General features: G+C 74.2%; 52 protein-coding genes and 1 pseudogene (1 of these 53 cut by a window edge). 18 read left to right on the top strand and 35 right to left on the bottom strand.

Going from position 1 to position 56,613, the window contains the following annotated elements; all coding sequences use genetic code 11:
* Together ABD879_RS01245 and ABD879_RS01240 are read right to left on the bottom strand one after the other, a co-directional pair.
* Positions 1-165: the start of a hypothetical protein gene (locus ABD879_RS01245; RefSeq protein WP_345016502.1), read on the bottom strand. Its footprint begins 183 nt before the window's first position; 165 of the gene's 348 nt are visible here — the first part of the coding sequence; it begins with the start codon at positions 163-165; the stop codon falls past the left edge of the window.
* A 174-nt stretch (positions 166-339) separates the two neighbouring features.
* Complete coding sequence (locus tag ABD879_RS01240; protein WP_345016500.1) at positions 340-1,569, bottom strand: helix-turn-helix domain-containing protein; 1,230 nt, start codon at positions 1,567-1,569, stop codon at positions 340-342.
* Positions 1,570-1,733: 164 nt separating this feature from the next.
* Here ABD879_RS01240 and ABD879_RS01235 point away from each other — a divergent pair, with 164 nt between their 5' ends.
* From ABD879_RS01235 to ABD879_RS01225, 3 genes are all read left to right on the top strand, one after another.
* Positions 1,734-2,030: a GYD domain-containing protein gene (locus ABD879_RS01235; RefSeq protein ID WP_345016497.1), complete on the top strand. Its 297-nt coding sequence runs from the start codon at positions 1,734-1,736 to the stop codon at positions 2,028-2,030.
* 240 nt (positions 2,031-2,270) lie between these two features.
* On the top strand, positions 2,271-3,068 hold the full coding sequence (locus ABD879_RS01230) for a S1C family serine protease (protein ID WP_345016494.1): 798 nt from the start codon (positions 2,271-2,273) through the stop codon (positions 3,066-3,068).
* Positions 3,069-3,123: 55 nt separating this feature from the next.
* Positions 3,124-4,353 (top strand): acyltransferase family protein, encoded by a 1,230-nt coding sequence (locus tag ABD879_RS01225; protein ID WP_345016492.1) that lies wholly within the window; start codon positions 3,124-3,126, stop codon positions 4,351-4,353.
* Here ABD879_RS01225 and ABD879_RS01220 read toward each other — a convergent pair.
* From ABD879_RS01220 to hutH, 4 genes are read right to left on the bottom strand one after another with little or no spacing between them, the layout of a single operon-like run.
* Entirely contained in the window at positions 4,337-5,686 is a 1,350-nt protein-coding gene (locus ABD879_RS01220) for a formimidoylglutamate deiminase (RefSeq protein ID WP_345016490.1), read from the bottom strand. The two genes, ABD879_RS01225 and ABD879_RS01220, sit on opposite strands and share 17 nt — an antisense overlap.
* A gap of 10 nt (positions 5,687-5,696) precedes the next feature.
* Entirely contained in the window at positions 5,697-6,893 is a 1,197-nt protein-coding gene (locus ABD879_RS01215) for an allantoate amidohydrolase (RefSeq protein WP_345016488.1), read from the bottom strand.
* A gap of 5 nt (positions 6,894-6,898) precedes the next feature.
* Positions 6,899-8,581 (bottom strand): urocanate hydratase, encoded by a 1,683-nt coding sequence (gene hutU / locus ABD879_RS01210; protein WP_345016486.1) that lies wholly within the window; start codon positions 8,579-8,581, stop codon positions 6,899-6,901.
* A gap of 31 nt (positions 8,582-8,612) precedes the next feature.
* A complete protein-coding gene (gene hutH / locus ABD879_RS01205; protein WP_345016484.1) occupies positions 8,613-10,157 on the bottom strand; it encodes a histidine ammonia-lyase in 1,545 nt (514 codons plus the stop codon).
* Between the two features lie 128 nt (positions 10,158-10,285).
* Here hutH and ABD879_RS01200 point away from each other — a divergent pair, with 128 nt between their 5' ends.
* The gene (locus ABD879_RS01200) at positions 10,286-11,059 is read left to right on the top strand and encodes an IclR family transcriptional regulator (protein WP_345016482.1); all 774 of its coding nucleotides are present in this window, start codon (positions 10,286-10,288) and stop codon (positions 11,057-11,059) included.
* 21 nt (positions 11,060-11,080) lie between these two features.
* Here the strand turns inward: ABD879_RS01200 and ABD879_RS01195 are convergent, their stop codons facing one another.
* The 5 genes and pseudogenes from ABD879_RS01195 to ABD879_RS01175 all read right to left on the bottom strand — a co-directional run.
* Positions 11,081-11,938 carry a hypothetical protein gene (locus tag ABD879_RS01195; protein WP_345016480.1) on the bottom strand — a complete coding sequence of 286 codons (858 nt, stop codon included), beginning with the start codon at positions 11,936-11,938 and terminating at the stop codon, positions 11,081-11,083.
* Positions 11,939-12,135: 197 nt separating this feature from the next.
* Entirely contained in the window at positions 12,136-13,050 is a 915-nt protein-coding gene (locus tag ABD879_RS01190; RefSeq protein WP_345016478.1) for an ABC transporter substrate-binding protein, read from the bottom strand.
* Positions 13,047-13,814, bottom strand: a complete 768-nt coding sequence (locus ABD879_RS01185; protein ID WP_345016476.1) for an ABC transporter permease — start codon at positions 13,812-13,814, stop codon at positions 13,047-13,049. Before ABD879_RS01185 ends, ABD879_RS01190 begins: the two co-directional genes overlap by 4 nt.
* The gene (locus tag ABD879_RS01180) at positions 13,811-14,554 is read right to left on the bottom strand and encodes an ABC transporter permease (RefSeq protein WP_345016474.1); all 744 of its coding nucleotides are present in this window, start codon (positions 14,552-14,554) and stop codon (positions 13,811-13,813) included. Before ABD879_RS01180 ends, ABD879_RS01185 begins: the two co-directional genes overlap by 4 nt.
* Positions 14,555-14,649: 95 nt before the next feature.
* Positions 14,650-15,396: pseudogene (locus tag ABD879_RS01175) on the bottom strand (ABC transporter ATP-binding protein); the annotation flags it as partial.
* A gap of 216 nt (positions 15,397-15,612) precedes the next feature.
* Here ABD879_RS01175 and ABD879_RS01170 point away from each other — a divergent pair.
* Positions 15,613-17,166: an aromatic amino acid ammonia-lyase gene (locus ABD879_RS01170; RefSeq protein WP_345016472.1), complete on the top strand. Its 1,554-nt coding sequence runs from the start codon at positions 15,613-15,615 to the stop codon at positions 17,164-17,166.
* 32 nt (positions 17,167-17,198) lie between these two features.
* Here ABD879_RS01170 and ABD879_RS01165 read toward each other — a convergent pair whose 3' ends face one another.
* Positions 17,199-18,170 (bottom strand): LacI family DNA-binding transcriptional regulator, encoded by a 972-nt coding sequence (locus ABD879_RS01165; RefSeq protein WP_345016470.1) that lies wholly within the window; start codon positions 18,168-18,170, stop codon positions 17,199-17,201.
* 166 nt (positions 18,171-18,336) lie between these two features.
* On the opposite strand from ABD879_RS01165, the gene ABD879_RS01160 reads away from it, so the two are divergent.
* Together ABD879_RS01160 and ABD879_RS01155 are read left to right on the top strand one after the other, a co-directional pair.
* The gene (locus ABD879_RS01160) at positions 18,337-19,245 is read left to right on the top strand and encodes an amidohydrolase family protein (protein ID WP_345016468.1); all 909 of its coding nucleotides are present in this window, start codon (positions 18,337-18,339) and stop codon (positions 19,243-19,245) included.
* Entirely contained in the window at positions 19,235-19,777 is a 543-nt protein-coding gene (locus ABD879_RS01155; protein WP_345016466.1) for a cysteine dioxygenase, read from the top strand. The genes ABD879_RS01160 and ABD879_RS01155 overlap by 11 nt, the downstream gene beginning before the upstream one ends.
* A gap of 107 nt (positions 19,778-19,884) precedes the next feature.
* Here the strand turns inward: ABD879_RS01155 and ABD879_RS01150 are convergent, their stop codons facing one another.
* Positions 19,885-21,042 (bottom strand): acyltransferase family protein, encoded by a 1,158-nt coding sequence (locus ABD879_RS01150; RefSeq protein ID WP_345016464.1) that lies wholly within the window; start codon positions 21,040-21,042, stop codon positions 19,885-19,887.
* Between the two features lie 147 nt (positions 21,043-21,189).
* Between ABD879_RS01150 and ABD879_RS01145 the strand changes: the two genes are divergently transcribed.
* Positions 21,190-21,954, top strand: a complete 765-nt coding sequence (locus tag ABD879_RS01145; RefSeq protein WP_345016462.1) for an SGNH/GDSL hydrolase family protein — start codon at positions 21,190-21,192, stop codon at positions 21,952-21,954.
* A 56-nt stretch (positions 21,955-22,010) separates the two neighbouring features.
* Here ABD879_RS01145 and egtD read toward each other — a convergent pair whose 3' ends face one another.
* From egtD to egtA, 4 genes are read right to left on the bottom strand one after another with little or no spacing between them, the layout of a single operon-like run.
* The gene (egtD, locus tag ABD879_RS01140; RefSeq protein WP_345016460.1) at positions 22,011-22,961 is read right to left on the bottom strand and encodes an L-histidine N(alpha)-methyltransferase; all 951 of its coding nucleotides are present in this window, start codon (positions 22,959-22,961) and stop codon (positions 22,011-22,013) included.
* A gap of 12 nt (positions 22,962-22,973) precedes the next feature.
* Positions 22,974-23,705: an ergothioneine biosynthesis protein EgtC gene (egtC, locus tag ABD879_RS01135; RefSeq protein WP_345016458.1), complete on the bottom strand. Its 732-nt coding sequence runs from the start codon at positions 23,703-23,705 to the stop codon at positions 22,974-22,976.
* The gene (gene egtB / locus ABD879_RS01130) at positions 23,705-25,036 is read right to left on the bottom strand and encodes an ergothioneine biosynthesis protein EgtB (RefSeq protein ID WP_345016456.1); all 1,332 of its coding nucleotides are present in this window, start codon (positions 25,034-25,036) and stop codon (positions 23,705-23,707) included. The genes egtC and egtB overlap by 1 nt, the downstream gene beginning before the upstream one ends.
* Positions 25,014-26,264 carry an ergothioneine biosynthesis glutamate--cysteine ligase EgtA gene (egtA, locus tag ABD879_RS01125; protein WP_345016454.1) on the bottom strand — a complete coding sequence of 417 codons (1,251 nt, stop codon included), beginning with the start codon at positions 26,262-26,264 and terminating at the stop codon, positions 25,014-25,016. Before egtA ends, egtB begins: the two co-directional genes overlap by 23 nt.
* Before the next feature lie 200 nt (positions 26,265-26,464).
* On the opposite strand from egtA, the gene ABD879_RS01120 reads away from it, so the two are divergent.
* The gene (locus tag ABD879_RS01120) at positions 26,465-27,739 is read left to right on the top strand and encodes an RNA polymerase sigma factor (RefSeq protein ID WP_345016452.1); all 1,275 of its coding nucleotides are present in this window, start codon (positions 26,465-26,467) and stop codon (positions 27,737-27,739) included.
* Between the two features lie 21 nt (positions 27,740-27,760).
* Here the strand turns inward: ABD879_RS01120 and ABD879_RS01115 are convergent, their stop codons facing one another.
* Complete coding sequence (locus ABD879_RS01115; RefSeq protein WP_285496675.1) at positions 27,761-28,036, bottom strand: hypothetical protein; 276 nt, start codon at positions 28,034-28,036, stop codon at positions 27,761-27,763.
* A 256-nt stretch (positions 28,037-28,292) separates the two neighbouring features.
* Here ABD879_RS01115 and ABD879_RS01110 point away from each other — a divergent pair, with 256 nt between their 5' ends.
* Positions 28,293-28,976: a TetR family transcriptional regulator gene (locus ABD879_RS01110; RefSeq protein WP_345016449.1), complete on the top strand. Its 684-nt coding sequence runs from the start codon at positions 28,293-28,295 to the stop codon at positions 28,974-28,976.
* A 6-nt stretch (positions 28,977-28,982) separates the two neighbouring features.
* Here the strand turns inward: ABD879_RS01110 and ABD879_RS01105 are convergent, their stop codons facing one another.
* Genes ABD879_RS01105 through ABD879_RS01085 form a run of 5 tightly spaced genes read right to left on the bottom strand, consistent with a single transcriptional unit; the run spans position 28,983 to position 35,430 of the window.
* Positions 28,983-30,149 carry a lipid-transfer protein gene (locus tag ABD879_RS01105; RefSeq protein ID WP_345016447.1) on the bottom strand — a complete coding sequence of 389 codons (1,167 nt, stop codon included), beginning with the start codon at positions 30,147-30,149 and terminating at the stop codon, positions 28,983-28,985.
* Entirely contained in the window at positions 30,146-31,459 is a 1,314-nt protein-coding gene (locus ABD879_RS01100) for an OB-fold domain-containing protein (protein WP_345016445.1), read from the bottom strand. The genes ABD879_RS01105 and ABD879_RS01100 overlap by 4 nt, the downstream gene beginning before the upstream one ends.
* Before the next feature lie 11 nt (positions 31,460-31,470).
* A complete protein-coding gene (locus ABD879_RS01095) occupies positions 31,471-32,643 on the bottom strand; it encodes an acyl-CoA dehydrogenase family protein (RefSeq protein ID WP_345016444.1) in 1,173 nt (390 codons plus the stop codon).
* Between the two features lie 14 nt (positions 32,644-32,657).
* Positions 32,658-33,764, bottom strand: coding sequence for an acyl-CoA dehydrogenase family protein (locus tag ABD879_RS01090; protein ID WP_345016443.1), 1,107 nt, complete (start codon positions 33,762-33,764; stop codon positions 32,658-32,660).
* 1 nt (position 33,765) lies between these two features.
* Complete coding sequence (locus ABD879_RS01085) at positions 33,766-35,430, bottom strand: AMP-binding protein (RefSeq protein WP_345016442.1); 1,665 nt, start codon at positions 35,428-35,430, stop codon at positions 33,766-33,768.
* A 221-nt stretch (positions 35,431-35,651) separates the two neighbouring features.
* On the opposite strand from ABD879_RS01085, the gene ABD879_RS01080 reads away from it, so the two are divergent.
* Positions 35,652-36,272: a TetR family transcriptional regulator gene (locus ABD879_RS01080; protein WP_285496683.1), complete on the top strand. Its 621-nt coding sequence runs from the start codon at positions 35,652-35,654 to the stop codon at positions 36,270-36,272.
* 25 nt (positions 36,273-36,297) lie between these two features.
* Here ABD879_RS01080 and ABD879_RS01075 read toward each other — a convergent pair whose 3' ends face one another.
* Both ABD879_RS01075 and ABD879_RS01070 read right to left on the bottom strand, forming a co-directional pair.
* Positions 36,298-36,636 carry a hypothetical protein gene (locus tag ABD879_RS01075; RefSeq protein ID WP_345016441.1) on the bottom strand — a complete coding sequence of 113 codons (339 nt, stop codon included), beginning with the start codon at positions 36,634-36,636 and terminating at the stop codon, positions 36,298-36,300.
* Entirely contained in the window at positions 36,633-36,929 is a 297-nt protein-coding gene (locus ABD879_RS01070; protein ID WP_345016440.1) for a hypothetical protein, read from the bottom strand. Before ABD879_RS01070 ends, ABD879_RS01075 begins: the two co-directional genes overlap by 4 nt.
* A 199-nt stretch (positions 36,930-37,128) precedes the next feature.
* Between ABD879_RS01070 and ABD879_RS01065 the strand changes: the two genes are divergently transcribed.
* From ABD879_RS01065 to ABD879_RS01050, 4 genes are all read left to right on the top strand, one after another.
* Positions 37,129-38,502, top strand: a complete 1,374-nt coding sequence (locus tag ABD879_RS01065; RefSeq protein WP_345016439.1) for an NsdA family TPR-like regulatory protein — start codon at positions 37,129-37,131, stop codon at positions 38,500-38,502.
* Positions 38,503-38,569: 67 nt separating this feature from the next.
* A complete protein-coding gene (locus ABD879_RS01060; protein WP_486303735.1) occupies positions 38,570-39,625 on the top strand; it encodes an NsdA family TPR-like regulatory protein in 1,056 nt (351 codons plus the stop codon).
* A 273-nt stretch (positions 39,626-39,898) separates the two neighbouring features.
* Positions 39,899-40,246: an ASCH domain-containing protein gene (locus ABD879_RS01055; protein WP_345016437.1), complete on the top strand. Its 348-nt coding sequence runs from the start codon at positions 39,899-39,901 to the stop codon at positions 40,244-40,246.
* Positions 40,247-40,386: 140 nt separating this feature from the next.
* The gene (locus ABD879_RS01050; RefSeq protein ID WP_345016436.1) at positions 40,387-40,632 is read left to right on the top strand and encodes a DUF397 domain-containing protein; all 246 of its coding nucleotides are present in this window, start codon (positions 40,387-40,389) and stop codon (positions 40,630-40,632) included.
* Here the strand turns inward: ABD879_RS01050 and ABD879_RS01045 are convergent.
* From ABD879_RS01045 to ABD879_RS01000, 10 genes are all read right to left on the bottom strand, one after another.
* Positions 40,629-42,791 (bottom strand): bifunctional serine/threonine-protein kinase/ABC transporter substrate-binding protein, encoded by a 2,163-nt coding sequence (locus ABD879_RS01045; RefSeq protein WP_345016435.1) that lies wholly within the window; start codon positions 42,789-42,791, stop codon positions 40,629-40,631. The two genes, ABD879_RS01050 and ABD879_RS01045, sit on opposite strands and share 4 nt — an antisense overlap.
* 77 nt (positions 42,792-42,868) lie before the next feature.
* Positions 42,869-43,903 (bottom strand): allantoicase, encoded by a 1,035-nt coding sequence (alc, locus tag ABD879_RS01040; protein WP_345016434.1) that lies wholly within the window; start codon positions 43,901-43,903, stop codon positions 42,869-42,871.
* A complete protein-coding gene (gene allB / locus ABD879_RS01035) occupies positions 43,900-45,225 on the bottom strand; it encodes an allantoinase AllB (protein ID WP_345016432.1) in 1,326 nt (441 codons plus the stop codon). Before allB ends, alc begins: the two co-directional genes overlap by 4 nt.
* Positions 45,226-45,239: 14 nt before the next feature.
* A complete protein-coding gene (gene pucD / locus ABD879_RS01030) occupies positions 45,240-47,567 on the bottom strand; it encodes a xanthine dehydrogenase subunit D (RefSeq protein ID WP_345016429.1) in 2,328 nt (775 codons plus the stop codon).
* Entirely contained in the window at positions 47,567-48,916 is a 1,350-nt protein-coding gene (locus ABD879_RS01025) for an 8-oxoguanine deaminase (protein ID WP_345016426.1), read from the bottom strand. Before ABD879_RS01025 ends, pucD begins: the two co-directional genes overlap by 1 nt.
* On the bottom strand, positions 48,913-49,392 hold the full coding sequence (locus tag ABD879_RS01020) for a (2Fe-2S)-binding protein (protein ID WP_345016589.1): 480 nt from the start codon (positions 49,390-49,392) through the stop codon (positions 48,913-48,915). Before ABD879_RS01020 ends, ABD879_RS01025 begins: the two co-directional genes overlap by 4 nt.
* Positions 49,392-50,264: an FAD binding domain-containing protein gene (locus tag ABD879_RS01015; protein ID WP_345016424.1), complete on the bottom strand. Its 873-nt coding sequence runs from the start codon at positions 50,262-50,264 to the stop codon at positions 49,392-49,394. Before ABD879_RS01015 ends, ABD879_RS01020 begins: the two co-directional genes overlap by 1 nt.
* Before the next feature lie 9 nt (positions 50,265-50,273).
* Entirely contained in the window at positions 50,274-51,137 is an 864-nt protein-coding gene (gene pucL, locus ABD879_RS01010; RefSeq protein ID WP_345016423.1) for a factor-independent urate hydroxylase, read from the bottom strand.
* A 4-nt stretch (positions 51,138-51,141) separates the two neighbouring features.
* Positions 51,142-51,648 (bottom strand): 2-oxo-4-hydroxy-4-carboxy-5-ureidoimidazoline decarboxylase, encoded by a 507-nt coding sequence (gene uraD, locus ABD879_RS01005; RefSeq protein ID WP_345016421.1) that lies wholly within the window; start codon positions 51,646-51,648, stop codon positions 51,142-51,144.
* Between the two features lie 213 nt (positions 51,649-51,861).
* Positions 51,862-52,656 carry an SDR family NAD(P)-dependent oxidoreductase gene (locus tag ABD879_RS01000; RefSeq protein WP_345016419.1) on the bottom strand — a complete coding sequence of 265 codons (795 nt, stop codon included), beginning with the start codon at positions 52,654-52,656 and terminating at the stop codon, positions 51,862-51,864.
* 192 nt (positions 52,657-52,848) lie between these two features.
* On the opposite strand from ABD879_RS01000, the gene ABD879_RS00995 reads away from it, so the two are divergent.
* The 3 genes from ABD879_RS00995 (at position 52,849) to ABD879_RS00985 (ending at position 56,466) form a co-directional block, all read left to right on the top strand.
* Positions 52,849-54,009, top strand: coding sequence for a steroid 3-ketoacyl-CoA thiolase (locus ABD879_RS00995; RefSeq protein WP_345016417.1), 1,161 nt, complete (start codon positions 52,849-52,851; stop codon positions 54,007-54,009).
* Positions 53,996-55,027 carry an MBL fold metallo-hydrolase gene (locus ABD879_RS00990; protein ID WP_345016415.1) on the top strand — a complete coding sequence of 344 codons (1,032 nt, stop codon included), beginning with the start codon at positions 53,996-53,998 and terminating at the stop codon, positions 55,025-55,027. The genes ABD879_RS00995 and ABD879_RS00990 overlap by 14 nt, the downstream gene beginning before the upstream one ends.
* Before the next feature lie 200 nt (positions 55,028-55,227).
* Complete coding sequence (locus tag ABD879_RS00985) at positions 55,228-56,466, top strand: cytochrome P450 (RefSeq protein WP_345016413.1); 1,239 nt, start codon at positions 55,228-55,230, stop codon at positions 56,464-56,466.
* The last annotated feature ends 147 nt before the right edge of the window (positions 56,467-56,613 follow it).

Genomic DNA, 56,613 nt, shown 5'->3' with positions numbered 1-56,613 from the left:
CCCGCGTTCGGCGAGCGCCTGCCCGAGCCGCCGCACCATGACGATGGCGTCCGTCCGTGTGATCAGGCTCAGCGCCGCCCGCAGCTCCTCCGCCGACCCGGCCCCCACCTCGGAGACGACGAAGTCGACGTCCCACACGCCGTCCGGCCGCCTCCGCCGCGCCACCCACCGCCCACCCGCCGCTTCAACCCACCACCCGGGAAACTCGGCCGCCAGCCTCAAAGCAACCCTGCGGCCACTTTTGATCACTCTGCGTGAATTCGCCATGGCGGGACGTTAGGACGCCCCGCAGCACAGGACGGACAGGAAGTTGTCCCCTACCTCATCAGGCCAGGGGCGTCAGACGAGGAGGCCGATGCGGTCGGCTAGGTCGTGGGCGTCCTGGCGGAGGGTGGGTGGGCCATCTTGGGCCAGTTCGGTGACCATTCGGCGGGCGTAGCCGTTGTAGCGGATCGTTTCGGGTGCGGCGGCGTACGCGTTGTCGAGCGAGTGCAGTGCCGCCTCCTCGTCGCCGGCGAGGCGCCATGCGCGTGCCACCTCGATGAGGTGGCGGCCCCTGCGGGGGTGCGACGGGATGGCGGCGGCGGCCGTCCGGGCCGCCTGCCTGCGCGCCTCGCCGCCCTGCCGCCCTTCGACCGCCACGGTGACCGCGTGCGGGCCCATGATCACCCTGCTGAACGACGTCATGGGCTCGTAGTAGTCCGGCGGCAGGGACTCGGCGATCTTCTGCGCCTTCTCCCACCACCGCCACGCCGTCCCCCGCTGGCCGGAGCACGCCGCGGTGTAGGCGACCTCGTGGTGGAGGGCGCCCCACAGCGCCCGCAGCTCGTCACCGGCGTCGTCGGCACGGCCCTTGAGCAGTTCGAGCCCCTCGCGGTTGACGGCCTCGGCCGCGTCGAAGTCGCCCGCGTCCCGGTGCGCCTGAGCGGCCAGCCATACGGCCCCGGCGAACGCGCGCGCGTCCCCGGACTCCTCGGCCGCCATGATCGAACGCTCGACCACGCGCCACAGCAGGTCGGGGGACGGCTGGTAGGCGAGGAAGAACTGGGCGAGGTTGTAGACGCGCGCCAGCAGCGACAGCGCGTGCCGCCGCTCCGCTCCCTCGTACGCGCGCACGGCGTTCTTGGCGTCCTTGATCAGGTCGGGCAGCAGCGTACCGAGGACGGTGCGGTGGTCGGGAGCCGCATGCCGCGCCCGCCACGCCGCGCTCAGCCGCGCCTCCAGGTGGTCCAGCGGGCTGGGCGGGTCGGTCATGGACACCGACACCGCGTTGATGGCGTCCCGGACGGCGGGCAGCGCGGGATGGCCGGGGCCGCGGAACATGCCGACGGGCAGCGGCCGCCCGCCCGTGAGTTGGGCGATGTCGCGCAGCCGCAGGGCCTCGGCGAGGCTCAGCACGGTCGGAAGCTTGAGTTCCCTGACCTCCCCGCGCTCCACCGCCTTCACCCAGCGGGCGCTCTTGCCGACCAGCCCGCCGAGAATTTCGCGGCTCATGCCGCGCCGCCGCCGGAAGTACTGGACCCGCTGCCCCACGGACAGCTCCGGGTCGGCCGGATCGACGTCACGCATGAGCCCGCACCTCCTGAAGACCCGCCGCCTTCAGGCTACGAGCCGCCCCGCCCGCGCGTCAGGCTTCCGCCGCACGAATCCCCCGCGCCGAGAGCGTGGGGGGCCTGGTTGGTCGGGTAGGGGAAGGGGGTTGGTCGAGGCGTCGTCCTTGGGGGTGGGATGAGGTGCCGACTTATATTTCGCTGCTGAACTGGACGGATCAGGGGATCCGGGCCTACGAGGACACCGTGAAGCGGGCGGATGCCTTCGCCGCGGCGCTGGAGGAGATGGGCGCCAGGCTCGTCGACCTCTACTGGACCGTGGGCCGGTACGACCTGGTGGCGATCTTCGAGGCTCCGGACGACGAGACGGCTGCCGCGGCGATGCTGCGGAACGGCGGGGCGGGCAACGTCCGCAGCACGACCCTGCGGGCGTTCGGCCGGGACGAGGTGAGCCGGGTCATCGCGAAGGCGAAGGGGTAGATCCGGGCGCTTGGCGGCGGACGGGCGTTCGCCCCGTTTGAACGGAGTGAGGTGGGGGCGGAGTACTCACTTGTGAGAGTGAGGAGCCGCATGAGTTACCCACCGCACACAGATCGGCAGTACGGCCTGGGTACGGGCACCGCCCGCAACGGCGTCCCGTACGGGGCGTTCGAGTCAGGCCGTCCTCGCTTCCCGTCTCCCCCGTCTACGTGGCCCCAGGACGATCCGTTCAGGGATGCCGTGCCGGACCCGTGGGATTACGGCGAGTCCCGGCGTTCCCGCGGCGGGGTCGGGCTGCTGGTCGTCGCGGCGGTGCTGGCGGCGCTGGTGGTCGGGGGGCTGGCCGGGGGCGCGGCCGGGCGGATGATGGCGCAGGTGCCGGCGCCCACGGTGCCGCAGGCCGCGGCCGCACCGGCGGGCGGCGCGGCCGGTGACCTCAGTGCCGTGGCGGCGCGGGTGCAGGGCAGCGTGACGTCGATCGAGGTGAGGTCGGGCGGCAGGCTGGGCACCGGGTCCGGGTTCGTCATCGACCGGCAGGGCCGCGTGCTGACCAACGCGCACGTCGTCGGGGGCGGCGGCCGGGTCACCGTGGTGCTGGCCGACGGCCGCCGCGTCGCGGCGCGCGTGGTGGGGTCCGACCGGGCGCGCGACCTGGCGGTGCTGGCGATCCCCGCGGAGCAGAGCCCGGCGCCGCTGCCGTTCGGCCGCTCGTCGCAGGTGCGGGTCGGGGAGCCGGTGCTGGCGCTCGGCTCGCCGCTGGGCCTGCAGGGGACGGTCACCAGCGGCATCGTCAGCGCGCTGGACCGGGAGGTGCGCCTGGGCGAGGGCGGGGCCGCCGGAACCGCGCTGCAGACCGACGCCTCCATCAACCCCGGCAACTCCGGCGGCCCGCTGGTCAACGCGCGCGGCGAGGTCATCGGCGTGAACACCGCGATCGCGACGCTGATGCGGGACGGGACCGGCGGCTCCATCGGCATCGGGTTCGCGATCCCCGCTGACCGGGCGCGCGAGGGGGCGCAGCGCCTGATCGCCGGCTGACGGTTCGGGCGGTTCCGTGGGCGTTTAGTCTGGCGGGATGGCTCCCCCCGCTGTCGTGCCACGTCCTGTCGAGAACGCCGCCGCGGTGCGGCTGGGGTGGTTGGACGCGTTGCGGGGGTGGGCGGCGCTTGTGGTGGCACTGCATCACGCGTCGTTCTACTACGTGCCGCAGCTGCGGACGCACATGGTCGGCTGGTTCGACCCCGGCCGGTACGGCGTGCTGGTGTTCTTCCTGGTGAGCGGGTACATCGTGCCGGTCTCGCTGGAGCGGCACGGGGATGTGCGCCGGTTCTGGATCGGGCGGTTCTTCCGCATCTGCCCGCTGCTGGCGGCGGCGTGCGCGGTACCGGTGGTGCTGGCCGTGACGGGGCTGCGCGAGCTGCGGGCCGGGCTGGGCGAGTACGACCCGGTGGTGGCGGCGGTGGCGCACGCGACGATGCTGCAGGACGTGCTGGCCGTGCCGAACGTCATCAACGTGCTGTGGACGCTGTCGTACGAGATGGCCTTCTACCTGCTGGTCGTGGCGCTGTTCGTGGTCAAGGGGGGCGGGCGGCCGGGGACGGTCGCGGGTGTGTGCATCGCCGCGGCGCTGGCGGGCGGCGGGGTGCTGCCGTCCACGTTGCTCTCGCGGACGGCGGGGCTCGGCCCGGTCGTGTTCGGCACGGCCGGGCTGCTCGCGGCGGCGGTGGGGTGCGCCATGTTCGGACGGGGTGCCGTGCGGGTCGCCGGCGGGGTGACCGGCGGGGTCGTCGCCGTCCTGCTGGTCGTGCTCAACAGCCGGATCGGCGCATGGGAGGGGCTGGTGATCCTGGCGGTGATGTTCACCGGCACGGTCGTGTACCGGGCCGAGCACGGGCGGATGGGGCGTGCGGCCGCCGCCGGGACGATGCTGGCGGTGCTGGCGGGCGTGGTCGCGGCGGGGGTGTGGCACGCGGAGGTGAGCGTGCCCGCCGAGCAGGTCGCGGGGTTCCGGGCGTACTGGACGGGTTCGGTGCTGCTGGCGGCCGGGTCGTTCGCGGCCGTGTGGCTGCTGCGCGGGCGGCGGTTCCCGCGGTGGTGGACGGGCCTGGGCACGATCAGTTTCTCCGTCTACCTGGTGCATCACGTGCTGCTGAACCTTTCCGACCGGTTCTTCGGCACGTCCGGGCGCGACGAGGTGCACCGGCTCGTGCTGTTCGTGGCCGTGCTGCTGGCGGTGAGCTGGGCGACCCACCGCTGGATCGAGGCTCCGGCGCAGCGGTTCGGGCGGACGCTGGCGGCGCGCGGGGTCAGGTCCGCCGCGTGACGGCGGCGATGGCCGCGTCCAGGGCGGCGGCGACGTCCCCGACCAGCAGGTGGCGGCCGTCGCGGACGATCTCGCGGCCCGACACGACGACATGGCGGACGTCGGCGGCGGTGGCGGCGAAGACGGCGGCCTCGGCCAGGTGCTCGGGGCCGGCGCCGGCGGTGCGGGGCGAGTCGAGCACGACCGTGACCAGGTCGGCGTACGAGCCGGGTTCCAGCCGTCCCGCCTCGGGCCAGCCGAGTCCGTAGTGGCCGTTCCAGGTGGCGGCGGCCAGCAGCGACCCGGCGGTCCAGTGGCCGCGTTCGCGGGTGCGCAGCCGTTCGTCCAGTTCGACGGCGCGGGCCTCCTCGAACAGGTCGATGACGGCGTGCTGGTCGGAGCCCAGGCAGATCGGCGATCCGGCGTCGGCCAGGTCGCGGGCCGGGCCGATGCCGTCGGCCAGGTCGCGTTCGGTGGTGGGGCACATGCACACGCCGGTCGTGGTGGCGCCGAGCAGGCCGATGTCCTCGCCGGTGAGGTGGGTGGCGTGCACGGCGACGGTGCGGGCGCCGAGCGCGCCGCATTCGGCGAGCAGCCGGGTGGGGGTCATGCCGTAGGCGTCGCGGCATTCGGCGTTCTCGGCGGGCTGCTCGGACAGGTGGACGTGCAGCGGCGCCCCGTGCCGCCGCGCCCAGTCCGCCACGGCGCCGATCTGCTCGCGGGGCACGGCGCGCACCGAGTGCACGGCGGCGCCGACCCGGGCGTGCGCGCTGCCGCTCTTGCCGGTGCGGTCGTGCAGGCTGTCGACGCGGCGCGCCCAGTCGCCCGCGGTGCCGTCGCCGAAGCGCAGCTGGGCGCCCTGCAGCGGCCGGCCGATCCCGCCGGTCAGGTAGCAGGTGTCCAGGAGGGTGATGCGGATGCCCGCGTCGGCCGCGGCCGCGATGAGGGCCTCCCCCATGGCGTTGGGGTCGTCGTAGGGTTCCCCGCCGGGCCGGTGGTGCAGGTAGTGGAACTCGCCGACGCAGCTCACCCCGGCCAGCGCCATCTCGGCGTACACGGCGGCGGCCAGGGCGCGGTAGGTGTCCGGGTCGAGCCGTTCGGCGACCGCGTACATCTGCTCCCGCCAGGTCCAGAAGGTGCCGCGGCCGCCCTGGGCGCGGGCGCGCAGGGCGCGGTGGAAGGCGTGGGAGTGGGCGTTGGCCAGGCCCGGGAGCGTCAGGCCGGGCAGGCGGCGGGCGTCCGGCGGGGCGGGGACGCCGGGTGTGATGCGGGTGAACCGTTCGCCGTCGACCTCGATGAGCACGTCGGCGGCGATGTGGTCACCGAGCCAGGCGAACTCGGCATGCCAGTACATAACGAATTCACTACCCGCGGGTGAGGTCGGCCAGTACCGCGGCGAGTGCCTCGACTCCGGCCAGGCAGTCGGCCGTCTCGGCGTGTTCGGCGGGCGCGTGCGACACCCCGGTCGGGTTGCGGACGAACAGCATGGCGGTCGGCACCCGCGCCGCCAGGACGCCCGCGTCGTGCCCGGCTCCCGTGGGCAGCACCGGCACCCCGCCGAGGGCGGCGGCGATCCGGTCGCGCAGGGCGGTGTCGAACCCGACGGTGTCGGTGTAGGACTCCTCCGCCAGCCGGACGGCGACGCCGTGGGACGCGGCGGCGGCGCGGGCGGCGTCGTGCACGTCGGCGACGGTGCGGCGGACGGCGTCGTCGGACGGGCCGCGGGCGTCCAGCCACGCCGCGACCGACGAGGCGATGGCGTTCACCCCGCCCGGTGTCACGTCCACCTTGCCGACGGTGGCGACGGCGTCGTGGCGTTCGGCGGCCTCGCGGGCGGCCAGCACCATCCGCGCGAACGGCAGCATGGGGTCGCGGCGGTCGGCCAGGCGGGTGGTGCCGGCGTGGTTGCCCTCGCCGGTGAAGTCGAACCGCCAGCGCCCGTGCGGGACGATCGCGCTCGCCGCGCCGACCGGCGCGTCCAGGGCCCGGCCCTGTTCGACGTGCAGTTCGACGAAGCAGCCGACGCGGCCGAGCAGGTCGTCGTCGCGGCCGATCGCGTCCGGGTCGAGGCCGTGGGCGGCGAGCACGTCGGCGAACGCGCGGCCGTCGCGGTCGCGCAGGCCGCGGGCGCGGGCCGGGTCGATGGCGCCGGTGAGCAGCCGCGAGCCCAGGCAGGCGACGCCGAAGCGCGCCCCCTCCTCTTCGGCGAACACGGCCACGCCGACGGGCCGGCGGACGCGCACGCCGCGTTCGCGCAGCAGGTCGACGGCGGCCAGCGCGGACACCACGCCGAGCGGTCCGTCGAACGCGCCGCCGCCGGGCACCGAGTCCAGGTGGCTGCCGGTCAGGACGGCCGGCCCGGCGGCGCCGTCGGGGCGCCACCAGGCGAACAGGTTGCCGTTGCGGTCGTGTTCGACGTCCAGGCCGCGGCGGCGCGCCTGGTCCAGGAACCAGGCGCGGCACTCCAGTTCCGGCGGCGTCCAGGCGAACCGGCGGTATCCGCCGCCGTCGGGGTCGCGGCCGACCGGCAGCAGCTCCGACCACATCTCCTCGAAGCCCACGGCCGTCAGCCCTCGTCCTCGTTCCCGGGGTTCTCGTTCATGGGGATGCGGACGCCGCGTTCGGCGGCCACCTCGCGGGCGCGTTCGTATCCGGCGTCGGCGTGCCGCATGACGCCGGTGCCGGGGTCGTTGGTCAGGACGCGTTCCAGTTTGCGGGCGGCCAGGTCGGTGCCGTCGGCCACGCACACCTGTCCGGCGTGGATGGAGCGGCCGATGCCGACGCCGCCGCCGTGGTGCAGGGAAACCCAGGTGGCGCCGGAGGAGGTGTTGAGCAGGGCGTTCAGCAGGGGCCAGTCGGCGATGGCGTCGGAGCCGTCGGCCATGCCCTCGGTCTCGCGGTAGGGGGAGGCGACCGAGCCGCAGTCCAGGTGGTCGCGGCCGAGGACGATCGGGGCGCTGATCTCGCCGCGGGCCACCAGGTCGTTGAACACCGCCCCGGCCTTGTCGCGCTCGCCGTAGCCGAGCCAGCAGATCCGCGACGGCAGGCCCTGGTAGTGCACCTTCTCCCCGGCCATGCGGATCCAGCGGGTGAGCGGCTCGTTGTCGGGGAACAGGTCGAGAATCGCCTGGTCGGTGCGGGCGATGTCGCGCGGGTCGCCCGACAGCGCGGCCCACCGGAACGGGCCCTTGCCCTCGCAGAACAGCGGGCGGATGTAGGCGGGCACGAATCCGGGGAAGTCGAACGCGCGGGCGTATCCGGCGAGGCGGGCCTCGCCGCGGATGGCGTTGCCGTAGTCGAAGACCTCGGCGCCGGCGTCCTGGAATCCGACCATCGCCTCGACGTGCGCGGCCATCGACTCGCGGGCGCGGGCGATGAAGCCGTCGCGGTCCTTGTCGCGTTCGGCGGCCCAGTCGTCGAACGCCACGCCGCGCGGCAGGTACTTCAGCGGGTCGTGGGCGCTGGTCTGGTCGGTGACGATGTCGATGGGCGCGCCGCGGCGCAGCAGTTCGGGGACGATGTCGGCGGCGTTGCCGAGCACGCCGATCGACAGCGGTTCGCGCCGGTCGCGGGCCTGCTCGGCGCGGCGCAGCGCCTCGTCCAGGTCGTCCACGCGCACGTCGCAGTAGCGGTGCTGCACGCGGCGGTCGATGCGGGACGGGTCGCACTCGACGCAGATGGCCACGCCGCCGTTCATGGTGACGGCCAGGGGCTGGGCGCCGCCCATGCCGCCGAGCCCGGCGGTCAGCGTGATCGTCCCGGCCAGGGAGCCGCCGAACCGCTTGGCGGCGACGGCGGCGAACGTCTCGTAGGTGCCCTGCAGGATGCCCTGGGTGCCGATGTAGATCCAGGACCCGGCGGTCATCTGCCCGAACATGGTGAGGCCGAGCGACTCCAGGCGGCGGAACTCCTCCCAGGTGGCCCACTGCGGCACCAGGTTGGAGTTGGCGATCAGCACGCGCGGCGCCCACTCGTGGGTGCGGAAGATCCCGACCGGTTTGCCGGACTGCACCAGCAGCGTCTCGTCGCCCTCCAGCGAGGTCAGCGACCGGACGATGGCGTCGAAGCAGTCCCAGTCGCGGGCGGCCTTGCCGGATCCGCCGTAGACGACCAGCTCGTCGGGGTGCTCGGCGACCTCCGGGTCGAGGTTGTTCATGAGCATGCGCAGGGCCGCCTCCTGGGGCCAGCCCTTGGCGGCGGTGAGCGAGGTGCCGCGCGGGGCGCGCACGGGCCGGGGACCAGCGGACATGGTGATCGCTCCTTCAAGGAGTCGGGCCGGGTCAGGCGAGGGGGCCGGTGACGGTTTCGGCGGCGGCGACGAGGGTGCCGTCGCGGACCAGCTCGGCGGCGGCGGCGATCTCGGGGGCGAGGTGGCGGTCGGGGCCGGGCGGCGGGACGCGGCGGCGCAGCGCGGCCACGGCGGCGCCGGTGGCGGGCCCGGGGCGCAGCCGGGTGCGCAGGTCGAGGGCGCGCGCGGCGGTGAGGATCTCGACGGCGACGACCTGGGCCAGGCCGTCCAGGGCGCGGCGCAGCTTGCGGGCGGCGTTCCAGCCCATGGACACGTGGTCCTCCTGCATGGCCGAGCTGGGGATGGAGTCGGCGCTGGCGGGCGCGGCGAGCCGTTTGAGCTCGGACACGATCCCGGCCTGCGTGTACTGGGCGATCATGTGGCCGGAGTCGACGCCGGGGTCGTCGGCCAGGAACGCCGGGAGCCCGCCGGAGCGGCCGCGGTCGAGCATGCGGTCGGTGCGGCGCTCGGACATCGACGCCACGTCCGCGACCGGGATGGCCAGGAAGTCCAGGACGTAGGCGACGGGCGCGCCGTGGAAGTTGCCGTTGGACTCCACCCGCCCGTCCGGCAGCACCACCGGGTTGTCGATGGCGGCGGCCAGTTCGCGGGAGGCGACCAGTTCGGCGTGGGCCAGGGTGTCGCGGGCGGCGCCGTGCACCTGCGGGGAGCAGCGCAGCGAGTAGGCGTCCTGGACGCGGGGGCAGTCGGGGCCGCGGTGCGACTCCATGATCTGCGAGTCGGCGAGCAGGGCCCGCAGATTGGCGGCCGACACCGCCTGCCCCGGGTGCGGCCGCAGCTCCTGCAGGTCGGCGGCGAACACGCGGTCGGTGCCGAGCAGCGCCTCGACGCTCATCGCGGCGGCCAGGTCGGCGGCGGTCAGCAGGCGGCGCAGGTCGGCGATGGCCAGGACGAGCATGCCGAGCATGCCGTCGGTGCCGTTGATCAGCGCCAGGCCCTCCTTGGCGCCGAGCACGGCGGGTTCGATGCCCGCGTCCGCGAGCGCCTCGGCGGCCGGGCGCAGCTCGCCGGACGCGTCCCGCACGGTGCCCTCGCCGATCAGCGCGAGCGCGACGTGCGACAGGGGCGCCAGGTCGCCGGAGCAGCCGAGGCTGCCGTGCTCGTGCACGACCGGGGTGATGCCCGCGTTGAGCAGGGCGGCCAGCGTCTGCGCGGTGCGCGGCTGCACGCCGGTGCGGCCGCTGGCCAGGGTGCGCAGCCGCAGCAGCATCATGGCCCGCACGACCTCGCGCTCCACTTCCGGGCCGGAGCCGGCGGCGTGCGATCGGACGACGTTGACCTGCAGCTTCTCGCGCAGTCCGGGCGCGATGTGCCGGGTCGCCATGGCTCCGAAGCCGGTGGACACCCCGTACACGGGGGTGGGGAGGGCGGCCAGTTCCTCGATGTGGGCGCGGGAGTCGGCCATCAGTTTCAGCGCCTCGTCCGACAGCGCCACCGCCGCTCCGTTCCGCGCGACGGCCACCACCTGGTCGAAGGTCACCGGTTCCGGGCCGACCTCGACGACTGCGTCCCCCATGCCGAAATCCATACCCACCATTGGAGCGCGCCGCGCCCCGCCGCCCCAGGCCCGAGGCGGCTCCTGTGTCTGACATACGAGACAATGGCCGTCCAGACGCTGCCGCAGCGGACCCGGGGGGAGGCGCGATGGGCGAGCAGGTGCCGGCGGCGCGGCGGGCGATGGCGGTGCTGCGGCTGCTGGCGGCGTCCGCCGGTCCGCTGCCGGCGTCGGCGATCGCGCGCCATCTGGACGTGCCGCGGTCCAGCACCTACCACCTGCTGGCGGCGATGGCCGAGGACGGGTTCGTGACGTACCTGCCGGAGGAGCGGCGCTGGGGCCTGGGGGTGGCCGCGTTCGAGATCGGTTCGGCCTATCTGCGGCACGGGCCGCTGGAGCGGCTCGCCCGCCCGCTGCTGCGCCGCCTGGTGGACCGGGTCGGGGAGATCGCCCAGCTCGGCGTCCTGCACGGGGCGGAGACGCTGTACCTGCTGAAGGAGCAGCCGCCGCGGCACGAGACCCTGGTGACCGACGTGGGCGTGCGGATGCCCGCGCAGCTCACCGCCAGCGGCCGGTCGATGCTGGCGCACCTGCCCGCCGCGCAGGTGCGGGCGCTGTTCCCGGGGCGGGCGCCGTTCGTGCACCGGACGGGCCGGGGCCCGGCGTCGCTGCGCGAGCTGCGCCGGGTGCTGGCCGACGACGCGCGGCGCGGCTGGTCGTACGAGGACGGCTGGATCACCGAGGGCCTGGCCAGCATCGCCGCCTGCGCGTTCGACCACACCGGCCACCCCGCGGCCGCGGTCGCGGTGACGTTCCGCCGGGAGCGCCGCCCCGAGGAGTCGTGGCCGTGGCTGGCCGAACGCGTCCGCGCCACCGCCGCCGACCTCACCGCCCGCCTCGGCGGCCGCCCGCACACCCGCTAGCGGCCCCTTCCGGAGGACCGCTCACCAGGTGATGGACATGACGGCGGCGACCTCTTCCCCAGGCGAGAACTCCATCTCCTTCCAGCCCAGCGGATTGGACCCCAGCCGGACCCGGTAGTAGGTGCGGGGCTCGGCGAATATCGCGCAGCACGGCTTGACGTCCCGTTCGCCGAGCACGGTGACCTGCACGTTCTTGAGCTGCTCCAGCTCCTGCGCGTCGATCTGGCGGGCGATCTCCTGGAACGCTCCGAAGCAACTGGCGTACCCGGTGCGCTCCTGCAGCGCGCCTTGCAGCTCGCCCGGCATCTCCGAGCACAGGTCCTCGTCGCCCTTGCCCGCGGCCACCAGGACCTTGCGCGCCTCGGCGACCACGTCGTAGCTCGGCGCGGGGGCGGGCTCGGAGTCGGAGCCGTTGTCGCTGCGGAAGCCGCCCACCGTGGAGATGAGCAGCACGCCCCAGAGAATCGCTCCCACGGCGCGGTTGACGAGCCTGGGCCTGCCGGTGATCCGCCGCACGGCCCAGACGGCGGTCACGACGACGAGGAGGACCAGCAGCTCCCACCGGTGGGCCTGGATCTCCTGCTTGTAGACCCACCACAGCACCCTGGGCAGGAGCACCAGGGCGAAGCCGCCGATGATGCAGCCGGGCCCCCCGGCGGGCACGATCGGGAACGGGTTCACGGCGGAGTCGTCGGGGGCCGTGGGCGCCGTCCGCGGCGGGCCCTCCCGCCAGAACTCCCCTGGAGGGGAGCCGGAGGGCACGTTGGGGTCGTGGCCGTACCCTCCCGCCGGGGTGCGGACCTTGTCCGTCCAGTACTGCCCGTTCCAGTACCGGATGTTGCCCTGACCGTCGGGGTAGTCGCCGGGAGGCTGCGGCATCGTCCCTCCTTGACCTGGCCGAGGACCGTCCGTGTCAGCGCGATGACCGGACGCGTTGATCATCCTCCCCCTTGGATGACGCGCCCCGGGGACGAGTTCGGTAACGGATCGGCCGACGCGCCGACGCCCCGTGACACGCGAGGACCTCCTCGCCGGCCGTGCGGCGAGGAGGTCCTGTCAGCGGTGCCGGACGGCTGTCAGCCGAGGCCGTTCTCGGCGAGCCAGTCCTTGGCGACGGTGGCCGGGTCGGTCTTGTTCTCCGACATGTCGGCGTTCATATGCAGCAGCCCGTCCGTGGTGAGCTTGGCCGACACCGCGTTGAGCGTGCTGCGGACGGTGTCGTTCACCTTGGACTTGTAGACCAGCGGCACGACGTTCTGCGCGCCGAACAGGTTCTTGGTGTCCTGCAGCGCGACGAAGCCGTTCTTCTTGATGGCCGCGTCGGTGGAGAACAGGTTGGCCACCTGCACCTGTCCCTTGCTCAGGTTGGACACGGTGATCGGGCCGGCGGTGTCCAGGGACTTGAACTCCTTGAACTTCAGCCCGTACACCTGCTCCAGGCCGACCACGCCCTGCTTGCGGGTCTTGAACTCCGGCGGGCCGCCCAGCACCATGTCCCCGGCGACCGGCTTGAGGTCCTCGATCGTCTTGAGGTTGTGCTCGGCGGCGGTGTCGCCGGTGACCACCAGGCTGTCCTTGTCCTCGGCGGGCGCCGGGTCGAGGATCTCCAGCTCGGGCGGCAGCTTCTGCTTGAGCGCGGCGTTGACCTCCTGGCCGGTGCTCGCCGGGTCGTCCTTGTCGACGTAGGCCAGCAGCGCCCCGTTGTATTCGGGGAAGACCTGGATCGCGCCGCTCTTGACCTGGTTGTAGTAGACCTCGCGGGAGCCGATGCCGAACTTGCGCTCGACCTTGACGCCCTTGGCCTCCAGGGCCTGCGCGTAGATCTCGCCGATCAGGCCGCTCTCGGGGAAGTCGGCGCCGCCGACGGTGACGGCGGTCCCGTCGCCTCCGCCGCCGCTCAGCGGGTCGTCGTCACCGCCTCCGCCGCCGCAGGCCGACAGGGCGAGCACGGCGGCGGCCAGCAGCGCCGCCCCGCGGATCATCCGGGTCATGGGAGGGTTTCCTTCCTCACAGGCGGTGCGCTCGGCGCGCGCCGCTTGGTTCCGGGACGCTCTTGGCGGGGGCGGGGGGCCTGCGGGCGCACGCCCGGCGAGACCGCGGCGCGGTACAGGGCGGCGAAGGCCAGCTGGGTGGCGATCGCCAGCGCGATCACCAGGATCGCGCCGCCGGCCATGCTGTCGTAGTCCTGCCGGGAGTAGCCGTCGACGATGTAGCGGCCGAGCCCGCCGAGCCCCACGTAGGCGGCGATGGTAGCGGTGGAGATGATCTGGATGAGCGCGGTGCGCAGGCCCAGCAGGACCAGCGGCAGCGCCACCGGCAGCTCCACCCGCGCCAGCACCTGGCGCCCGGTCATCCCCATGCCCTCGGCCGCGTCCCGCAGCCCCGCGTCCACCTGCTGGACACCGGCGTAGGTGTTGACCAGCACCGGCGGAATGGCCAGCGCGACCAGCGGGATCAGGATCGGCACCAGGTCCCCGGCGGAGGTGAGGATCACCGCGAGGATCAGCAGGCCCAGGGTGGGCAGGGCGCGCGCCGCGTTCGCCGACGACATCACCAGGAAGCCGGCGACCGCGGCGGCCCGGCCGCGGCGCAGGTGGCCCAGCACCAGGCCCAGCGGCAGCGCGATCGCCACGGTGACGGCGAAGGCGAGCAGCGAGTACCACAGGTGCTCCAGCAGCCGCGTCGGGATGCCGTCGGGGCCCGACCAGCGGCCGGCCTCGCCGAACCAGCCCAGGGAGTTCCAGATGACGTTCACGCGGCGCCACCGCCCTTCGCCGCGGCCGCGCGGCGTGCGGCGCGCCCGCCGCCGCGCCCGGCCCGCGCCCAGGGGGTGAGCAGCCGCTGGACGAGCAGCAGCAGCAGGTCGGCGACCAGCGCCAGCAGGATGATCAGCACGATCGCCACGACGATCGGGGTGGTGAACCCGCCGCCGGGCCACTTCATCCCGGTGACCATGAGCTGGCCGAGGCCGCCGATGCCGATGAGGGCGCCCACGCTGACCAGGCTGATGTTGGCGACCGTGGCGACCCGCAGCCCGGCCATCACCACCGGCAGCGCGATCGGCAGCTCCACCCCCAGCAGCCGGCGCAGCGGCCGGTAGCCCATGGCCTCGGCGGACTGGCGGACGTGGTCGGGGACGGACCGCAGCCCGTCCACCACGCTCGGCACCAGCACCGACAGCGTGTACAGCGCCAGCGGGACGACCACCGTGGTGTAGGTCAGCCGGGTGAACGCCACGAAGATCACGAACAGGCCGATGGCGGGCACCGCGTACAGCACGCTGGTGGCGGCCAGCACCACCGGGTAGAGCCGCGACCAGCGCGCGCACGCCAGTCCGAGCGGCAGCGCGATCGCCAGGCCGAGCAGCACCGGGGTGAACGACAGCACCAGGTGCTCGCGGAACGCCTCGGCGATGGCGCCGTCGAGGTTGCGCGAGACCCAGTCCCAGCGGATGAGCGGCTCGCCCTGGGAAGCGGCCGCACTGAGCGCGGTCACCGCCCCGCCGCCGCGGTCCGGCCGCCCTCGTCCTCGCCCGCGGCGTCCCCGGCGCCGGCGGCCTCGGCGGCGGTCTCCTCGGCGTCGAGCTCCTGGAAGAAGCGCAGGCGGCGGATGCCGCGCTCGCCGCCGAGGAAGTCGGTGACGAAGTCGTCGGCGGGCCGCTCCAGCAGCTCGGCGGGGGTGGCGTACTGGGCCAGCGCGCCGCCGACCCGGAAGACCGCGATGCGGTGGCCCAGCTTGACCGCCTCGTCGATGTCGTGGGTGACGAACACGATCGTCTTCTCCAGGTCGCGCTGCAGCCGCAGGAACTCCTCCTGCAGCCCGGCCCGCACGATCGGGTCGACGGCGCTGAACGGCTCGTCCATCAGCATGATCGGCGGGTCGGCGGCCAGGGCGCGGGCGACGCCGACGCGCTGCTGCTGGCCGCCCGACAGCTGGGCGGGGTAGCGGCGGGCCAGCGCCGGGTCCAGGCCGACGCGCTCCATCAGCTCGTGCGCCCGGGCGCGGGCCTTCTTCTTGTCCCAGCCCAGCAGGTAGGGCACGGTCGCGATGTTGTCGATGATCGTGCGGTGCGGGAACAGCCCGGCCTGCTGGATGACGTAGCCGATGCCGCGGCGCAGCGCGGCGGGGTCGACCTCGCGCACGTCCCGGCCGTCCACCGTGACGGTGCCCGCGCTGGGCTCGACCATCCGGTTGATCATCCGCAGCGTGGTGGTCTTGCCGCAGCCGGACGGGCCGACCAGCACGGTGATCCGCCCGGCCGGGATCTCCAGGTCCAGTCGGTCGACGGCGACCGTGCCGTCGGGGTAGCGCTTGGTCACGCCCGCAAAGGTGATCAATGTGGTCACGTCCTCGTGGGCGCCGGGGCGACGCCGCGGTCTCCGGTGGGGTGTCTTTCGTCCTGCTGGCGGCTGCCCGCTCCGTCGTGCTTTGCCGGGTTACGTCCTTACCTCACGGTAGTCAATCGCCACCGGCGGAGCCATGGTCGGCTGACCGGCCCGCCCTCTCACTTCGAAGCATAACTATCTGAAAAGTGAGGAAAGTACCGTGAGGCTGTGGAAAACAGCCGAATCGTTATCGATGGGACATCTCTCACTTGTTCCCAGGTCGCCCGGGCCGCACGCGGCGATGTCGCGATCGCCGTGGCGCAAGACGGTGTGGAACGTGCCACAGCGGCGTGGCGGGTCGCCCGGGAGGTGGCGGCCGCCCAGCCGGTGTACGGCCGCACCACCGGGGTCGGCGCCAACCGCGTCGTGGACGTGGAGTGGGAGGACGCCGACGCGCACGGGCTGCGGCTGCTGCGCAGCCACGCCGCCGGCGCGGGCCCGCTGGTCGCCCCCGAGATCGTCCGGGCGATGCTGACGGTGCGGCTGAACCAGATCGCCGCGGGCGGCTCGGGCGTGGACCCGGGCGTCCTGCAGGCCCTCGCCGACGTGCTCAACCTGGGCCTGCTGCCGCCCGTGCCGGTGTACGGGGCGATCGGCACCGGCGACCTGACCGCGCTGGCGTCCACCGCGCTGTGCCTGCTGGGCGAGCGGGCCTGGCTGGGCGGCGGCGCCGACGGCGGCACCGCGGCCGGCCCCGGCTTCACCCTGCGCTCGGCGGACGCGCTGGCGTTCATCAGCTCCAACGCGGCCACGCTCGGCGAGGCGGCGCTGGCCGTCACCGACCTGCGCGAACTGCTGGACGCCTCGATCGTGGCGGCGGCGCTGTCGCTGTTCGCGGTGCGCGGGTCGGAGGAGCCGTACTCCCCCGCCGTGCAGGAGGCGTGCCCGCACCCGGGCCAGCAGCGGGTCGCCGACGCGATGCGCACCCTGCTCGCCTACGACCAGCCGACCCCCGCGCGCATCCAGGACCCCTACGGCTACCGGGCGTTCCCGCAGGTGCACGGCCCGGCGCTGGAGGCCGCCGCCTACGCCGAGGACACCATCACCCGCGAGATCAACGCCCGCGCCGAGAACCCCCTGGTGGACGTGGCGGGCCGCACGGTCTGGCACAACGGCAACTTCCACACCGCCTACGTCGGGCTGGCGCTGGACTCGGTGCGGGCCGCGCTGTTCCAGACCATGGCGCTGTCGGCGGCCCGCCTGGGCACGCTGGCCGAGCCCTCGTTCACCGGCCTGTACCCGTTCCAGGGCGCCACGGAGGCGTCCTCGGGGATCATGATCCTGGAGTACGTGGCGCATTCGGCGCTGGCCGACGTGCGCCGCCTGGCCACCCCCGCCGCGCTGGGCAGCGCCGTGCTGTCGCGCGGCGTGGAGGAGCACGCGGGCTTCTCGACGCAGTCGGCGCGCGCCACCACCGACGCGCTCGGCGCGTACCGGATCGGGCTGGGCTGCGAGCTGGTCGCGGCCGTGCGGGCGCTGCGGATGCAGGGCCGCGCCCCCGCGGGCGGGCCGCTGAGGGCCGCCTTCGACATGGCCTCCGGCGTGCTGGACGAGCGCGTGGAGGACCGGCCCCTGGACACCGACATCGCGTCGGCGGCCGACCTGCTGCCCCGCCTGGCCCGCGCCCTGCGGCAGGCCACCGCGCCGCCGGGCACGACCCCGTCGCAGGACGGCCCGGCCGTCCCGCGGCGCTTTGCCGCGCACGACCCGCAGCAGCCGTAGCGCCGCACGGAGCGCGGCCGGGGCACGGGCGGTCATGCGGTCGCCGGGGCCGTGGACTCGCGCACGCGCAGGGCGGGCTCGCAGACGACGCGGCGGGCGGGGGAACGTTCCTCGATGACGTCCACCACCAGGCGGACCGCGGTGTCGACGATGCCGCCGATGTTCCAGTCGACGGTGGTGAGCGGCGGCGTGAGCAGGGCCGACATCGGATGGTCGTCGTATCCGCACACGGCCACGTCGCCGGGGACGGACAGGCCGAGCGCGCGCGTCGCCGCGTACACCCCGTAGGCGATCACGTCGGAGAAGCAGAAGACCGCCGAGGGGCGGCCGGGGCCCTCCAGCACCCGGCGGGCGGCGTCGGTGGCCTCGGCCAGCGACTGCTGCGCCACGACCACCTGGACGTCCAGGCCGAGCCGCCGGGCCTCGGCGTTGACGTGGACGTCGGCGGGGCGGTCGGGGGTGCTGGGACGGGTGGGGGTGAACACCGCGACGCGGCGGTGCCCGAGCAGGCGCAGGTGCTCCAGCGCCAGCGTCACGCCCCGCCGGTTGTCGAACACCACCTCGCCCTGGGAGTTGCCGCCCGCCAGGGCGTCGCCGATCGACACCACCGGCAGCGTCTCGGCCAGCTCGGCCCACAGCGGCGCGGACGGGTCGAGCGGCTGGACGATCAGCCCGTCCACCCGCTGGTCGCGCAGCCGCCGGGCCAGCGCCAGCTCGCGCTGCGGGTCGCCGACGGCGTCCACGATGAGCGCGTAGCGGTCGCGGGCCAGCAGGGCCCGGCCGATGCCCACGGCCAGGGACTGCTGCCAGTAGTCCTCCAGCGACCCGCACAGCAGCCCGACCAAGCCGGTGCGGCCGCTGGCCAGGGCGCGGGCGATCGGATGCGCCTCGTAGCCGAGCTGCTCGGCGGCCGCGCGCACCCGCTCCTGGGTCTCCTCCGACGTCTGGATGCCGCGCAACGCGTACGAGACGGCCGCAGGCGACAGCCCGGTCGCCTGCGCCACCTCTCTGATGGTCGCGCGCTTGCGCCTGTCTGGCACACCCCAACCCTAGAGGGCGGTGCCGACAGTCCCCAGGGTCCACTTGACGCGCCGACGGCTGAACCGGTTCACTGAAGCGGTTCAGTGATGCGGTTCAGGAGAGCCGACCGAGCCCCGGGGGGAATCGCGCATGCCCGGCGTGGACGTGCACCAGCATCTGTGGGGGGCTCCTTTGATCGAGGCCCTGCGCGCCCGCCGCACCCCGCCCCGGCTCGACGGATGGACGCTTCACCTGCACGGAGAGCCGCCGTACGAGGTCGATCCGGCCGACCACGACCCGGCCCGCCGCGCCGAGCTCGCCGCCGCCGACGGCCTGGACTCCGCGTTGGTCTCACTGTCCTCACCTTTGGGCATTGAATGGCTGCCCCCCGAGGACAGTCGGCCACTTCTGGACGCCTACCACGACGGCGCCGCCGCGCTGCCCGAGCCGTTCGGCGCCTGGGCGGCCGCGTGCGTGCGGGAGGTCGACGCCGACGCGCTCGACCGCGACCTCGACCGCGGTTTCGTGGGGCTCCAGCTGCCCGCCGACGCGCTGGCCGACGCCGCCGGATACGCCCGCTGCGCGCCCCTGCTGGACGTGCTGGAGCGGCGCGGCCTGCCGCTGTTCGTCCACCCCGGCCCGGCGCCCCGCATCGACGGCGACGTCCCGGCGTGGTGGACGGCGCTGGTGCCCTACGTGCAGCAGATGCACGCCGCCTGGTTCGCCTTCCGCGCCTACGGCCGGCCGCGCCATCCGCGCCTGCGCGTGTGCTTCGCGCTGCTGGCCGGGCTCGCCCCCGTGCACGGCGAGCGCCTGGCCGCCCGGGGCGGCGGCCGGGGCGAGGTCGATCCGGACGCCTTCGTCGAGACCTCCTCCTACGGGCCGCGCGCCGCCGACGCCGTGGTGCGCGCGCTCGGCGTCGACGTCGTCGTGCACGGCTCGGACCGCCCGTACGCGCCGCCCGCCGACCTCAAGCAGGGGGAGGCGGCCCGGCACGCCTTCCGCGTCGCCAACCCGTACCGACTGCTGCATGGAAAGGAGCGAACACATGCCGTCTGAGGCACTGCTGACCCCCTCGTCCCCCGGTGCCTCGTCCTGTCTGGCGAGCCTGCCCGCCAGGACGCTCGACAAGCGCGAGCTGCGCACCCTGGTCGACGCCCTGGCGCAGGAGCCCGGACTGTGGCGGCATCACGTCGCCTTCTCCGACGAGCAGCGGCACTACGCCTCGCTCCACCGCGACGAGTACGTCGACGTGTGGCTGCTGTGCTGGACGCCGCAGAACGACACCGGCTGGCACGACCACGACATCTCCTCGGGGGCGGTGCGCGTCGTCTCGGGCGCCCTGGAGGAGAGCAACCCGCGCATCGGCGGCGACCACGTCCGCACGGTCGTCACCGAGGGGCAGTCGTTCTGCTTCGGGCCCGACCACATCCACCGCCTGTCGGGCGTGGCCGAGACCAGCGTGTCCATCCACGCCTACTCGCCGCCGCTGTGGCGGCTCGGCCAGTACTCCATCGACCGCGACGGCGTGATGCGCCGCGTGTCCGTCAGCTACGCCGACGAGCTGCGTCCCCTGGACGCCCCCGCCTGAGTGCGCGTTGGAGGGGGCGGGCCGTCCGATCCCCGCTCACCGGCCGGAGGGCCCGCCCCTCTCCTCTCCCAGCGCCCGCGCACCCCGCGAACGTCACAGCGCCCCGGTCAGCCCGCGCCGCCGGGCCGCCCGGCGGTGCCGACCAGCTCGGCGGCGGCCGGGCGCGGCGCGGGAACGGCGGGCGGCGCCCCGTCCGCCCTCTTCGCCGGCCGCTCCCGCTCCGGCGCCGAGCGCAGCGCGGCCAGCGAGTCGCGCAGCCGCCGCCGCAGCCACGCCTGCCCCGGACGCTCCACCAGCCGGTACATCGCGTAGGCGGCCAGCAGCGACACCGCCGTGACCAGCGCCAGGGCCGTCCAGCGGTCCAGGGCCGGGTAGGCGCGGTCCAGCAGCGGCAGCGCGATCTGCGAGTGCGTCAGGTACAGCGGGTAGGTCAGGGCGCCCAGCACGGTCAGCCCGCGCCAGCGCAGCCACGCCAGCCGCCCGGTGGCCACCAGGATCATGACGAGGAAGATCCCGGCGACGGCGGCGGCCGCCGCCGTCTCGTCGGCGCCCTGGAACGCCACGTCGGTGCGCCAGGCGGCCCAGTGCGTCGCCAGCAGCCACGCCGCCGCCACGTACCCCCACAGCAGCAGCGTCGGCCCGAACCGGTGGACCAGGTACAGCGCCATGCCCGCGATGAAGTACGGGCTCCACGTCGGAACCAGCATGACCTGCAGGAACTTGTTCTCCGCCTCGTCGGCGAACACCCCGAGCAGCAGCCAGGCGGCCATGAACGCCAGGCAGGACCGGTAGGTGATGCCCCGGGCGGCCAGCAGCGCCACCAGGAAGTAGAAGTGCAGCTCGATCCAGAGCGTCCAGTAGACCGCGTCCACGTTCCGCAGGCCCAGGCCGGCCTGCAGCATGGTCAGGTTCGGCACCACCAGCCCCGGCACGCCCTTGCCGAGGCCGAACACCAGGTAGACGGCCGCGCCGAGCAGCACGCTGGCCCAGTAGGCGGGCATCAGCCGGGTCACCCGGGAGATGCCGAACTCGCCCGGACCGCGGTCCCACGCGCTCATCAGGATGACGAACCCGCTGATCATGAAGAAGAGGTCGACGCCGAGATAGCCGTACCGGGTGACCTCGCCCAGGCCGGGGAACACCTCCCGGGCGGGCTCCGGCCAGGGGCCCGAGCCGCCGAAGCCGGTGAAGTGGTACAGCACCACCGCCATGGCCGCGGCGAAGCGCAGCAGATCCAGTTCCCGCAGCCGGTCGCGTCGATTCACGACGGGGAAGGCTGGCGGCGGCGGGTGGCACCCCCGCATCGGCCAAATGAGCCGCCGGTGAACGCCACGTGTCGGGTAAGACCGCCCCTCCGGAGGCCCGCTCCTCAGTAGTATTCGGTGCGTCCCCGGAGAAATGGTGGTCACTTCATGACATCTCGCCGCGCCCGCCGCGGCGCGGCGATCGCCACGCTGTGCCTCGGCTCCCTGCTGGCGACGGGCTGTGGCGCGTTCTCCGAGCCGAGCCGCTCGAACGCCGCCGCCACGGCCGGGTCGGCGGCGTCGGCGTCGGCCGTGCCGCGCGCGCCGGTGGTCATGTTCCTCGGCGACAGCTACACGGTGGGCGAACGCGGCAGCCTCGTCGAGAACGCCTACGCCTCGGCGGCCGCGCGGCTGCTCGGCTGGCAGGTGATCGTCGGCGGCCGCGCCGGCACCGGATTCGTGCAGGGCAGCTCCGCCCGCACCCCGTTCGGGGTGATGTTCGAAAGCCAGCTCGGCTGGCGCCCGGCCCCCGACCTGCTGATCATCTCCGGCGGGCACAACGACGCGCGCGTCCCGAACGTGCAGGTCGGCCCGCCCGCCCGCGATCTGCTGACCCGGGCGCGGCAGCGCTGGCCCGGCACCCGCATCGTGCTGATCGGCCCGCTGTGGGGCAACGACTCGCCCCCGGCGGCCGCGCTGGCCGTGCGCGATCAGCTGCGCACGGTCGCCCAGCAGATGAACGTGCCGTTCATCGACCCGATCGCCGAGCGGTGGATCACCGGCAACCGCGCCGAGGGCACCGGCAACGCGGCGGTCTTCATCAAGAAGGACGGGGTGCACCCGACCCCGGAGGGCCACCGCTACATCGCCGCGCGCCTGGTGCAGGACCTGCGCCGCCTGCGCCTGGCCAACCCCTCCCGCGCGACCGCCTGACGACGCGCGCCGCCCCGCCCGCCCGGTGCGGGCGGGCCTAAGGCGGCGGGCGGCGGTCAGACGGGTCGGGCCAGGGAGAGCGAGAAGTCGCCCGCCGGGTCGGTCCAGAACTCGGCGAGGGCCAGGCCGGCGGCGCGCAGTTCGTCCTCCAGGCGCTCCCGGCGGAACTTGGCGGAGATCTCGGTGCGCATCTCCTCGCCCGCCGCGAACGACACCGCCAGGTCCAGCCCGCCGATCCGGACGTCCTGGTCGCGGGCCGAGCGCAGCCGCATCTCGATCCACTCCCGCTCGGCGTCCCACAGCGCGACGTGCTCGAAGGCGGCGGGGTCGAAGTCGGCGTCCAGCTCCCGGTTGACGACGTGCAGCACGTTGCGGTTGAACTCGGCGGTGACCCCGGCCGCGTCGTCGTAGGCGCGCACCAGGCGGCGCTCGTCCTTGACCAGGTCGGCGCCCAGCAGCAGCGCGTCCCCGTCGGCCATGCCCGCGCGCAGGCCGCCGAGGAAGCCGACGCGGGCGCCGGGCGGCATGTTGCCGATCGTCCCGCCGAGGAAGGCGATCAGGCGGCGCCGCCCGCCGGGCAGCAGGTGCAGGTGCTGCTCGTAGTCGGCGACGACGGGGCGCACCGCCAGGCCGGGGTGGTCGGCGGCGATCTGCCCGGCGGCCTCGGCGAGGAAGTCGCCGCTGACGTCCACCGGCACGTAGGAGCGCAGCGTGCCGTCCAGCGCCGCCAGCAGCAGCCGGGTCTTCTCCCCCGATCCGGCGCCCAGCTCCAGCAGCGTCTCGGCGCCGGTGGCGGCGGCGATGGCGGGCGCCCGCGCGGTGAGGATCTCCCGCTCCCGCCGGGTCGGGTAGTACTCCTCCAGCCGGGTGATCTCCTCGAACAGCGCGCTGCCGCGCTCGTCGTAGAACCACTTGGGCGGCAGCGATTTCGGGGTCGCGGTCAGCCCGTCGTGCACGTCGCGGCGCAGCGTCTTGGCCAGGTCGTCGGCGGTCAGGTACCGGTCCACGGGCGGCTCCCTTCACAGGGGGGTGACGCGGACCCCGGAGCCGAGGTCGGCGGTCACCAGCGATCGGTCGGGCACGGCCTGCCATCCGGACCCGTCGAGGGGTTCGGACGACAGCGTCACCGCCTCGGGACTGGCCCGGACGTGCAGGCAGTCGCCCCAGGTGGTGGCGGCGAGCGCGGTGCCGTCGGCGGCGAGCAGGTTGTAGCGGCCGGGGGCGAGGGCGGTGACGGTGCGCACCACGGCGGCCAGGCCCTCGGCCAGGGACGCGCCGTCGCGCCAGTGGCGGGCGGCGATGGCGAACAGCAGGGCCGAGTCGACGGCGGCGCGCGCGTCGGGCACCGGGGACAGGTCGCCGGCCAGTTCCCGCAGCTTGGCCTCGACTCCCGCGAACCCCTCCACCACGCCGTTGTGGCTGAACAGGCGGGGGCCGTCGCGGAACGGCTGGGCGCCGCTCTCGTCCACGGGGAAGCCGACGGTGGCCGACCTGATGGCGGCGACCGCGCATCCCGACGTCACGACGCGGGCGACCTCCCGGAAGGACTGGTCGGTCCATATGGGCTGCGCCCGGCGGAACCGGACCGCCTGCCCCGCGTGGTACCAGCCCACGCCGAACCCGTCGGCGTTCAGCAGGTTCCCCCGGGTCATGCGCGGGGCGTACGACTGGCGTTCCAGCGAGTGCTCCCCCTCGTACATCAGCGAGTGCAGCGTCACCGGCGTCCCGAGGTAGCCCACGTGCCGGCACATCAGGCGTTCTCCGCGTCGCGGGCCAGGCGGAACCCGGTGAAGATCTGGCGGCGGATGGGGAAGTCCCAGTTGCGGAACGTGCCGCGCACGGCGAGGGGGTGGGTGGCCCAGGAGCCTCCGCGCAGCACCTTGTAGTCGTGGCCGAAGAACACCTCGGAGTACTCCTTGTAGGGGAACCACCGGAAGCCGGGGTAGCCGTGGAAGTCGGTGGAGGTCCACTCCCACACGTCCCCCAGCATCCGCCGCACCCCGTACGCGGACGCCCCGGACGGGAAGGACCCCGCGGGGGACGGGCGCAGCATGCGCTGCCCCAGGTTGGCGCGGCCCTCCTCGTACACGTCGCCCCAGGGGTAGCGGCGGGAGCGGCCGGCGCCGGGGTCCCAGCGGGCGGCCTTCTCCCACTCGGCCTCGGTGGGCAGCCGCTTGCCCGCCCACCTGGCGTAGGCGTCGGCCTCGTACCAGCACACGTGCTGGACGGGCTCGTCCATGGGCACCGGTTCCACCTTGCCGAAGCGGCGGCGCAGCCACCGGCCGTCCTCGCGGGTCCAGAACGCGGGGGCGCGCTTGCCCGTGGTACAGCGCCACTCCCAGCCCTTGGGGTGCCACCACCGGGCGTCGTCATAGCCACCGGCCTCCATGAAGGCGAGGTAGGCGGCGTTGCTGACGGGCTCGGTGTCGATGTAGTAGGCGGGCAGGTCCACGATGTGTCCGGGGCGTTCGTTGTCGTAGGCCCAGGGGTCGTCCGAGGTGCCCATCTCGAACGGGCCCGCCTCGATGAGGACCTCGTCCGCGGGCGCGGTGTCACGGGCGGGGGCCGGTGCCTGCGGCGGGTCGAGCAGGGCGGGGGCGCCCTTGCGCAGCTGGTGCGTGGCCAGCATGGTCTCGTCGTGCTGGTGCTCGTGCTGCACGACCATGCCGTAGACGAACCCTTTCGCGGTCAGCGGCCCGGAACCGTCGAAGCGCACCGCGTCCAGCGAGTCGAGCACCTTGGCGCGCACGGTGGCGATGTACTCGCGGGCCTCCTCGGGGGGCAGCAGCGGAAGGCTGGGGCGTTCCGCGCGGGGGTGCTCGAACGCGTTGTACAGGTCGTCGATCTCGGGGCGCATGGCCTCGACGCCGGCGGCGGCGCGCAGCAGCCACTGCTCCTCGTAGTTGCCGACGTGCGCCAGGTCCCAGACCAGGGGGGACATCAGCGGGGACACCTGGGCGGTCAGCTCGGGCTCGTCGAGCGCCTCGGTGGTCAGGCCCAGGCTGCGGTCGCGCGCCGATTCCAGCTCGGCGGCGATGAGTTCCTTGAGGGCGTGTTCGTCAAGCGAGCTCAGCGGAGGCATGACGGGTTCCTTCACGGGTCGGTGCGCCGGGGCGCAGGGGCGGGCGAAAGGGGCCGGTGACGTCGTCGGCGGGGCACCGGCCGCGGTCGACGTAGCGTGCGGTGTACTCCTCCACGAGCGGGACAAGGTGGCGGGCGCCGAGCCGGGGCAGGGCGTCCAGCGCGGCGTGGAAGCAGGTGCGCGCGGCCCTGGCCAGGGCCGGGTCCGCGAGCGCGTCGCGGGCGGCGGTGTCCCACCGGTCGGCGACCGGTTCGACGGCGGCCTCGGCGGCGGCGGAGGCGCGCGGGTCGTCCAGCAGGGCGGTGGCGACGGCGACCGGGACCGCCCAGTACTCCCCGGGCAGCGCGTCGATCATGCGCAGTTCCAGCCAGCCGCGCGGCCGGACCGGCGGGAACAGCGTGGACAGGTGGTAGACGAGGTCGTCGAGCTGCGGCTCCCCCTCGGCCACCCACTCGCGGAAGGTCATGCCGGGGTCGGCCACCCAGTCCCCGGCGGCGGTGCGCACCACCATGACGCGGGCGTCCAGCGCGTACCGGGCCCACGCGTCGGCGGGGTCGGCGTCGGCGCCGGGCCGCAGGACGGGCTGGGTGCGGCACGGGTCCAGTGCGGTCCAGACGGCCTGCCGGGTGGAGCGCAGGCCGGTGCGGCGGCCGTTGCGCACCGGGGAGTTGGCGAACGCGGCGACGAGGACCGGGCCGAGCGCGTGCGCCAGCCGCCACCGCCGCGCCGCACCGGCGGTGTCCGCGCCGATGTCAAGGCTCACCTGGACGGATGCGGACGTGCACATCATCGTCATGCCCGCGTCGGTGAAGCCGCGGCGGTCGAAGTAGCTGCGCATGCACTGGTAGCGGGGGTGCTCGGCCTGGAACACCGGGCGGCGCACCGGGTCGATGCCGTGCCCGGCCAGGACGAGCCCGGCGGGTGCGAGCGCGCCGCGGACGTGCGCGATGTCGGCGGCCAGGCCGCGGTGCGCGGGGCCGAGCCCGGGGAACGGCGCCGAGCTGAGCTCCAGCTGCCCGCCCGGCTCGTAGGTGATGCTGCTGCCGCGCGGCGGCGGGCCGGACCGGTCCAGCAGGGCGCGCAGCCGGGCGGGCGGCACCGGCGCGCCGGGCGCGGCGCGGTCGAGCACCAGCCACTCGGTCTCCGCGCCGACCGTGCCGGGCGGCCCCTTCTTGAAGCAGACGCCGCGTATGTACTGGTGGACCTCGTCCACGGTCAGGCCGGCCACGGGCACCCCCGGGGGTCGAGACGGTCTTCGGCGACGGTCTCCAAGCCTTCCCCGGTGAACCGGATCACATATCCAGCAATCTTCAGAAAAGTTAGGGAAACAATCCCAACTACCCACCCCGTCGCGGATTGCACTAGAGTCCCGTTTCCCACCGTTTTGTCCCACCTGGGGGTGCCGGCCCAGGTCACGACGGAGGAATGATGCGCGCGGACCCGGGAGCCCTCTACGACGCGCACGCCGCCCGGCTCTACGCCTACTGCTGGTCGCTGGTGGGCGACCGCGCGGCGGCGGACGCCGTCACCAGCACGTTCGTCGCGACGGTGCGCCACCCGCCGCGCGGCGACACGGTGCTGTGGCTGTACGCGCTGGCCCGCTCGGCCTGCATGGAGCTCGGCGCCCTGGACGGCCTGCCGGACGGCGCCTTCCGGAGCCGCCCGGCGTCCGCGCGGCCCGCCTCGCCGGGCGACCCGCTGCTGCGCGCCGCCGCCGGTCTGCGCGCCGACCACCGCGAGGTGCTGCTGCTGTGGGCCGGCGGGTGGCTGGAGATCGACGACATCGCCCGGGTGGTGGGCGTCGCCCCCGACACCGCGCGCGGGCTGCTGCACGCCGCCCGCACCCGGCTGGAACGCGCCGTCCTCGACGCGCTCATGCGCGCCCCCGCGCACACCCCGGCGCACCTGGAGCTGATCGGCGCGTTCGAGAAGGGCGGGCTGCCCCGGCTGCTGGCCCGCCGCGTACCGGACCGGCCGCCGCGCGAGCTGCGCGAACGCGTGCTGGCGGCGTGCGAGGTCGAGGCGCGGCGGACGCTGCCCACCGTCACCGCGGGCGGTCCGCTGGTCGTCATCGGCGGCGCGGCCGGGCCCGAGCCCACGTCCCCGGACGCCGGCCGCTCCAAGGCGAGGAAGAAGGCCAGGAAGGTCGGCGCCGCCGCGAGCCTGGCCGCGGCCGCCGCCGCGGCGGTGGGCATGCTGATCTCGTGGCCGGTGGGCAAGGGCGGCGGCTCGGCCAAGCTGGTGCCGACGTCGGGCAGCGACCGCGCGGAGGCAGGCTCGGCCCGCCCGTCGGACGGCTCCTCCGGCGGCGCGTCCGACGCCGCGCGCTCCGGCGGCCTGAGCACCGGCCCGCTGACCCAGAGCAGCCGACCGGCGGCACCGTCGTGGGCGGGCACCGGCGCGTCCGGCGCGCCCCCGGGCCGGGGCGGCGGCACGCCGTCCGGCGGAGGCGGCTCGTCGGCCGCACCCGGCGAGAAGCGCCGCGCGACCGGCAGGCCGGCCGCTCCGGGATCGACGTCGCCGGGCGCACCGACCCCCACCGCGTCGTCGCCCACGCGGACGCCGACGGGGACCGCGACGCCCGCCGACCCCGCGCCCGAGCGCCCGACGTCGCCGTCGAGCCCGCCGCCCGCCGCGTCGCCCGACCCCTCGGCCGCCCCCGCGCCGACGTCCAACCCGGCGCCGAGCCCGAGCGAGGACTGACCCCGGCGGCCTGCGCGGGCGCTAGCGGGCGCCCTCGATGCGGCCCATCACCAGCCGCGGGTGGAAGTAGCTGATCGGCACGCGTTCGCTGTCGGTGACGCACACGATCCGGTAGCCGTTGCGGCCGTCCTCGTCGGGGGTCTGGAAGTCCTCGGGCGCGAACGCGCCGCGCCGCTCCATCTCCTTGAACCAGCGGCCGAGGGCGTACACGTCGGGGAAGGACTCCTGCCCCATGCCGCGTTTGCCGAGCGTGTAGGTGACCTCGAAGGTGCACCCGTCGGGGGGGTAGTCGGTCATATCCGCCCCTCGCCCCGGCAGACCCCGCACGTGTGGCCCCTGTGCGTGCCCGTCCCCTTGCATCCAGGGCAGGGACGCGTGGGCGGTTTGCTGTGCTTGCCCAAGGCTTCTGCCCCCCTCCGTTCGGCGGCCAAGTCTATGACGGCCGCGCGGCGGCGCAGGCGTCTTCCGGACGGCCGGCCGGCATATCCCGTTCATGCCCGCACGGCACGAGATCCACTGGCGTGATGCATTGCGGGAATGCCACACTTCGCTCATGACCGCGACCGCCCCCCAGGCCCGCCCCGCCGGTCCGCAGGTCCGCCCCGCCCGCCCGGAGCCGCTCGGGCGCCGCGAACGCAAGAAGCGGCAGACCCGGCAGGCCCTGGTCGACGCCGCGTTCCGGCTGTTCGCCGAGAAGGGGTTCGACGCCACCACCGTCGACGAGATCGCCGAGGCCGTCGAGGTGTCGTCGCGCACCTTCTTCCGCTACTTCGCCTCCAAGGAGGACGTGGCGCTGACCTTCCAGGAGGAGCAGCACCACGCCATCATGCGGATGGTGGCCGAGCGGTACACCGACGAGCCGATCATGACGGCGCTGCGCCGCATCGCGGTCGACGCCACCCGCGCGGCCGAGCGCGGCGAGCTGGGGTTCGACCCGGCGCGCTTCCGCTGCCTGCTCGACCTGACCGCCGGCAGCGCCACCCTCATGGCGGGCAGCCTGGAGCTGGCGCAAAAGAAGCAGGCCGAGATGACCCGGCTGGTCGCCGAGCGGATGGGCGCCGACCCCGCCGTGGACGTGCGGCCGCACGTGGTCGCGGCCGCCGCGGTGTCGGCGTTCCGCGCCGCCGCCGAGGCGATGCGCTCGCCGGAGATGGGCTACGAGCGGATGTCCGACGCGGTCGACGACGCCTTCGCCGTCCTGGAGCAGGGGCTGAACTTCCCGCCCGGGCGGCCCTAGCCCGGCTCACCGCAGGGCGCCGAGCACCAGTCCGCTCGTCGGGACGCCGGTTCCGGCCGTCACCAGCACGTGCTCGACGCCGTCCACCTGGTTCACCGAGGTGCCGCGGATCTGCCGCACGGCCTCGGCGATGCCGTTCATCCCGTGGATGTAGGCCTCGCCGAGCTGGCCGCCGTGGGGGTTGACCGGCAGCCGGCCGCCGAGCTCGATGCCGCCGTCCCGGACGAAGTCCGCGGCCTCGCCCCGTCCGCAGAACCCCAGCTCCTCCAACTGCATCAGGACGAACGGCGTGAAGTGGTCGTACAGGATCGCGGTCCGGATGTCGGCGGGCGCCAGGCCGGACTGCCGCCACAGCGCCGCGCCGACCCGGCCCATGGCGGGCAGCGACGCCAGGTCGCCGCTGTAGTAGCCGAACATCATCATCTGGTCCGGGCCGGTGCCCTGCGCGGCGGCCGCCACCACGGCGGGCGGGTGCGGCAGGTCCCTGGCGCGTTCCACCGACGTCACCACGAGCGCCACGCCGCCGTCGGACTCCTGGCAGCAGTCCAGCAGGCGCAGCGGGTCCACGATCCACCGGGACGCCTGGTGGTCCGCCAGCGTGATGGGGCGCCCGTGGAACCACGCCTTGGGGTTGGTGGCCGCGTGGCGCCGCATGGCCACCGCCACGCGGCCGAAGTCCTCCCCGGTCGCGCCGTAGTCGTGCATGTAGCGGCGGGCCTGCATGGCCACCCACGCCGCCGGGGTGGCGAACCCGTACGGCAGGTGCCAGGAGAACTCCAGCCCCGTGGAGTCGGCGCGGCCGGAGCGGGCGGCCTGCCCGAACCGGTGCCCGGAGCGCTCGTTGAACGCGCGGTAGCACACCACCGCGTCGGCCTGCCCGGTCGCGACGGCCATCGCGGCGTGCGCGACCGTGCCGCACGCGGCGCCGCCGCCGTAGTCGACCCGGGAGAAGAACCGCAGCCCGGGGATGCCCAGCTCGCGCTGCACGGCGATCTCGGAGCTGGTGTCGGCGGTGTAGGTGACCAGGCCGTCCACGTCGGACGGCGCCAGCCCGGCGTCGCGGATCGCGGCCAGGCACGCCTCGACGGCCAGCCGCAGCTCCGACCGGCCCGACTCCTTGGAGAACTCGGTCGCGCCGATGCCGACGACGGCGGCCCTGCCCGAGAGGCTCACGCGCCCTCCTTCAGCTTGACGGTCGCGGTCACGTGGTCGCCGAGGCTCACCGCGCCGCGCACCTTGAGCGTGGTCGCGTCCACGCGTTCGGCGTACAGGCGCAGGGTGTCGCCCGCGTAGGCGGGGACGCCGAGCCGTACGGCGATGCCGCCCAGCGTCGCGCCGGGGGCGGCGGCCAGGGCGGCGCGCTGCACCAGGCCCATGGTCGTGAGGATGTTGAGGAAGATGTCCTTGGTGCCCTGGGCGCGGGCCAGCGCCGTGTCGTGGTGGACGGGGTTGAAGTCGCGCGTGGCCAGGGCGGTGGCGATGACGAACGTGGGCGTCAGCGGGATCTCCAGCAGCGCCGGTTCGGCGGGCCCGGGAGGAGGTTCGTCGTCGGGGGCGTCGGCGGGGACCCACTGCGGCAGCGTCAGCTCGTCGTCGACGTGCTCGAACGCGACGCGGACGGGCATGCCGACCGTCACCTCGCCCGGGTCGCAGCGCAGGACGTTGCCGACGACCCGCACGCCCTCCTCCAGCTCGACCACGGCGACGACGAACGGCGGCGTCCGGCCGGGCACGGGCGGATGGTGGTGCACCACGTAGCTGTGCACCTGGCCGCGTCCGCTCGCCACCACGTGGTCGCGTCGGAGCGAATGGCAGGACGGGCACATCGGCCCGGGCGGGTGGCGCAGCTCGCCGCAGTCGGCGCACCGCTGGATGCGCAGCTCGCCGGCCTTGGCGCCCTCCCAGAAGAAGGCGGTGTCCGGGCTGGTCACCGGCCTCATCGGGGGCGCGTTCCCGGCGCGGCGGCGCCCGCTGGGCCGGAACTTCAGCACGCGGAACAGCATCTCGGCCACGCGCCGACCGTCGGCGTCGTACCAGGTCTGGTACCAGGTGACGAAGTAGCCCTCGCCCATCGCGGTCCGCTTCGGGCCGGTCAGGCCGCCGAACCGCATCGCCGGGCGCAGGTGCTCGCCGACCCGCACGTACCGGTCGTAGGTCTGCTCGCAGTTGGTGGCGACCACGCCGGTGTAGCCGTGGTCGTCCAGCATGCCCAGCACCTCGTCGGCCGCCGACCCGCCCTTGTCGGCGACCAGGCCGGGCATCGACCACACCTGGATCATCGCGGGCGGCGCGAACCGCGACCAGTCGCCGGTGTCGCCGAGCGCCTGCGTCCAGTTGCGGATCATCGCGGCGTTGACGGGGTCGGGGCAGGGCTGCCCGGGCCGCTCCCCGGCGGCGGCGAGCCGCCGCGCCGCCTCGGTCAGCCGGTCGTGGACGGACGGTTCCGCGGCCGCCTGCTTGGCCGCCTGCTGCGTCGTCGTCATCGGTGGACCTCCTAGCGGGGGGCGCGCGGCAGGCCGAGGCCGAGCATCGCGATGAGCTCGCGCTGCACCTCGTTGACGCCGCCGCCGAACGTCAGCACCACCGCGCCCTTGACGCCGTGGTCGAGCACGCGCATGAACTCGGCGGTGTCCGGGTCGCCGGGGTCGCCGAACCGGGCCAGCACGTCGCCGACGATCCGGCCGACCTCCTGCATCCGCTCCGAGCCGTAGATCTTGGTGGCGGACGCGTCCGGGGCGGCCAGCCAGCCCAGGTCCTGGTTCGCCGCGACCTGCCAGTTCAGCAGCTCGTTGACGCGCAGGTAGGCGTGCACCCGGGCGACGGCGCGGCGCACGTCCGGATGCTCGATCAGCGGCCTGCCGTCGCGCCCGGCGGCGGTGCGCGCCCAGCGGACGAACCGGTCGTAGGTGTGGCCGATGTTGCCCGCCGGGCCGAGCGTCACCCGCTCGTGGTTGAGCTGGTTGACGATCAGGTCCCAGCCCTTGTTCTCCTCCCCGACCAGCATCCCGACCGGGACGCGCACGTCCTGGTAGTAGGTGGCGTTGGTGTGGTGGCGGCCGTCCATGGTGACGATCGGCGTCCACGAGAAGCCCGGGTCGCGGCAGTCCACGATCAGCATGGAGATGCCCTTGTGCTTCTTGGCGCCCGGGTCGGTGCGCGCCGCCAGCCAGATGTAGTCGGCGTAGTGCGCACCGGAGGTGAAGACCTTCTGCCCGTTGACGACGTAGTGGTCGCCGTCGCGGACCGCCGTGGTGCGCAGCGACGCCAGGTCGGTGCCCGCGCCCGGCTCGCTGTAGCCGATCGCGAAGTGGCACTCCCCCGCCAGGATGCGCGGCAGGAACGTGCGCTTCTGCTCGTCGGTGCCGTACTGCAGCAGCGTCGGCGCCACCGTGTTCAGCGTGATGATCGGGTACGGGACCTCGGCGCGGGCGATCTCGTTGGCGAAGATCTGCTGCTCGACCGGGCCGTAGCCGCGTCCGCCGTACTCCTCTGGCAGCGCCACGCCGAGCATGCCGTCGCGGCCGAGCCTGCGGCAGTGCTCCATGTACGCGGTGCCGAACGGGTCGTCGGCGATCGCGGCGCGCTGCTCGGGGGTCAGGCAGCCCCGGAAGTACTCGCGCAGCTCGGCGCGCAGCTTCTTCTGCTCGTCGGTGAGGTCGATGAACACGGGTGGCGCTCCTTTTAGTTCCCGGCGGCGACGAGCGCGCCGAGTGCGTCGAGCTGGTCGTCGGCGCCGCCGAGCAGGTGGCACACCTGCTTGCCCCAGGCGAACCGGCGGTGCAGCGGGTAGGTGACGTCCAGGCCGATGCCGCCGTGCAGGTGCTGGCAGGTGTACAGGGCGCGCGGCACCGGATCGCAGGCGTTGTAGGCGGCGACCGCGAGCACCTCGTCGGCGTCGGGCAGCGACTCGGCGAACCGCCATACGCCCGCCCACATGGCCACGTCCACCGCGCGTTTGGCGATGTAGACGTCCCCGACCTGCATGGTGACCGCCTGGAACTGCGCCAGCGGCCGGCCGAACTGCTCGCGCGTCTTGACGTGGTCGGTGGTCAGCTTCAGCGCGCTGCCGACGACGCCGGAGGCGATCGCGACCGCACCGGCGACGGCGGCGCGGCGCAGCGTCCGCCATGCCTCGCCGCCGGTGCCGCCGCCGAGCAGGGCGTCCGCGCCGACCCGCACGCCCGCCAGCTCGACCCGCGACAGCGGCTCGGTGGTCGCCGACGGCTGCGGGGTGAGCGCCACCGCGTCCGGCTCCACCAGGAACACCTCGACGTCGCCGCCGTCCAGGCGGGCCGGGACGAGGATGCGCGACGCCTCCGCCGCGTACGGCACGAACGTCTTGACGCCGTCCAGCATGTAGCCGCCGCCGTCGCCGCGGGCGGTGGCGGCGACCGTCCCGGACGGGCCGGGCTCGCGGAACGCGCCGGTCAGCACCGTGCCGCCCTCGCCGAGCGGCTCGAGCAGCGCGCGCTGGGCGGGGGTGCCGTGCCGCGCGATCGGGACGGCCGCCAGCGCGAGCGCCGCGTACAGCGGCACCGGCGCCGTGTGCGCGCCCGCCTCCCGCAGCAGCACCGCCATCTCGACGGGGCCGAGCCCGGCGCCGCCCGCGTCCTCGGGCAGGCACACGCCCAGCAGCCCGGCCTGCGCGAGCGCCTTCCAGGCGGCCGCGTCGTAGGGGGCGCCGCTCTTCTCGAACGCCTCCAGCCGCTCGGGGGACGCCTCGCGTCCGAGCACGTCGGCGGCGAGGTCCCGCAGCTCCCGCTGGGTCTCGTCGAGATCGAAGTCCACGTCAGTCGCTCCCTTTCGGCGAGGGCTCGGGGTCCAGCAGGTGGAGGCGGCCGCGCCGGGCGAACTCGGCGCGCAGGGCGGCCGCGTCGCCGGGGGTCATCCGGCGGTAGGCCAGGTCCCGGCCGGGCCGCCACCACACCGGGTCGCCGGTGCGCCAGCCCTCCCGCGCCAGCCGCCGCTTGAGGATCTTGTTGGACGCGGTGGCGGGCAGCTCCCGCGCCACCCGCACGTACCGGGGCGCCCACTTGGGGCTCATGTCGGCGCGGCCGCGCAGGTAGGCGGCGAACGCCTCGGGATCGAACCCGCCGTCGGCGACCAGGGCCGCCATCACCTGGTCGCCGGACGCGGCGTCCGGCACCCCGTACACCGCCGCCGCCCGCAGCCCCGGCAGGTCGGCGAGAACGCGTTCCACCTGCACGGCGCCGAAGTTCTCCCCGTCCACGCGCAGCCGGTCGGCGGTCCGCCCGGCGAAGAACACGTGGCCGTCGGCGTCGGCGTAGGCGAGATCGCCGCTCCAGAACATGCCGTCGCGCAGCCGGTCGGGGGCGTCGTCGTTGTAGTAGCCGTCGAACAGGCCGAGCCCGCCGGTGCCGACCAGCTCGCCGATGGCCTCGTCGCCGTTGACGAGCCGTCCGGCCGCGTCGAACCGGGCGGGCGGGCACTGCGCGCCGGTCTCCGGGTCGAGGATCTTGACACCGTCGCCGAGGCGGCCGAGCGCGCCGGGCGGGCCGTGCGGGTCGGGGGTGAAGGCGATCGCGGTCTCGGTGGAGCCGTAGCCGTCCACCACATGGCAGCCGAACCGGTCGGCGAACGCGCGCTGCTCGGCCGGGGCCGCCTCGTTGCCGAACGCGACCCGCAGCGGGTTGGCGGCGTCGTCGGGCGCGGGCGGCACGGCCAGCGCGTACGACAGCGCCTTGCCGACGTAGTGCAGGTAGGTGCAACCGTATGCGCGCACGTCCGGCAGCAGCCCGGACGCCGAGAACCGGCGGCGCAGCACCAGCTCGGCCCCGGCGGCCAGCGCGGGCGCGTAGGCGGCCATGACCGCGCCGGAGTGGAACAGCGGCATCGGGCAGTACACCACGTCGTCCGGCGTCAGCAGCCGCTCGGCCAGGTCGCGGCCGGGGACGGCGACCTTGCGGTGGGTGACGCGCACGGCGCGGGGGCGGCCGGACGTGCCCGACGTGAAGATCAGCATGAGCAGCGTCGTGTCGGTGACACCGGTGACATCGGGCAGGGGCGCACCGGCGTGCCGCGAGAGCCGGTCGGCATAGGGCCCGCCATCGGCGTCCAGCACGGGAAGCCCGGTCGCCTTACCCACGGCGGCGGCCGTGGCGGCGTGCGCGGACTCGGTGACGATCACGTCGCAGTCGGCGCGGCCCGCGTCCCCGGCCAGCTCGGCGGCCGACCGGGTGGTGTTCAGCGCGACCAGCACCGCCCCCGACAGCGCGGCCCCGCCCAGCAGGAACAGCAGCTCCGGGACGTTGTCCAGCAGCACGCCCACGTGCAGCGGCCGCCCGGCCGGGTGCGGCTCGGCCGACAGCCAGGCGGCCCGGACGGCGCACTCGGCGACCGTCTGCCGCCAGGTCCAGGCGCGTCCGTCCTCGGCGCGGCGCAGGCCGGGCCGGTCGTCGGCGGCCCGCGCCGTCAGCATCGCCGCCACGGTCACCTGCCCGCCCGCCTTTCGCCCGTCCGGACCACACGGCGCAAACTAGAACAGATTCTAGTTATTGTCCAGGGTTCCGGCCGGACACCCCGTTCACACCGCCCACCGGGCACCCCCGCGGAAGGTTCGCACGGCCCGGCGAAACGGATTCAGATAACACGTTCTCGCCGGAAGGTAAGCTGGGCCCGCACGACGCGAGGGGACCGCGAGGAAGGGAAGCGACCGTGACCGCAGAGCCGACGACCACCGACGACAGCACGGCCGGTGCGGGTCGGCAGGGCGGCCGCTCCCGCAGCCAGCTGCAGCGCCGCCGCCGCATCGTGCAGGCCGCCGCCGCACTGGCCTCGCGCGGCGGCGTGGAGGCCATGCAGATGCGCACCGTGGCCGAACGCGCGGGCGTCGCGCTCGGCACCCTCTACCGCTACTTCCCGTCCAAGATGGACCTGGTGGTGGCCGTGGTCAGCGAGGAGCTGGACCTGCTGGAGGGCAGCGTCGAACGCCGCCCGCCGCGCACCGACTCCCCGCCCGGCCGCACGGTGGAGGTGCTCATGCGCGCCACCCGCGGTCTGATGCGCGAACCCGAACTGGCCGACGCGCTGATCCGCTCCCTGCTGCTGTCGGACGTACGCACCGACATCGGCGACCGCCTCGCCGCCCTCCTGCTGCGCGCCGCCGCGGGCCCGGGCGCCGACATCCCCGACGACGACCCGCGCCGCGTCGTCGTCCGCGCCCTCACCAGCGTCTGGACCATGGAGATGATCGAGATGCTGCGCGGCCGCGCCACCGCCGAGGAGTCCCAGGCCCGCCTGGAGATCGCCGCCGCCCGCCTGCTGCACGACTTCTGACCTGGGAATCCGGGCGGCCCGCCGGTCACCACTCCTCGTCGTCCAACTGGACGAAGGCGCCCGCCAAGCGCCGCCACCACGGCGGCCGCGGCGCCTCGCGCCGCCCGTACACCGGCGTGCGCACCTCCGCCGGACGCGGCGCCGCAGTGACGGGCCGCGGCACCGCAGGCCACCCGGCCCGCGCGGCCTCCAGACACCGGCCGAGTTCGACGGGGTCGCAGGACCCCACCAGGTGCACCCGGCCGGACGCGTCCCGCACCAGGCCCCACAGCTTGCCGGTGTGCTCCCCGCGCCATACCTGCGCCCCGGGGAACCGGGCGCGCAGCACCGAGAGCGCCTGGTCGGCGTTCTCACCGGCGGTCACCGCTGGGCCTCCGCGCCGCCCGACCGCTCGGCGAGGTGCATCATCACGTAGAGCGCCGCGTCGTCGGTGTGCTCGCCGTCGGCCTCGGCGATCGGCTCGCCGCGCGACGTCCAGAACCACGGCCTGCCGCCGTCCTCGGGCCGGGGGCGGCACGTGATGGTGTCACAGGCGTCCGGGTCGCCCTCGACCGCGACACGAAGCCCGTCCGCGCCGCACTCGACGACGAGTCCGCGCATGGACAGCCGCAGGCTCAGCGGCCACAGCGGGTCACGGGTGTCCGCACGCTCGTCCATAGTCGGTTCCTTCCTGCCGTCCTCGTCTTCGTGGGCGGACGGTCTCGGTCCCCTCCCACGGCGGACCGGCGGCCACCGCGCGTCCGCACGGCAGATTCAAAGCGCTGCGAACCCGTCACGGAACGTAGACAATGGCAGCACCTTCGGGGACACCCCCGCGCTGTCCCCGGCCACCCCGAACGAAAGGGTGTGAGGTGCCATGGAGCACGAGCGTCCGGCGTGGGCCGAACGCTTGCGCACCGAGCGCGAGTCGCGCGGCTGGGGGACCTTCGAGATGGCCCGGCAGCTACGCCAGGCCATCGGGATCACCAGCCACCCCGCGAACAAGGTCAAGGCGCTGGCCCGGCAGATCGCCCGTCACGAGAACGGTTACGTCTACCCCCGGGACTGGGTCACCGCCTACGCCAAGGTGTTCGACATCCCCGATACGGAACTCCGCCCCCCACCGAAGACAAACCCCCCTCAAACGAGCGACGATGGTGGACACCCATCCACCTCGCCCCAAGGGGGTGGCCCCACGAACCGCCGAGACGCCCTGAAACTGGGAGCCGCCGTCGCCGTCACCCCCGAGGTCCTGCACAAGGTCCTCCCCGACACCGCAGCCGAGGCGATGGAGTTCACCCGACGCGCCAACACCACCGCCATCGGCCACGGCACGTTCGACCACCTGGAATCGGTCATCGTCGCTCTCGACCGCAAGTACAACGTCGATCCGCCCGCCGACCTGTTCAGCACCGCGCACACCTACCGGCACCGGGTCGCCGAACTCATCGAGGGACCGCGGACGCTCAAGGAAGCCCGCGAGCTCTACGTCTGCGCGGCGTGGTTGTCGGAGATGCTCGCCTGGCTGGCGCATTGCCTTGGTGAACCGCTCGCCGCCGAAGCCTGGGCACTCGACGCGTTCCACCACGCCGACCAGGCCGGGCACGACGAGTTGTGCGCGTGGGCCTGTGACGCCATGGCCTCGGTCGCGATCTACCACGACCAGCCCGCACGAGCCGTCGCCGCAGCCCGGCGGGGCGTCGCCAAGGCGCCCGGACGGCATCCGCTGGCAGTCCATCTGCGCACCCAGGCCGCCCGCGCTCACGCCCGGCTGGGCGACCGGGAGGCGTGCGAGGAGATGTTCCGGCAGGCCCGCGACCTGCACGAACTGCTACCGGCGCGTGCTCCGCTCCGGCTCGCCCTGGACACGGCCGACCTGGCCCCCTTCGCCATCACCGGGCATGCGACGCAGGCGTATCTGTGGCTGGGCGACACCGAGCAGGGCGACTTCCGCCGCGCCAAGCAGCACGCCCAAGCCGCCATCGACGCTCAACTGGCCTTGCCCGCCCGGTCACGTTCGCCCATCAGGGAAGCCATGGCCCACATCGACCTCGCCATCGCACAGGCCCACCTGGGAGAACCGGAAGAGGCCGCCGCACTGGGACAGCAGGCGCTCACCACCGCACGCCGGGTGGATCCGGTGCGACGCCGCGCCGAGGATCTTCATCGGGTGCTCAACGACCGCTACCGCAAGCTGAACGCCGTCCGAGACCTCCGAGAGGCATACCGCCAGAACCGGCCGACAAAGTGACGATGCGACGCGGTCGTATCCGTGCGCCGATATCCACCAAGCCGGTTCGTCTGAGAGGGCCGGGTAGATGAAGCGCCGAGTCGCCCTAGGGTTGGGAATGGCGGCTGCCGTCGCCCCCGAGGTCCTGCAAGAGGTCCTTCACGAGAGCACGGCCGAGGCGATGGAGTTCACCCAGCGTGCCAACGCCACCGCCATCGGACGCGGTACGTTCGCGCATCTGGAGTCTGCGCTCGCCGCTCTCGACCGGAGCTACAACATCGATCCGCCCGCCGCCGTCTTCAGCACCGCACGCGCCTACCGCCTCTGGGTCGCCGAACTCATCGACGGTCCGCGCACTCTCAAGGAAGCCCGCGAGCTCTACGTCTGCGCGGCATGGTTCTCGGAGACGCTCGCCTGGCTGGCGCACGACCTCGGCGACCCGCTGGGCGCCGAGGCATGGGCGATCGACGCCTTCGAGCACGCCGAACAGGCCGGGCACGACGAGTTGTGCGCATGGGCCACCGACGCCATGGCCTCGATCGCGATCTACAACAACCGGCCTGCACGCGCCCTCGCGGCAGCGCAGCGCGGCATTGCCAAAGCAGCGGCGCGACACCCGCTGGCGGTCCGCCTGCGTGCCCAGGCGGCCCGCGCTCACGCCCGGCTCGGTGACCGGGACGCGGTCAAGGAGATGTTCCGGCAGGCCGGGGAGGTGTACGAGCGGCTGCCTGCCCGCGCCCCGCTGCGCTTCGACACGAGCACAGGCCACTTGGCGACGTTCGCCATGACGTCGTACCCGGCGTCAGCGTACATCTGGCTCGGCGACGCCGAATGCGGTGACTTCGCCCAGGCCAGGACGTACGCGCAAGCCGCCATCGACGCGCAACTGGCGTTGCCGGCCGCGTCCCGCTCCCCCAGCCGGGAGGCCATCGCACGCATCGACCTCGCCATCGCGCTGACAAAGCTGGGAGAACCGGAACAAGCCGCAGCACTGGGACAGCAGGCGCTCGGCACCTCACGCCTCGTGGACTCGGTGCGTTCACGAGCGGGCGACCTTGAGCACGTGCTCACCGTCCACTATCCGGACCTGCCCGTGGTGCGAGACCTCCAGGAGGCGTACCGCCAGAACCGGCCGACGAGGTGACGGTCGAGCGAGGCAGCCGGATCCGAGCCGAACATCCGCGCACCGCATCCACGAAGCCGGCAGTCCAGAAGCGGCGGGCGGATGGAACACCGAAACGCCCCGGCGCCCGCAGTGACGGCAGCCGTCACGCCCGAGGAGGCCGCCGCCCTGGGACAGCAGGCGCTCACCACCGCACGCCGGGTAGATCCGGCGGGATGACGGTTGGAGGCGGGCCCTGGGGGCCGTGCAGGATTTTCGGGAGGTGTATCGGAGCAGCCGGACGGTGAGGTGACGGTGGGCGAGGCGGTCAAGTCCGAGTTGAACATTCGGGCGCCGTATCTGAAGTTGATCAAAGACGGGGTGAAGACCGTCGAGGTGCGGGTCGGGTATCCGAGTATGCGCAGGATCCGGGCCGGGCAGGAGTTGACGTTCGTGTCCGGGGACGAGCGCGTGCCGACCCGTGTGATCCGGGTGGCCGAATACTCCTCGTTCGAGGCGATGCTCGACCGGGAGGATCCTCGGGCGATCGGGGGTGATCTCGGGGAGGATCGCGTGGAGTTGCTGAGGGTCATCCGCGGCATCTACCCGCCGGAGAAGGAAAGGCTCGGTGTGCTGGCTATAGAAATCCAGCTTCTCCGGTAGTCATTTCTCCCCCAAGTGGGCGAAAGGGGTTGCCCGGTGGCGGTGCGTGCGCGTGTTGGCACGCGAAGGAACAGGCGCGCGTGGATGGGCCGGGCTAGCCTGGGTGCCATCCCCCCACCCCGGATGGAGAAGGTGTGCCAGTGACCGAGCAGCAGCCGGTGCTCAGCGACGGCGTCATCATCGAGTTCATCGATGGCAAGGACGTGCCCGTGGACCACAAGGACTTCGGTGACCGGGCCGTGGTGATGCGCGACGCCAAGAACCCCGACGGCCCGATCCTGTACTTCACCGAGGCCGAGTGGGACGCCTTCATCGCCGGCGTCAAGGACGGCGAGTTCGACGACCTCCTGGAGGAGGAGCCTCCGCAGGAGCAGGCCCAGGCCTAGGAGATCCGCGCGGTGCGGGTGTCGCCCAGCAGGACGAACCGCCCGTTCCGCACCTGGTAGGCGTAGACGGCGGCGTCGATGATCTCGCCGTTGGTGGCGAACCGGATCCGCTGGGTCACCCCCTCCCGGTCCATCGAGCCGAGATGGGCGTTGATCTCCTCGCCGGTGCGCTTCCCCGCGGCCAGCGCGTCCAGGACGGCGTTCGCCGCGTCGTAGCCCTCGGCCGCGAACATCTCCGGCTGCGCTCCGCCGTTGGCCTTGGCGTACCGCTGCTGGAAGTCGGCGTATCGCGGCGGGGCCGCCTCCGCGGACGCGCCGGCGTTGAGGCAGGAGCAGGTGAGCACCGCGTCCTCGGCCGCCGTGCCCGCCAGGGTGGTCAGCTCGGGATCGAACGAGCCGTCGGTGAGGTAGAAGCGGGCGCGCACGCCCTCCCGGCGCGCTTGTTTGATCAGCGGCGCGGCCTCCGTGTAGACGCCGCCGTAGAACACCGCGCCGACGCCCGACCGCTTCATCTCGCGGACGACGGCGGAGAAGTCCCGCGCCTGCTCGGGGACGCGTTCGCGCAGCACCTTCACCGACCCGCTCTCCAGCCGGTCCTGGAAGGCATCGGCGTTCTTCCGCGCGTAGAGGGTCCCGTCGTCGATCACCATGACGCCGCCCGGGGCGCCCGATCGCAGCGCCAAGTCGGCGAGGGCGACGGCGGACGCGTCGGTGTCGGGCACGACGGAGTGCCAGTACCGCCAGCCGTAAGTCGACAGGGACTCGTTGGAGGCGCCGGGCGAGACGCTGGGCACGTCGTTCTCCTCCAACGTCGGTGCCATTTCTCCGGCCTCGCCGCTCAACGCGGGCCCGACCAGCGCCTGCGTCTCGTCGTTGACGATGCGGGTCGCCAGCACCTTCTTGTCCTCCTCGGCCGCCGTGTCGTACTCCACCAGCCGCGCCCGCACCCGCGGTCCGCGGGCGTTGTACTCGGCCACCGCCAGCCGGGCGCCGGCGAGCATGGGCCTGCCGAGGTGAGCGTTTTCGCCCGACAGGGGGCCGGCGAAGCCCACGGTGACGGTCGCCCCGCCGTCGGTTCCGCCGCTCCGGCCGGTTCCGCCGGTTCCGCCGTCGCGCAGCAGCGGGGCCACCGCGAACGGCAGGATGATCGCCGAGGCGGCCAGCGGGACGGCGGCGATCAGGGCGGGTCGCCGCCGGCGGCGCCGGCGGCGTGGGGACGGCACGGTGCCCGGCGATGACACCTGCGGCGGCGGAGGGCCCGCGGGCACGTCCTGGATCACTTCGGTGAGCCGGGTGGTGACGAGGGTCGCGCCGCGTTGCAGGGGGTCGCCGGAGCCGGACGGGGAGTGCGCGCCGACCAGGCCGAGCAGGCGCAGCAGCACATCCTGGGCGGACGGGCGGCGCTCGGGAGCCTTGGCCAGGCAGGCGCCGACGATCTCGGCCAGCGGCCCCGGCAGCACGCCGACGTCGGCCTCGGCGTGCAGGACGCGGTGCATCACCGCCGGGACCGAGTCCCCGCCGAACGGGGGACGCCCGGTGGCGGCGAACAGGAGGGTGCCGCCCCACGCGAACATGTCGGCGGCGGGGCCGATCGCGCCGCCCGCCACCTGCTCGGGCGCCATGTAGGCGGGTGTTCCGACGACCTGGCTGGTGACGATGGCGGTGTCGTCGCCCAGGGCTCGGGCGATGCCGAAGTCGATGACGCGCGGGCCCCCGGCCCCCATCAGCACGTTCTGCGGTCTGAAGTCGCGGTGCACGATTCCGGCGCGGTGGATGGCCGCCAGCGCCGTGGCGGTGCCGATCGCCAGCCGCAGCAGCGCGGAGTCGTCCATCGGCCCCTCGTCGCGGACCAGCGCGGCCAGCGACGGCCCGGACACGAACTCGCTGACGATGTACGGCCGGTTGCCGTCGATGTCGGCGTCCAGCACCCGGGCCGTGCAGAACCCGGCGACCCGCTGGGCCACCTCCAGTTCCCGCACGAACCGGGAACGGGCGGCGGGGTCGCGGCTGAGCCGGGCGTGCAGCAGTTTGACCGCGACCTGCCGGCCGCCCGCGTCCCGCCCGAGGTAGACCGCGCCCTGGCCGCCTTCGCCGAGCCGCCCGGTCAGCGTGTACGCGCCGATCCGGGTCGGGTCGTCCGGCAGCAGGGGGTCGGCCATCGGGTCCTCCAGAGCGCGTCGCGGCGGGCCGGCCCGCCTGCTCGAACCGGCATCTGTTGGACGCGCAACGGCCCGTTTCAGTTGGTCAGTTCGTGCCAGCGGGCGGTGAGGAGGCTTTCGCCGTCGGGGGCGAGGTCGCCGAACAGGCGCAGGCGGGCCAGGCCGCCGTCGGGGTGGATGTCGACGCGGACGTGCGTGACCTCGCGGTCGCCGGGCAGGCGGAAGCGGTGCCGCCCGTCGGGTTGCACGCGGGTGCGGGCGAGGAGTTCCCGCCAGGCGGACGCGTCGTCCAGCGAGGCGCGGCGGGCGTCCAGGCCCCACAGGGTGACGGCGCCGGGCGCGTTGTACCGCAGGTTGCTGGTGTCGATCTCGGCGAGGCGGATCACTCCGGGGGCGGCGAGCCGCACGACCGCCCACTCGTGGCCGGGTTCGCGGCGCCGCGCGGTCTCCCACCCTTCGGCCTGGTTGCGGGCCAGCCCGGGAAACAACATGTTGTCGGGCGCCGAGTAGAACCCGTTGGAGCAGGCGACGACGCGGCCGCCGTTCTCCAGCGCGGCCAGGTCGATGGTGAGGCCGGTGAGCAGCCGCGGGTCGGGGACGACGTCGCCGTGCACGCGCAGCCGGGCCACGCCGCCGTCGGGGTGGATGTTCAGCCGCACGTGCGTGAAGCGCCGCTCCACCCCGGCGACGGTGAACTCGTGCGCGGTATCGCCTTTGAGCGGGCTCATGGGGACGATCTCCACCCAGTCGGCGGCGGCGACCTCGGCGGGCGAGGGGTGGCCGTCCACCGCGCACGCCTCCACCGACGCGTGCGGCGGGAAGTTGCCGGTGAAGTGGGCGGTGTCGATGACGACGCCGCGGATGACGCCGGGCAGGCCGAGCCGGACGATCGCCCAGTCGTGCCCGAGCCGCCCGTCCGGGCCGGGGCGGCGCCGCGCGGTCTCCCAGCCGTCGTACTCCTGGCCCTTGGCGCCGAACGTCTGCGGCCGGAACGCCGGGGCCCACGGGTTGATCAGGTTCTCCTTGGCGGCGAACGACTCGTCGCTGGCGGCGATCACCGCGCCGCCCAGGGTGCGGACGGCCAGGTCGGGCAGGGCGGTGGCGTCGCTCACGGGCGCACCCTGGTCAGCAGCTCGCCGCGCGGCGTGCCGTCGTCGACGAGCACGCCCCGCACCCAGGTGGCCCGGACGACGCCGCTCAGCGCGCGTCCGGCGTACGGGGTGACGGGATGGCGGTGCCGCAGCCGGTCGGGATCGACCATGAACGTCCGGTCGGCGGCGAACGCGACCAGGTCGGCGTCGTGGCCGACGGCGATGCGGCCCTTGCGGGCGTCCAGCCCGGCCAGCGCGGCGGGTTCCTCGGCCATCCAGCGCGCCACCGCGTCCAGCCCGTGCCTGCGGGAGGCGGCGGCCGTCCACATCACCGGCAGGGCGATCTGCAGGGAGGAGATCCCGCCCCACGCGGTGCGGAAGTCGCCGCGTTTGAGCTCCGGCGTGCAGGGCGAGTGGTCGGACACCACGCAGGAGATCACGCCGTCGGCGAGCGCTCCCCACAGCTCCTCGCGGTTGCCCTTGTCGCGGATGGGCGGGCAGCACTTGAACGAGGTGCCGGTCACGCCGGGGACGTCCTCGGGCGCGAGCGTCAGGTAGTGCGGGCAGGTCTCGGCGGTCACCGGCAGCCCGTCGCGCTGGGCGTCGGCGATCGGTCCCAGGCAGGCGGCGGCGGACAGGTGCAGGATGTGCGCCCGCACGCCCGTCTCCTCCACCAGGCGGATCACCCGCTGCACGGCGGCGCGTTCGGCGTCCGGCGGGCGGGACGCGGCGAACGCCGCGAAGTCGGCGCCGCGCGGCTCGCCCAGCGCGTCCGGGTCCTCGGCGTGCACGGCCACCAGCCCGCCGAGCATGGCGATCTCGGCGAACGCCTCGCGCATCTGCCGCGGGGTCAGCGGCGGGAACTCCGGCACGCCCGAGTCGCAGGTGAAGCATTTGAACCCGAACACGCCCCGCTCGTGCAGGGGACGCAGCTGCGGCAGGTTGCCGGGGACGGCGCCGCCCCAGAACCCCACGTCGACGAAGCACTGGCCGGCGGCCGTCTTGCGCTTGACCGCCAGGGCGTAGGGCTCGGTGGTCGGGGGCAGCGAGTTGAGCGGCATGTCGAGCAGCGTCGTCACGCCCCCGGCCGCGGCGGCGCGCGTGGCGCTGGCGAAGCCCTCCCATTCGGTGCGTCCCGGCTCGTTGACGTGCACGTGGGTGTCCACCAGGCCCGGCAGCAGCGCGACGTCGCCGAGATCGACCTCCTCGGCGGCGGCGAACGGGGCGTCCAGGGCCCCGATCGCGGCGATCACCCCGTGCCGCACGGCCACCGCGGCCGCCCGCTCCCCCGTCGGCAGCACCGTCCGGCGGGAGCGGACGACCAGATCGTACGGTTCGTTCACCTCGGTCACTGTGTTCACGCGGCACCCCCCGGCAGGGATATGTCCTCAGGACGGACGGGTACTCGTGTGAGCGGCCGGCCGGTCGCGTCCCGGATGGCGGCGACGATCGCGGGCGTGGACGACAGGGTGGGCGGCTCGCCCGCGCCGCGCAGCCCGTAGGGGGCGTGCGGGTCCGGGTATTCGACGATGTCCAGCCGCATCGGCGGCATGTCGAGGATGGTGGGGATCAGGTAGTCGGTGAACGAGGGGTTGCGGACCCGGCCGCCCGCCACCTGGATCTCCTCCATCAGCGCCAGCCCGAGCCCCTGCGCGGTGCCGCCGTGGATCTGGCCCTCCAGCGCCTGCGGATTCATGATCTTGCCGACGTCCTGGACGGCGGCCAGCTCCACCACCTTGACCAGGCCGAGTTCGACGTCCACGTCCACCACGGCGCGGTGCACGCACAGGGCGAGCTGGTTGTGGCTGTTCCCCTGCCCGGTGACGGGGTCCATCCGCTGCGTGGGCCGGTGGCGGTACTCGCGGGTCGCCTCGATGGCGGCGCCGCCGAGGACGTCCTCGATCGACGCCACGACCTGCGCGTCCCGCGCCACGATCTTGCCGTCGCGCACCGACAGCCCGGACGCGTCGAGCCCGAGCCGCCGCCCGGCCCGCGCCAGCAGCTCGGCCCGCACGGCCTCGCACGCGGTCTTGACGGCGCCGCCGGTCATGTAGGACTGGCGGGACGCGCTGGACGACCCGGCGTCCCCCACCCGGTTGTCGGCGGGGTGGATCGTCACCCGCTGCACGCCCAGCTCGGTGCGGGCGATCTGCGCCTGCAACGTGACCAGGCCCTGCCCGACCTCGGCGGCGGCCGTGTGCACCAGCGCGGCCGGCTCCCCGCCGATCACCTCCAGCCGCACCCGCGCCGTGGAGTAGTCGTCGAACCCCTCGGAGAAGCAGATGTTCTTCAGGCCGACGCCGTAGCCGACGCCGCGCACGACGCCCTCGCCGTGCGTGGTCTGGGACGCGCCGCCCGGCAGGTCGCGGATGTCGGGGGACGGGCCGGGCGGCGGCGGCAGCGGCATCGCCTCCAGCCGGTCCAGCAGCTCGGCCAGCGGCGCCGGGGAGTCGATCACCTGGCCGGTGGCCAGCCTGGAGCCCTGGCGGACGGCGTTGCGCCGCCGCACCTCCAGCGGGCCGATCCCGCAGGCCGCGGCCAGCTTGTCCATCATCGACTCGTAGGCGAAGCACGCCTGCACCGCGCCGAACCCGCGCATCGCGCCGCACGGCGGGTTGTTGGTGTACACGCCGTACGCGTCGATGCTGATGTTGGGGATCTCGTACGGGCCGACGCCCAGCGAGGCCGCGTTGGCGGTGACGTTCAGCGTGGAGGAGGTGTACGCGCCGCCGTCCAGCACGATCTCCACGTCGGCGTACAGCAGGCGGCCGTCGCGGGTGGCGCCGTACTCGTACCGCATCAGCGCCGGATGCCGGTGCACGTGCCCGAAGAACGACTCGTACCGGTTGTAGGACATCTTCACCGGGCGGCCCGTGCGCAGCGCCAGCATGCCCGCGTGGATCTGCATGGACAGGTCCTCGCGTCCGCCGAACGCGCCGCCCACGCCCGCCAGCGTCATGCGGATCTGGTCTTCGCGCAGCCCCAGGCACGGCGCGATCTGCCGGATGTCGTTGTGCATCCACTGGGTGGACACGTACATGTCCAGGCCGCCGTCCTCGGCGGGCACGGCCAGCCCGGACTCGGGGCCGAGGAACGCCTGGTCCTGGATGCCGACCTCGTACTCGCCCGACACCACGACCTCGGCCTGCCGCTTGGCCCGCGCGACGTCCCCCACGCGCACCGGCTGGTACCGGCAGACGCCGCCGCGTTCCTGCACCCGGTTGCCCTCGGGGTCGGCGATGACGGCGCGCGGGTCGGTGACCGGCTCCAGCACCTCCCACTCGACCGCGATCCGCTCCATCGCGCGGCGCGCGATCTCCGGGTGGTCGGCGGCGACCAGCGCGACCGGCTCGCCCTGGTGGCGGACCTCGCCGATGGCCAGCACCGGCTGGTCCCGCGTGCCGTCCAGCCCGTACTTCTTCTCGCCGGGGACGTCCTCGTGCGTCAGGACGGCGTGCACGCCCGGTGCGGCCAGCGCGGGGCCGACGTCGATGGAGGCGATGCGGGCGCGCGGGTGCGGGCTGCGCAGCGTGGCGCCCCACAGCATGCCGTCCATCCACAGGTCGGAGGCGTAGGCGAACTCGCCGGTGGCCTTCAGGGTGCCGTCGGGCCGGGGCGGGCTGTCCCCCACCCCGCCGAGGCCGGGCGCGGCGATCCGGCCGGGGCTGCGCGCCGGCGCGGTCATCACACCACCTCCTCGGCGAGCGCCATGAGACGGCGGTGGGCGTCGGCCCCGCGGCGGGCGGCCTCGTCCTGCGGGACGGTGGCGAGCACGCCGTCCTCGACCACGGTGCGGCCGCCGACCAGCAGGCGGGCCAGCGGCGGCGTCCGCCCGAACACCAGCGCCACCACGGGGTCGTCGACGGCGGCGTGGAAGCCGTCCACCCGCCACAGCGCGATGTCGGCGAGCCGGCCCGGCTCCAGCGTGCCGAGTTCGTCCTGGCGGCCCAGGCAGCGGGCGCCGCCGAGGGTGGCCATCTCCAGGGCCTGCCGGGCGGTCAGCGCGGTCGGCCCGTACCGGGCGCGCTGCATGTAGACGGCCTGCCGCAGCTCCCCGGCCAGCGGCACCAGTTCCGCCGACGCGGCCCCGTCCACGCCCAGCCCGACCGGTGCGCCCGCCGCCAGCAGGTGCGCGACGCGGGCGATGCCCGCGCCGAGCCGCGCGTTGGAGCTGGGGCAGTGCGCCGTGCCGGTGCCGGTCTCGGCCAGCCGGGCGATGTCGGAGTCGTGCAGGTGGACGCAGTGCGCCAGCCACACGTCGGAGCCCAGCCAGCCGATCGAGTCCATGTACTCGACGGGCGTCATGCCGAAGTGCCGCTTGGTGTGCTCTTCCTCGTCGAGGGTCTCGGCGAGGTGGGTGTGCAGCCGGACGCCCTTGGCGCGGGCCAGTCCGGCGGCCGCCACCAGCAGCTCCTTGCTCACCGAGAACGGCGAGCACGGCGCGACCGCGACGCGCAGCATCGACCCGGGCGAGGGGTCGTGGTACCGGTCGATCGCGGCCTCGGTCTCGGCGAGGATCGTGTCGAGGTCCTCGACCACCTCGTCCGGCGGCAGGCCCCCGTGGGAGCGGCCGCGGTCCATGGAGCCGCGGCAGGGGTGGAACCGGACGCCCACCTCGGCCGCCGCCTCGATCTCGGCGGCGAACAGGTCGCCGCGCCCCTTGGGGAACACGTAGTGGTGGTCGGTCGTGGTGGTGCAACCGGACAGCGCCAGCCAGGCCAGGCCCGCGCTCGCCGCGCCCCGCACCACCTCGGCGTCCATCCGCGCCCACACCCGGTAGGAGGCCACCAGCCACTCGAACAGCGTGCTGTCGACGGCCAGGCCCTGGGTCGCCCACTGGTACAGGTGGTGGTGGGTGTTGACCAGGCCGGGGGTGGCCAGGCAGCCGGTGCCGTCGATGCGTTCCGCGCCGTCGATGCGGGGCGCGGGGCCGGGGCCCACCGCCGCGATGCGGTCGCCGTCGATGACGATGTGCCCGCCGGGGTGCTCGTCCCCCGCCACGGTGACGACGTAGGCGTTCTCGATGACCTTCATCGGGCGGCCGCCTTCCGCCGCGCGGCCAGCCGCACCGCGTCGAGGATCTTCTCGTAGCCGGTGCAGCGGCACAGGTTGCCCGCCAGCGCCTCGCGGATCTGCGCGTCCTGCGGGTCGGGCACCCGGCTGAGCAGGTCGTGCGCCTGGACGACCAGCCCCGGCGTGCAGAACCCGCACTGCACGGCGCCCGCCTCCACGAACGCCTCCTGCACCGGGTCGAGCCGCTCGCCGCCCCGGTCGGCCAGCCCCTCCACGGTGCGGACGCGGCGGCCCTCCACCTGCCCGGCGGCCACCAGGCAGGCGCACACCGGCACGTCGTCCAGGTACACGGTGCACGACCCGCACTCGCCCTGCTCGCACGCGTTCTTGGAGCCGGGCAGGCCCATCCGCTCGCGCAGCACGTACAGCAGGCTCTCGCCCTCCCACACGTCGTCCACGGTCTCCGCGCGACCGTTGACGGTGAAGTCGACCCGCATCACGAGGCCCTCCGTCCAGCCACGTAGTCGTTCCACGCCCAGCTCAGCGTGCGGCGCGCCAGGACCGCCAGGGCGTGCCGGCGGTAGTCGGCGGTGCCGCGCACGTCGTCGATCGGGGACGCCGCGGCGGCGGCCAGCTCGCCGAACCGCCGTGCGACCGCCGGGTCCAGCGGCCGCCGCCCCGCCCAGTCCAGCTCGGCCGACGCGAACTCCTCGGCGGCGGTGGCGCGGCGCGGCGTCGGCGCCGCCGACCCCAGCCCGGTGCCGACCCGGCGCCGCTCGGGGTGCAGCGCGACGGCGAACGAGCACACCGCGATCACCATGGCGTTGCGGGTGCCGACCTTGGCGAAGTACTGGGGGCCGCTCGCCGGGGCGATCCAGAACGCCCGGATCAGCTCGTCGTCGCGCAGCGCGTTGGCCTTGACGCCGGTGAAGAACTCCGCCGCCGGGATCATCCGCACGCCGCGCCGCGCCGACTCCACCTCGATCTCGGCGCCGCCCGCCAGCAGCGGCGGATGCCCGTCCCCGGCGGGCGAGGCGGCGCCCAGGTTCCCGCCGATCGTGCCGCGGTTGCGGATCTGCGGCGACCCCACCGTGCGGGACGCCTGCGCCAGCCCCGGCAGCCGGTCGCCCAGCTCCGCGATGAGCCGCGCGTACGGCACCCCGGCGCCGACCCGCAGCCGCCCGTCGCCCGCGACGTCCCACTCGGCCAGCTCCCTCACCGGGTTCAGGTCGAGCAGCGCCGCGGGCCGGCGCACGGCGAAGTTGATCTCGACCATGACGTCCGTGCCGCCCTGGATGGGCACGGCGCCGGGCCGCTCGGCCTTGGCGGCCAGCGCGTCCGCCCAGCTCGCCGGGCGCAGGAACTCCATGCCCCTCCCCTAGCTCCAGGCCCCCGGCGCCGTCGGGACCGCGTCGTCCAGGACGGTGCCCTCGATCAGCCCGTACGGGCGGTCCGCGGCGAAGAAGACCTCGTTGTCGTTGTCCATGCCGAACGGCGCCAGGTCCACCGCGAAATGATGCCTGTTCGGCATGGACAGCCGTACCTCGCAGATCTCCCCGCACTCCGCCAGCACATGCCGCCCCATCTGGTAGAGGGTCTGCTGCAGCGACAGGCTGTGGGTGCCGGCGAACGCCTCCAGCAGGCACCGCCTGGCCCGCTCGTACGACCGGCCCCACGCGGCGTCGGTGCTCCGGTGCCGCCAGCGCGCCGTCACCGACGTCGCCAGGATCCGGTCGCGGGTGGGTTCCAGGGTGGTGTACTCGTCGCGGATGAACCCGTGGAACTCGCTGCCGGTGGAGTTGAGCACCACCAGGTCGGTCAGCCCCGACACCACCGACTCGCGCCCGCCCGGCCCGTCGCTGTGGACGAGCGCCGTCCTGACCTCCCGGCCCGACCGGACGAACGAGTGGGGGCCCTGGCGCTCCCAGGCGTACTCGGCGATCTCGACCCGGGCGTGCCGGATGGTCGGCTGCGAGGCGACGAAGTGCCGGGCCAGCAGCAGCCCGAAGTCCTCGATCTCCCCGATGCCGTGCTTGCGGGCGAAGGCGAACACGGTGTTCTTCTGCGAGTCCGTCGGCAGGACCGCCGCGTTGTCGCCCGTCAGGTGCACCGCGTCCATGTCCCCCGACAGGGAGATGCTGACGTTGAGGTCTCTGAGGTGATGCGTTGCGCCGTCCCTGCTGACGCGGACGACCCGCGTCTCGGCCTTGCCGTACCGGTTCGGCCCCAGAACGATCGCCACCGGCCTACCCTCCTCCCAGCAGCTTCGCCAGCCGCAACTCGGTGATCTTCGCCAGCTCGTCGCGGACCACCGCCCGCTCGGCCTCGGGGGCGTTGGCCAGCCGGGTGCGCAGCGCGGCGAGCATCTCCGCCGCGCCGCGCCCCGTCGCGCGGATCAGGAACACGTGCCCGAACCGCCGCTCGTACTCCCGGTTGCCCTCGGCGAGAGCGGCCTTCAGGTCGTCACCGGCGTCCGCCATCCCGGCCTGCTCGCCGCGCGACCAGGCCGCTTCCCGCGACGCGCCGCCCGCCCGCTCGCCGATCCGGGGATGGGCCCGCAGCGCCTCCTCGACGTCGCCCCAGTCCAGGCCGTCCATCGCGGCGGCGGAGGCCGCCCACAGCGCCGCCCGGTCGGCGAACGGACGCTTCGCCGCCACCTGCGCCGCCCACCGCCGCGAGGCGCAGCAGGTGCGCAGCTCGGCCTCCGCCTCCTCGCGGGGCAGCCCGTTCAACCGCCGCAGACCAGGATCCACCGGCACCTCCCGACGTGTGGGTGCTGTCCCCTGAGTACACACACCTCATGCCGCCGGGTCGAGATCCCGTTCCCCCGAACACCGCCGCCGTTCCGCGCCGGGTTTCGTACGTTCCTACGAATCGCTCGGGCGCGCCGCGGGGCGGTGATCGGCCGGGCGGCCGGCCGGGAGGGGACGGCGCGCGGCACCGGATCGCGCGGCCGCGCGGCGGCGCTAGGGCAGGATCGCGTCGATGTAGCCGCCGTCCGCGCGAAGCGCCCCGCCCGTGGTGGCCGACGCCGCGTCCGAGCTGAGGTAGACGACCATGTTGGCGATCTCCTCGGGCTCGATCAGGCGGCGCAGCAGCGAGCCGGGGCGGTGCTCGGCCATGAAGCGCCGCTGGGCCTCGTCCCAGGGCACGTCGCCGCCGACCATCTCGGCGACGAAGTCCTCCACCCCTTCGGTGTGGGTGGGGCCGGCCATGACGGTGTTGACGGTGACCCCCGTCCCCTTCGCGGCCTTGGCGTAGCCGCGGGCCACGGCGAGCAGCGCGGTCTTGGTCATGCCGTAGTGCACCATCTCCTCGGGGATCGCCACGGCCGAGTCGCTGGCGATGAACTGCACCCGCCCCCAGCCGCGCTCCATCATCCCGGGCAGGTACAGCCGCGTCAGCCGCACCCCCGACAGCACGTTGACCTCGAAGAACCGGCGCCACTCGGCATCGTCGATCTCCAAGACGGGCCGCGGCTCGAAGATCCCGAGGTTGTTGACCAGGATGTCCACCCGCGGCACCCGCTCCGCCACGGCCTGCGCGCCGTCGGCGGTGCCCACATCGGCGGCGACGCCGACCAGCTCGGCGCCGGGCACCTGGGCCCGCAGGGCCTCCAGCGCCTCGCTCACGCTCCGCTCGGACCGCCCGTTCACCACGGTCGCGGCCCCCGCCCTGGCCAGCCCGGCGGCGATGGCCCGTCCGATGCCCTTGGTGGAACCGCTGACGAACGCGGTGCGTCCGCTCAAATCGATCTTCATACCCGCCTACCTCCCCACCCCCACCAGCATCACACCTAACAGACACGTCGCTCGAAACGCTCGGTGCGGAGGAGCCGAGGTGGAGCGGGTTCGCAGGGTGGAGTGCTGGTGGCAGAACCCTGGCAAGGAAAAGTAGAACAAGTTACATTCTGGAGAGTCCGGTTCGGGACGTCGCGTCTGGGAGGCGCCGCTATGGGCAGGCCGGTGATCGTCGAGGCGGTGCGCACGCCGCTGGGCAAGCGCAACGGGTGGCTGGCGGGGCTCAAGGCGCAGGCCGTCCTGGCGCATGCGCTCAGGGCGGTCGTGGAGCGGGCGGACGTGGACGCGGCCGAGGTGGAGGAGGTCTTCGCCGGGTGCGTCACGCAGGCGGGTGAGCAGGGCGGCCACGTGGGGCGGTACGCCTGGCTGTACGCGGGGCTGCCGTGGCAGACGGGCGTCACCACCATCGACGCGCAGTGCGGGTCGGCGCAGCAGGCGGTGCACCTGGCGGCGGCGCAGATCGCGGCGGGCGCGGTGGACGTGGCGATCGGGTGCGGCGTGGAGGTCATGAGCCGGTCTCCGCTGGGCAGCAACGTGCTGCCCGCCAAGCCGCGTCCGGACGACTGGTCGATCGACATGCCGAACCAGTTCGAGGCCGCCGAGCGGATCGCGCGGCGGCGCGGGCTGACGCGGGACGACCTGGACGCCTTCGGGGTCCGCTCCCAGCAGCTCGCCGCCAAGGCTTGGGCGGACGGCCGCTTCGACAGGGAGATCGCCCCGATCGAGGCGCCCGTGCTGGACGAGGAGGGGCGGCCCACCGGGCAGACGCGCACGGTCACCCGCGACCAGGGGCTCCGGGAGACGACGCGCGAGGGCCTGGCCCGGCTCAAGCCCGTCCTGGGCGAGGGGGCGCTGCACACGGCCGGCACGTCCTCGCAGATCTCCGACGGGGCGGCGGCCGTGCTGCTGATGTCGGAGGAGAAGGCCGAGGCGCTGGGGGTGCGTCCCCGCGCGCGCATCAGGGCCCAGGCGCTGGTGGGGGCCGAGCCGTACTACCACCTGGACGGGCCGGTGCAGTCGACCGAGCGGGTGCTGGCCCGCAGCGGGATGGCGCTCGGCGACATCGACCTGGTGGAGATCAACGAGGCGTTCGCGTCGGTGGTGCTGTCCTGGGCGTCGGTGCACCGGCCGGACATGGACAGGGTCAATGTCAACGGCGGTGCCATCGCGCTCGGGCATCCGGTGGGCGCCACCGGGGCCCGGCTGGTCACCACGGCGCTGCACGAGCTGGAGCGCCGGAACGCCGCGACCGCGCTGGTCACCATGTGCTGCGGCGGGGCGCTGTCCACGGCGACCGTCCTTGAGCGCCTCTGAGCCGGTGCGGCCGCGGCATCTGGGCGGGGGGCTGTGGAGCGTGCCGGTGCCCATCCCCGGCAATCCGCTGGCGTACACGCTGGTCTACGCGCTGGAGAGCGCGCGCGGCCCGGTGCTGGTGGACGCCGGCTGGGAGCACGAGGACGCCTGGGCGGCGCTCGGCGAGGGGCTCGGGGCGTTCGGCATGGACGTCGCCGAGGTGTACGGGGTCGTCGTCACGCACCACCACCCCGACCACGCGGGCCTGGCGGGACGGGTGCGCGAGGCGTCCGGGGCGTGGATCGCCATGCACCGGGAGGACGCGGAGATCGTCCGGCGGTTCCGCGAGATGGTGGAGCGCGACGCCGGCCGGTCCTGGCGGCTGGACACGCTGCGCCGGGCCGGGGCGGACGAGGCGGAGCTGGCCGCGCCGGGCCGTGCGGGCGCGCGGCGGGTCCGGCACGTGGACCCGCCCGCCGAGCCCGACCGCGAGCTCGACGACGGCGACCTGGTGGACCTGCCCGGACGCCGGCTGCGCGCGATCTGGACGCCCGGCCACTCCCCCGGCCACATCTGCCTGCATCTGGAGGACGACGGCCGGCTGTTCACCGGGGACCACGTGCTGCCCCGGATCACCCCGCACATCGGGCTGTATCCGTATGACCGGCCGGGCGTCGATCCGCTCGGCGACTTCCTGGCGTCGCTGCGCCGCGTCGCCGGGCTGCCCGCGGCCGAGCGCGCCGAGGCGCTGCCCGCCCACCAGCACCGCTTCACCGGCCTGGCGGAACGCGCCCGCGCGATCATCGGGCACCACGAGGACCGGCTCGCCGAGGTCGCCGCGCTGCTGGGCGCCGAGCCGGTGACGCTGTGGCAGGTCGCGGCGGGCCTGAGCTGGCGTTCGCCGTGGGAGGCGATGGCGCTGGCGGACCGGGAGATGGCGGCGGGCGAGGCGGCCGCGCACCTGCGCACCCTGGAGCGGCGCGGCGTCGCGCGGCGGGACGGGGCCGACGCCCCGATCCGGTTCGTCCGCGCCGCCTGATTCGCCCCGTCCGGGTTCGACCCGCGCGGCGACGTGCCCGAACGCGACGCGGGCAACTTGCGTGAGACTCTTGATGAGACTCCCGTCTCATGTTAGAACCGGTTCTATCCAGCAAACCAAGCAAGCGTTCGATCACGGTCCGGCGTCCCGCGACGGCGCCCGCCGAGAGCACCCACCCGACACCCGCTCCGAGGACGGCCATGGCCCCTGAGATCAACGTCATCGATCCCGGCGTCTACGAGACCGGCGGAGTCCCGCACGAGCAGTTCGCCTGGCTGCGCGCGAACGACCCGGTGCACTGGCATCCCGATCCCTACGAGGGGGTGCCGGGCTTTTGGGCGATCACCCGGCACGCGGACGTGGTGCACGTCTCGCGGCATCCGGAGCTGTTCTCCTCGCACGCCCGCACCGCGATGTTCGAGGAGTTCGCCGACGAGGACATCGCCCTGTACGGGACGATGATGCTGTTCCAGGACCCGCCGGACCACACCCGGCTGCGCGCCATGGTCAACCGCGGCTTCACCCCGCGCATGATCGGCAAGCTGGAGCAGCACATCCGGGAGATCTGCCACCGGCTCATCGACGAGGCGGTGCCGCTGGGCGAGTGCGACTTCGTCGAGCACTTCGCCGCGCCGCTGCCGCTGTACACGATCTGCGAGCTGCTCGGCGCGCCGCTGGAGGAGCGCAAGCAGATCTTCTACTGGTCCAACAAGCTGGTGGCCTTCAACGACCCCGAGTTCATCGGCGACCGCTCCGACAGCGCCCGGTACGCCGCCGAGTTCCTGGACTGGGCGGCCGAGCTGGCCGAAAAGCGCGCGTCCGATCCGCGCGACGACATCGTCACCAAGCTGCTGCAGCCGGCGCCGGACGGCACCCGGCTGAGCCTGTCGGAGTTCCAGATGTTCGTGCTCATGCTGTCGATCGCCGGCAACGAGACCACCCGCACCGCCACCGCGGGCGGCATGCAGGCGTTCTTCGAGCGGCCCGAGCAGTGGGAGCGGCTGAAGGCCGACCGGAGCCTGCTGCCGTCGGCGGTGGAGGAGATCGTCCGCTGGGTCTCGCCGATCAACCAGTTCCGCCGCACCGCCACCGCCGACACCGAGGTCGGCGGCAAGACGATCCGCGCGGGCGACAAGGTGGTGCTGTTCTACCCGTCGGCGAACCGGGACGAGGCGGTGTTCGACGACCCGTTCGCCTTCGACATCGGCCGCGACCCCAACCCGCACCTGGGCTTCGGCGGCGGCGGCCCGCACTACTGCCTGGGCACCCACCTGGCCCGGATGAACCTGAAGATCATCTTCGAGACGATCCTGGACCGGGTGCCCGACATCGCCCCGGCGGGCGAGCCGCGCCGGCTGCGGTCCAACTTCGTCAACGGCTACAAGGAGCTGCCCGTCCGCTTCACCCCCCGCGCCCGCCGCACCGCCCAGGCCCGGTGACGGGCGCCCCGGCGTCGATCTGGCCGATACCGGCGCCCACGCGCCCGGCGGCGGCCCGCGCGACCGGCCGGCCCGGCCGCCGCCCCCACCTGGGCCTCGGCGGCGGCCCGCACCGCCGCCCGGGCGCCCGCCTCGCCCGCCCGGAGC

Source organism: Actinomadura keratinilytica (genome assembly GCF_039539665.1).
GTDB lineage: Bacteria > Actinomycetota > Actinomycetes > Streptosporangiales > Streptosporangiaceae > Spirillospora > Spirillospora keratinilytica.
This window is presented reverse-complemented; position numbering and strand designations above follow the sequence as displayed.

Bases quoted from the DNA above. Each gene is read 5' to 3' on its own strand.
- ABD879_RS01240 (WP_345016500.1), bottom strand. From the start codon at position 1,569: ATGCGTGACGTCGATCCGGCCGACCCGGAGCTGTCCGTGGGGCAGCGG.
- ABD879_RS01220 (WP_345016490.1), bottom strand. From the start codon at position 5,686: ATGTACTGGCATGCCGAGTTCGCCTGGCTCGGTGACCACATCGCCGCC.
- hutU (WP_345016486.1), bottom strand. From the start codon at position 8,581: ATGTCCGCTGGTCCCCGGCCCGTGCGCGCCCCGCGCGGCACCTCGCTC.
- hutH (WP_345016484.1), bottom strand. From the start codon at position 10,157: ATGGGGGACGCAGTCGTCGAGGTCGGCCCGGAACCGGTGACCTTCGAC.
- ABD879_RS01200 (WP_345016482.1), top strand. From the start codon at position 10,286: ATGGGCGAGCAGGTGCCGGCGGCGCGGCGGGCGATGGCGGTGCTGCGG.
- ABD879_RS01195 (WP_345016480.1), bottom strand. From the start codon at position 11,938: ATGCCGCAGCCTCCCGGCGACTACCCCGACGGTCAGGGCAACATCCGG.
- ABD879_RS01190 (WP_345016478.1), bottom strand. From the start codon at position 13,050: ATGACCCGGATGATCCGCGGGGCGGCGCTGCTGGCCGCCGCCGTGCTC.
- ABD879_RS01160 (WP_345016468.1), top strand. From the start codon at position 18,337: ATGCCCGGCGTGGACGTGCACCAGCATCTGTGGGGGGCTCCTTTGATC.
- ABD879_RS01155 (WP_345016466.1), top strand. From the start codon at position 19,235: ATGCCGTCTGAGGCACTGCTGACCCCCTCGTCCCCCGGTGCCTCGTCC.
- ABD879_RS01145 (WP_345016462.1), top strand. From the start codon at position 21,190: ATGACATCTCGCCGCGCCCGCCGCGGCGCGGCGATCGCCACGCTGTGC.
- egtC (WP_345016458.1), bottom strand. From the start codon at position 23,705: ATGTGCCGGCACGTGGGCTACCTCGGGACGCCGGTGACGCTGCACTCG.
- egtB (WP_345016456.1), bottom strand. From the start codon at position 25,036: ATGCCTCCGCTGAGCTCGCTTGACGAACACGCCCTCAAGGAACTCATC.
- ABD879_RS01120 (WP_345016452.1), top strand. From the start codon at position 26,465: ATGCGCGCGGACCCGGGAGCCCTCTACGACGCGCACGCCGCCCGGCTC.
- ABD879_RS01115 (WP_285496675.1), bottom strand. From the start codon at position 28,036: ATGACCGACTACCCCCCCGACGGGTGCACCTTCGAGGTCACCTACACG.
- ABD879_RS01110 (WP_345016449.1), top strand. From the start codon at position 28,293: ATGACCGCGACCGCCCCCCAGGCCCGCCCCGCCGGTCCGCAGGTCCGC.
- ABD879_RS01100 (WP_345016445.1), bottom strand. From the start codon at position 31,459: ATGACGACGACGCAGCAGGCGGCCAAGCAGGCGGCCGCGGAACCGTCC.
- ABD879_RS01070 (WP_345016440.1), bottom strand. From the start codon at position 36,929: ATGGACGAGCGTGCGGACACCCGTGACCCGCTGTGGCCGCTGAGCCTG.
- ABD879_RS01065 (WP_345016439.1), top strand. From the start codon at position 37,129: ATGGAGCACGAGCGTCCGGCGTGGGCCGAACGCTTGCGCACCGAGCGC.
- ABD879_RS01060 (WP_486303735.1), top strand. From the start codon at position 38,570: ATGAAGCGCCGAGTCGCCCTAGGGTTGGGAATGGCGGCTGCCGTCGCC.
- ABD879_RS01045 (WP_345016435.1), bottom strand. From the start codon at position 42,791: ATGGCCGACCCCCTGCTGCCGGACGACCCGACCCGGATCGGCGCGTAC.
- pucD (WP_345016429.1), bottom strand. From the start codon at position 47,567: ATGACCGCGCCGGCGCGCAGCCCCGGCCGGATCGCCGCGCCCGGCCTC.
- ABD879_RS01025 (WP_345016426.1), bottom strand. From the start codon at position 48,916: ATGAAGGTCATCGAGAACGCCTACGTCGTCACCGTGGCGGGGGACGAG.
- ABD879_RS01020 (WP_345016589.1), bottom strand. From the start codon at position 49,392: ATGCGGGTCGACTTCACCGTCAACGGTCGCGCGGAGACCGTGGACGAC.
- ABD879_RS01015 (WP_345016424.1), bottom strand. From the start codon at position 50,264: ATGGAGTTCCTGCGCCCGGCGAGCTGGGCGGACGCGCTGGCCGCCAAG.
- ABD879_RS01000 (WP_345016419.1), bottom strand. From the start codon at position 52,656: ATGAAGATCGATTTGAGCGGACGCACCGCGTTCGTCAGCGGTTCCACC.
- ABD879_RS00995 (WP_345016417.1), top strand. From the start codon at position 52,849: ATGGGCAGGCCGGTGATCGTCGAGGCGGTGCGCACGCCGCTGGGCAAG.
- ABD879_RS00985 (WP_345016413.1), top strand. From the start codon at position 55,228: ATGGCCCCTGAGATCAACGTCATCGATCCCGGCGTCTACGAGACCGGC.